57 protein-coding genes and 1 pseudogene (1 of these 58 running past the window's edge) are annotated in these 56,987 nt (G+C 43.9%); 39 read left to right on the top strand and 19 right to left on the bottom strand.

Going from position 1 to position 56,987, the window contains the following annotated elements:
• Positions 1-181, bottom strand: partial view of a Sec-independent protein translocase subunit TatA gene (tatA, locus tag C3Y98_RS09000; protein ID WP_135278269.1) — the 5' portion only. The gene continues 41 nt to the left of window position 1, outside the view; 181 of the gene's 222 nt are visible here — the first part of the coding sequence; its start codon is at positions 179-181; the stop codon falls past the left edge of the window.
• A 119-nt stretch (positions 182-300) separates the two neighbouring features.
• Positions 301-1,317: a helix-turn-helix domain-containing protein gene (locus C3Y98_RS08995; protein ID WP_135278268.1), complete on the bottom strand. Its 1,017-nt coding sequence runs from the start codon at positions 1,315-1,317 to the stop codon at positions 301-303.
• 961 nt (positions 1,318-2,278) lie between these two features.
• Between C3Y98_RS08995 and C3Y98_RS08990 the strand changes: the two genes are divergently transcribed.
• From C3Y98_RS08990 to napH, 9 genes are all read left to right on the top strand, one after another.
• Positions 2,279-3,133 (top strand): methylamine utilization protein MauF, encoded by an 855-nt coding sequence (locus C3Y98_RS08990; RefSeq protein WP_135278267.1) that lies wholly within the window; start codon positions 2,279-2,281, stop codon positions 3,131-3,133.
• 58 nt (positions 3,134-3,191) lie between these two features.
• A complete protein-coding gene (mauB, locus tag C3Y98_RS08985) occupies positions 3,192-4,418 on the top strand; it encodes a methylamine dehydrogenase (amicyanin) large subunit (RefSeq protein ID WP_135278266.1) in 1,227 nt (408 codons plus the stop codon).
• Positions 4,419-4,425: 7 nt separating this feature from the next.
• A complete protein-coding gene (locus tag C3Y98_RS08980) occupies positions 4,426-4,974 on the top strand; it encodes a MauE/DoxX family redox-associated membrane protein (protein WP_135278265.1) in 549 nt (182 codons plus the stop codon).
• A 21-nt stretch (positions 4,975-4,995) separates the two neighbouring features.
• Positions 4,996-5,628: a methylamine dehydrogenase accessory protein MauD gene (gene mauD / locus C3Y98_RS08975; protein WP_135278264.1), complete on the top strand. Its 633-nt coding sequence runs from the start codon at positions 4,996-4,998 to the stop codon at positions 5,626-5,628.
• Between the two features lie 41 nt (positions 5,629-5,669).
• On the top strand, positions 5,670-6,239 hold the full coding sequence (gene mauA / locus C3Y98_RS08970; protein WP_135278263.1) for a methylamine dehydrogenase (amicyanin) small subunit: 570 nt from the start codon (positions 5,670-5,672) through the stop codon (positions 6,237-6,239).
• A gap of 1 nt (position 6,240) precedes the next feature.
• Positions 6,241-7,263 carry a tryptophan tryptophylquinone biosynthesis enzyme MauG gene (gene mauG / locus C3Y98_RS08965; protein WP_245234351.1) on the top strand — a complete coding sequence of 341 codons (1,023 nt, stop codon included), beginning with the start codon at positions 6,241-6,243 and terminating at the stop codon, positions 7,261-7,263.
• Positions 7,264-7,295: 32 nt separating this feature from the next.
• Positions 7,296-7,835: a cupredoxin domain-containing protein gene (locus C3Y98_RS08960; protein WP_245234350.1), complete on the top strand. Its 540-nt coding sequence runs from the start codon at positions 7,296-7,298 to the stop codon at positions 7,833-7,835.
• 64 nt (positions 7,836-7,899) lie between these two features.
• Positions 7,900-8,604, top strand: coding sequence for a ferredoxin-type protein NapG (napG, locus tag C3Y98_RS08955; protein ID WP_135278262.1), 705 nt, complete (start codon positions 7,900-7,902; stop codon positions 8,602-8,604).
• Positions 8,604-9,464, top strand: coding sequence for a quinol dehydrogenase ferredoxin subunit NapH (gene napH, locus C3Y98_RS08950; RefSeq protein ID WP_209308777.1), 861 nt, complete (start codon positions 8,604-8,606; stop codon positions 9,462-9,464). Before napG ends, napH begins: the two co-directional genes overlap by 1 nt.
• A 184-nt stretch (positions 9,465-9,648) precedes the next feature.
• Here the strand turns inward: napH and C3Y98_RS08945 are convergent, their stop codons facing one another.
• The gene (locus tag C3Y98_RS08945; protein WP_135278260.1) at positions 9,649-10,017 is read right to left on the bottom strand and encodes a c-type cytochrome; all 369 of its coding nucleotides are present in this window, start codon (positions 10,015-10,017) and stop codon (positions 9,649-9,651) included.
• 307 nt (positions 10,018-10,324) lie between these two features.
• Between C3Y98_RS08945 and C3Y98_RS08940 the strand changes: the two genes are divergently transcribed.
• Both C3Y98_RS08940 and C3Y98_RS08935 read left to right on the top strand, forming a co-directional pair.
• The gene (locus tag C3Y98_RS08940; protein WP_135278259.1) at positions 10,325-11,137 is read left to right on the top strand and encodes a TorF family putative porin; all 813 of its coding nucleotides are present in this window, start codon (positions 10,325-10,327) and stop codon (positions 11,135-11,137) included.
• Between the two features lie 351 nt (positions 11,138-11,488).
• Positions 11,489-12,250, top strand: coding sequence for a flagellar brake protein (locus C3Y98_RS08935; protein WP_135278258.1), 762 nt, complete (start codon positions 11,489-11,491; stop codon positions 12,248-12,250).
• A gap of 66 nt (positions 12,251-12,316) precedes the next feature.
• Here the strand turns inward: C3Y98_RS08935 and C3Y98_RS08930 are convergent, their stop codons facing one another.
• Positions 12,317-13,531, bottom strand: a complete 1,215-nt coding sequence (locus C3Y98_RS08930; protein WP_135278257.1) for an EAL and HDOD domain-containing protein — start codon at positions 13,529-13,531, stop codon at positions 12,317-12,319.
• A 223-nt stretch (positions 13,532-13,754) separates the two neighbouring features.
• Here C3Y98_RS08930 and C3Y98_RS08925 point away from each other — a divergent pair, with 223 nt between their 5' ends.
• Entirely contained in the window at positions 13,755-15,407 is a 1,653-nt protein-coding gene (locus C3Y98_RS08925) for an alpha-D-glucose phosphate-specific phosphoglucomutase (protein WP_135278256.1), read from the top strand.
• Between the two features lie 61 nt (positions 15,408-15,468).
• On the opposite strand, the gene C3Y98_RS08920 is transcribed toward C3Y98_RS08925, so the two are convergent.
• From C3Y98_RS08920 to iscX, 3 genes are read right to left on the bottom strand one after another with little or no spacing between them, the layout of a single operon-like run.
• Entirely contained in the window at positions 15,469-15,942 is a 474-nt protein-coding gene (locus C3Y98_RS08920) for a retropepsin-like aspartic protease family protein (protein ID WP_135278255.1), read from the bottom strand.
• A 5-nt stretch (positions 15,943-15,947) separates the two neighbouring features.
• Positions 15,948-16,313 (bottom strand): DUF3307 domain-containing protein, encoded by a 366-nt coding sequence (locus C3Y98_RS08915; RefSeq protein WP_135278254.1) that lies wholly within the window; start codon positions 16,311-16,313, stop codon positions 15,948-15,950.
• A 5-nt stretch (positions 16,314-16,318) separates the two neighbouring features.
• Positions 16,319-16,513: a Fe-S cluster assembly protein IscX gene (gene iscX, locus C3Y98_RS08910; RefSeq protein WP_135278253.1), complete on the bottom strand. Its 195-nt coding sequence runs from the start codon at positions 16,511-16,513 to the stop codon at positions 16,319-16,321.
• Between the two features lie 381 nt (positions 16,514-16,894).
• Between iscX and glyA the strand changes: the two genes are divergently transcribed.
• The 6 genes from glyA (at position 16,895) to C3Y98_RS08880 (ending at position 22,784) form a co-directional block, all read left to right on the top strand.
• Positions 16,895-18,154: a serine hydroxymethyltransferase gene (gene glyA / locus C3Y98_RS08905; protein WP_135278252.1), complete on the top strand. Its 1,260-nt coding sequence runs from the start codon at positions 16,895-16,897 to the stop codon at positions 18,152-18,154.
• Positions 18,155-18,156: 2 nt separating this feature from the next.
• Positions 18,157-18,642, top strand: coding sequence for a transcriptional regulator NrdR (gene nrdR / locus C3Y98_RS08900; RefSeq protein WP_135278251.1), 486 nt, complete (start codon positions 18,157-18,159; stop codon positions 18,640-18,642).
• Between the two features lie 47 nt (positions 18,643-18,689).
• Positions 18,690-19,808: a bifunctional diaminohydroxyphosphoribosylaminopyrimidine deaminase/5-amino-6-(5-phosphoribosylamino)uracil reductase RibD gene (gene ribD / locus C3Y98_RS08895; protein ID WP_245234349.1), complete on the top strand. Its 1,119-nt coding sequence runs from the start codon at positions 18,690-18,692 to the stop codon at positions 19,806-19,808.
• 129 nt (positions 19,809-19,937) lie between these two features.
• Positions 19,938-20,750, top strand: a complete 813-nt coding sequence (locus C3Y98_RS08890) for a TatD family hydrolase (RefSeq protein ID WP_135278249.1) — start codon at positions 19,938-19,940, stop codon at positions 20,748-20,750.
• Between the two features lie 254 nt (positions 20,751-21,004).
• A complete protein-coding gene (gene mtnA / locus C3Y98_RS08885) occupies positions 21,005-22,099 on the top strand; it encodes an S-methyl-5-thioribose-1-phosphate isomerase (protein ID WP_135278248.1) in 1,095 nt (364 codons plus the stop codon).
• A gap of 16 nt (positions 22,100-22,115) precedes the next feature.
• Positions 22,116-22,784, top strand: coding sequence for a class II aldolase/adducin family protein (locus C3Y98_RS08880; RefSeq protein ID WP_135278247.1), 669 nt, complete (start codon positions 22,116-22,118; stop codon positions 22,782-22,784).
• Positions 22,785-22,824: 40 nt separating this feature from the next.
• Here C3Y98_RS08880 and C3Y98_RS08875 read toward each other — a convergent pair whose 3' ends face one another.
• A complete protein-coding gene (locus tag C3Y98_RS08875) occupies positions 22,825-22,950 on the bottom strand; it encodes a DUF3149 domain-containing protein (protein WP_015832492.1) in 126 nt (41 codons plus the stop codon).
• Positions 22,951-23,213: 263 nt separating this feature from the next.
• Here C3Y98_RS08875 and C3Y98_RS08870 point away from each other — a divergent pair, with 263 nt between their 5' ends.
• The 4 genes from C3Y98_RS08870 to ftsB all read left to right on the top strand — a co-directional run bounded on the left by C3Y98_RS08870 (position 23,214) and on the right by ftsB (position 27,553).
• The gene (locus C3Y98_RS08870; protein ID WP_135278246.1) at positions 23,214-24,839 is read left to right on the top strand and encodes a CTP synthase; all 1,626 of its coding nucleotides are present in this window, start codon (positions 23,214-23,216) and stop codon (positions 24,837-24,839) included.
• A 116-nt stretch (positions 24,840-24,955) separates the two neighbouring features.
• Positions 24,956-25,795: a 3-deoxy-8-phosphooctulonate synthase gene (gene kdsA / locus C3Y98_RS08865; protein WP_135278245.1), complete on the top strand. Its 840-nt coding sequence runs from the start codon at positions 24,956-24,958 to the stop codon at positions 25,793-25,795.
• 114 nt (positions 25,796-25,909) lie between these two features.
• A complete protein-coding gene (gene eno, locus C3Y98_RS08860; protein ID WP_135278244.1) occupies positions 25,910-27,196 on the top strand; it encodes a phosphopyruvate hydratase in 1,287 nt (428 codons plus the stop codon).
• A 27-nt stretch (positions 27,197-27,223) separates the two neighbouring features.
• The gene (gene ftsB / locus C3Y98_RS08855) at positions 27,224-27,553 is read left to right on the top strand and encodes a cell division protein FtsB (RefSeq protein WP_135278243.1); all 330 of its coding nucleotides are present in this window, start codon (positions 27,224-27,226) and stop codon (positions 27,551-27,553) included.
• A 182-nt stretch (positions 27,554-27,735) separates the two neighbouring features.
• On the opposite strand, the gene ygfZ is transcribed toward ftsB, so the two are convergent.
• Positions 27,736-28,740: a CAF17-like 4Fe-4S cluster assembly/insertion protein YgfZ gene (gene ygfZ, locus C3Y98_RS08850; protein WP_135278242.1), complete on the bottom strand. Its 1,005-nt coding sequence runs from the start codon at positions 28,738-28,740 to the stop codon at positions 27,736-27,738.
• A 64-nt stretch (positions 28,741-28,804) separates the two neighbouring features.
• Between ygfZ and C3Y98_RS08845 the strand changes: the two genes are divergently transcribed.
• Positions 28,805-29,260, top strand: coding sequence for a protein YgfX (locus tag C3Y98_RS08845; protein WP_342447871.1), 456 nt, complete (start codon positions 28,805-28,807; stop codon positions 29,258-29,260).
• Positions 29,261-29,300: 40 nt separating this feature from the next.
• Here C3Y98_RS08845 and C3Y98_RS08840 read toward each other — a convergent pair whose 3' ends face one another.
• The 6 genes from C3Y98_RS08840 to C3Y98_RS08815 form a co-directional block, all read right to left on the bottom strand.
• Positions 29,301-30,290 (bottom strand): VWA domain-containing protein, encoded by a 990-nt coding sequence (locus tag C3Y98_RS08840; protein WP_135278240.1) that lies wholly within the window; start codon positions 30,288-30,290, stop codon positions 29,301-29,303.
• A gap of 38 nt (positions 30,291-30,328) precedes the next feature.
• A complete protein-coding gene (locus C3Y98_RS08835; protein ID WP_135278239.1) occupies positions 30,329-30,922 on the bottom strand; it encodes a hypothetical protein in 594 nt (197 codons plus the stop codon).
• Positions 30,913-31,902, bottom strand: coding sequence for a vWA domain-containing protein (locus tag C3Y98_RS08830; RefSeq protein ID WP_135278238.1), 990 nt, complete (start codon positions 31,900-31,902; stop codon positions 30,913-30,915). Before C3Y98_RS08830 ends, C3Y98_RS08835 begins: the two co-directional genes overlap by 10 nt.
• A 2-nt stretch (positions 31,903-31,904) precedes the next feature.
• Entirely contained in the window at positions 31,905-32,897 is a 993-nt protein-coding gene (locus tag C3Y98_RS08825; protein WP_135278237.1) for a hypothetical protein, read from the bottom strand.
• Positions 32,898-32,915: 18 nt separating this feature from the next.
• Positions 32,916-33,776 (bottom strand): DUF58 domain-containing protein, encoded by an 861-nt coding sequence (locus tag C3Y98_RS08820; RefSeq protein WP_135278236.1) that lies wholly within the window; start codon positions 33,774-33,776, stop codon positions 32,916-32,918.
• Positions 33,777-34,049: 273 nt separating this feature from the next.
• Positions 34,050-35,066: an AAA family ATPase gene (locus tag C3Y98_RS08815; protein ID WP_135278235.1), complete on the bottom strand. Its 1,017-nt coding sequence runs from the start codon at positions 35,064-35,066 to the stop codon at positions 34,050-34,052.
• Positions 35,067-35,351: 285 nt separating this feature from the next.
• Between C3Y98_RS08815 and fabA the strand changes: the two genes are divergently transcribed.
• From fabA to C3Y98_RS08800, 3 genes are all read left to right on the top strand, one after another.
• On the top strand, positions 35,352-35,867 hold the full coding sequence (fabA, locus tag C3Y98_RS08810; RefSeq protein WP_015832479.1) for a 3-hydroxyacyl-[acyl-carrier-protein] dehydratase FabA: 516 nt from the start codon (positions 35,352-35,354) through the stop codon (positions 35,865-35,867).
• Between the two features lie 145 nt (positions 35,868-36,012).
• A complete protein-coding gene (gene fabB, locus C3Y98_RS08805) occupies positions 36,013-37,245 on the top strand; it encodes a beta-ketoacyl-ACP synthase I (RefSeq protein ID WP_135278234.1) in 1,233 nt (410 codons plus the stop codon).
• A 32-nt stretch (positions 37,246-37,277) separates the two neighbouring features.
• Positions 37,278-37,823: a DUF1439 domain-containing protein gene (locus tag C3Y98_RS08800; RefSeq protein WP_135278233.1), complete on the top strand. Its 546-nt coding sequence runs from the start codon at positions 37,278-37,280 to the stop codon at positions 37,821-37,823.
• A 106-nt stretch (positions 37,824-37,929) separates the two neighbouring features.
• Here the strand turns inward: C3Y98_RS08800 and C3Y98_RS08795 are convergent, their stop codons facing one another.
• Positions 37,930-39,036, bottom strand: coding sequence for an NADH:flavin oxidoreductase/NADH oxidase (locus tag C3Y98_RS08795; RefSeq protein ID WP_135278232.1), 1,107 nt, complete (start codon positions 39,034-39,036; stop codon positions 37,930-37,932).
• Positions 39,037-39,129: 93 nt separating this feature from the next.
• Between C3Y98_RS08795 and C3Y98_RS08790 the strand changes: the two genes are divergently transcribed.
• The 3 genes from C3Y98_RS08790 to C3Y98_RS08780 all read left to right on the top strand — a co-directional run bounded on the left by C3Y98_RS08790 (position 39,130) and on the right by C3Y98_RS08780 (position 42,722).
• Positions 39,130-39,441 (top strand): ArsR/SmtB family transcription factor, encoded by a 312-nt coding sequence (locus C3Y98_RS08790; protein WP_135278231.1) that lies wholly within the window; start codon positions 39,130-39,132, stop codon positions 39,439-39,441.
• A gap of 394 nt (positions 39,442-39,835) precedes the next feature.
• Complete coding sequence (locus C3Y98_RS08785) at positions 39,836-41,983, top strand: TonB-dependent receptor (protein WP_209308776.1); 2,148 nt, start codon at positions 39,836-39,838, stop codon at positions 41,981-41,983.
• 43 nt (positions 41,984-42,026) lie between these two features.
• Entirely contained in the window at positions 42,027-42,722 is a 696-nt protein-coding gene (locus C3Y98_RS08780) for a PepSY-associated TM helix domain-containing protein (protein WP_135278230.1), read from the top strand.
• A gap of 122 nt (positions 42,723-42,844) precedes the next feature.
• Here the strand turns inward: C3Y98_RS08780 and C3Y98_RS08775 are convergent, their stop codons facing one another.
• Entirely contained in the window at positions 42,845-43,213 is a 369-nt protein-coding gene (locus C3Y98_RS08775) for an Mth938-like domain-containing protein (protein WP_135278229.1), read from the bottom strand.
• 108 nt (positions 43,214-43,321) lie between these two features.
• On the opposite strand from C3Y98_RS08775, the gene C3Y98_RS08770 reads away from it, so the two are divergent.
• The 8 genes and pseudogenes from C3Y98_RS08770 to C3Y98_RS08735 all read left to right on the top strand — a co-directional run bounded on the left by C3Y98_RS08770 (position 43,322) and on the right by C3Y98_RS08735 (position 53,711).
• Entirely contained in the window at positions 43,322-44,569 is a 1,248-nt protein-coding gene (locus C3Y98_RS08770) for a pyridoxal phosphate-dependent aminotransferase (protein WP_135278228.1), read from the top strand.
• On the top strand, positions 44,566-45,876 hold the full coding sequence (locus C3Y98_RS08765) for a homoserine dehydrogenase (RefSeq protein ID WP_135278227.1): 1,311 nt from the start codon (positions 44,566-44,568) through the stop codon (positions 45,874-45,876). The genes C3Y98_RS08770 and C3Y98_RS08765 overlap by 4 nt, the downstream gene beginning before the upstream one ends.
• Positions 45,877-45,931: 55 nt before the next feature.
• Entirely contained in the window at positions 45,932-47,359 is a 1,428-nt protein-coding gene (thrC, locus tag C3Y98_RS08760) for a threonine synthase (protein ID WP_135278226.1), read from the top strand.
• Between the two features lie 142 nt (positions 47,360-47,501).
• A pseudogene (gene thyA, locus C3Y98_RS08755) lies at positions 47,502-48,107 on the top strand (thymidylate synthase); the annotation flags it as partial.
• Positions 48,108-48,290: 183 nt separating this feature from the next.
• Positions 48,291-49,433, top strand: a complete 1,143-nt coding sequence (locus C3Y98_RS08750; RefSeq protein WP_135278225.1) for a tyrosine-type recombinase/integrase — start codon at positions 48,291-48,293, stop codon at positions 49,431-49,433.
• Complete coding sequence (locus C3Y98_RS08745; protein WP_135278224.1) at positions 49,426-51,291, top strand: site-specific integrase; 1,866 nt, start codon at positions 49,426-49,428, stop codon at positions 51,289-51,291. The genes C3Y98_RS08750 and C3Y98_RS08745 overlap by 8 nt, the downstream gene beginning before the upstream one ends.
• Positions 51,284-53,215, top strand: coding sequence for a tyrosine-type recombinase/integrase (locus C3Y98_RS08740; RefSeq protein ID WP_167759927.1), 1,932 nt, complete (start codon positions 51,284-51,286; stop codon positions 53,213-53,215). Before C3Y98_RS08745 ends, C3Y98_RS08740 begins: the two co-directional genes overlap by 8 nt.
• Positions 53,208-53,711 carry a hypothetical protein gene (locus C3Y98_RS08735; protein WP_135278222.1) on the top strand — a complete coding sequence of 168 codons (504 nt, stop codon included), beginning with the start codon at positions 53,208-53,210 and terminating at the stop codon, positions 53,709-53,711. The genes C3Y98_RS08740 and C3Y98_RS08735 overlap by 8 nt, the downstream gene beginning before the upstream one ends.
• A gap of 344 nt (positions 53,712-54,055) precedes the next feature.
• On the opposite strand, the gene C3Y98_RS08730 is transcribed toward C3Y98_RS08735, so the two are convergent.
• Complete coding sequence (locus tag C3Y98_RS08730; protein WP_135278221.1) at positions 54,056-54,337, bottom strand: helix-turn-helix domain-containing protein; 282 nt, start codon at positions 54,335-54,337, stop codon at positions 54,056-54,058.
• 92 nt (positions 54,338-54,429) lie between these two features.
• Here C3Y98_RS08730 and C3Y98_RS08725 point away from each other — a divergent pair, with 92 nt between their 5' ends.
• Complete coding sequence (locus tag C3Y98_RS08725; protein WP_135278220.1) at positions 54,430-54,852, top strand: hypothetical protein; 423 nt, start codon at positions 54,430-54,432, stop codon at positions 54,850-54,852.
• A gap of 688 nt (positions 54,853-55,540) precedes the next feature.
• Here C3Y98_RS08725 and C3Y98_RS08720 read toward each other — a convergent pair.
• Positions 55,541-56,596, bottom strand: a complete 1,056-nt coding sequence (locus C3Y98_RS08720; protein WP_135278219.1) for an integron integrase — start codon at positions 56,594-56,596, stop codon at positions 55,541-55,543.
• A gap of 130 nt (positions 56,597-56,726) precedes the next feature.
• On the opposite strand from C3Y98_RS08720, the gene C3Y98_RS08715 reads away from it, so the two are divergent.
• Positions 56,727-56,960: a hypothetical protein gene (locus tag C3Y98_RS08715; protein ID WP_135276237.1), complete on the top strand. Its 234-nt coding sequence runs from the start codon at positions 56,727-56,729 to the stop codon at positions 56,958-56,960.
• Positions 56,961-56,987: the final 27 nt, after the last annotated feature.

Genomic DNA, 56,987 nt, shown 5'->3' with positions numbered 1-56,987 from the left:
GCCCGCTATTGGAATTGTTGTTTTCTAGCGTTGGGCTGGCTTTTCCTTCATTCACTGCCTCTTTGAAACTTTTGACTGCACCACCTACGTCTCCGCCGATATTGCGCAGCTTTTTAGTGCCAAAAACTAATGCCACAATCAGTAGTACAATCAACCAGTGCCAGATACTAAATGAACCCATTGTGAGACGACCTCCTAAGTTAAGTGTTTGACCTCGCTCGCTGTGGCCAACACGTGTGTAATTAAATAAACTGACTGCTGAGTGGATTCGCTTTCGCTACCAGATAGCAGGTAGCTAGTTTAGTGTCTTTCCCCTATACGTGAGCGCGATAGTGTCTCGATAGGAGTTTCACCAAACAGTTCGCGGTAATAGCGTGAAAACAGGCTCATATGCCAGAACCCCCATTTGGCGGCCACACTGGCAATGTAGCGCACCTGATGCGGTGCAGATTGCAACTCTGCGCGTATGCGATGTAGCCGTACATTACGCATATAGGCAACCGGTGTAATGCCTAATACCCGGATAAACGCATGATTCAAGGTTCGCCTGCTGATGCGCAGGCTAATACAGAGCTCTTCTATCGTGAGCGGATAGCCTGAGCTTGACAGCGTAAGGTCGCGTACGCGGTTAACGATATAGCGATGAATACGGTGGTCATGGTTATGATTGGGGCTATTACTGGCTTGTAGTAGCCCCTGCAGGCAGGTCGCCATCAGATCGTTTTCGAAAAGACGCCATATCTGTTGTGCATCTGCTGTATCGCGAAACTGGGAGGCATAGTGCATGCCATCAGTGAGTGATGCTTGCAGGCGGGCAGTTATTTCGGGAGAAATAAGCTCCACTGGTTTCACGCTTTCCATGGTTTTGCGCAGGTCTATCCATTCCACCTGTGCTGCATATTCTTCTAAGCGCTGTGATGTAATAACAGCGGCCGTTATTTCAGATAGTTTCGAGGTGCGGAATACTAGTTCAGTGTTCTTATCCAACGTAATCATGGTATTGGCTTTAACTGGTAACAATCCCCATGAAGCATCGCCCTCAATAATAGTAGCAAGACCGATGACATAGGCATCTGACGGCGCATGCGCAATTTGGTCTACCGCTCGGTTCATGGTCTCGCGAAACACTTGCACACCCTGATTTGTGACGCTGGTTAGCGCGCCGGCAAATGTGCCTTTGCTCAGCTGGGTGTAGTCCTGTGACCAAAACGGCAGCGCGTCCGCCTGTTCCAGAACATCGGTGGTTTTACGTTCGACTAAATGTATTTTAGGGCCACCCGTGGCGGATATGCCCAGAAACTCTTCTTGGAAATTCACGATACTTCTCCTCTAGTCTAACTTTTCGTGGATGCTGGCCCCGGCGTTTTTATTGTTATGCCTTAAGCGAAAAGTCTAGTCTTTTTTATTGTTTTTATCGTTGTCATTAATCTTTAAAGCGTTCAATGGTTTATTTCTAATGCTACTTCAATACACGCTAAGTATTAGGTTGGCAAGAGTCACTTTACTCCAAAAAATATAGATTGATAGTAAAAAACGGCAATAGTGACAGCGTGATGGTAACTTGATGAAATATAGATGAATTTTTAGACTTAGGTTGCACCAACCTCCTTATATTACACCCATTTTTTAATATGTAATTAGCCATAAAAAGTAGTGAATGTGTGGCTGGTGGCTACAGTATTTATAGGTATAAATACACCGCATAAATTTTAAATATCTGGATAAAAACTTCGACATTTAGTGTTGGTGTGTGTTCAAAAATTTTATTGGTGAAACGGTATGGAGTTGAGAAACTGGAGCTAGAAGTGTAGGTAATTAGCAAGAATCGGCAACAGTTATCCATGAGGCATGACGCTATGCCGATTCTTACTACGGTAGTGACATCTGCGTCGCTATAGTTCTAGCCATCAGTTTTAAGTTTTACCGGAGTTTTTAAATGCAGTGTTCTTTTTTACAGCAAGAAGACGGAGTATTTATTAGGTTATTAAAATTGATCGAATTGCTAACAGCTTTTCATTTAGGCATCTCCAACGTTTATAACGCCTAGCTTACAGCCGCGCCCTCGGGTGCGGCTTTTTTTATTCGGCACTTGTAATAAAGCATAGCTGAGTGTGATTGGAGTGTGAAAGAAAACTGGTAGCAAAAATCGGCAACAGTGAGATTGGAAGTTTGATGACTTGCCGATTCTTGCTACGGAAGTAACACAATTGTAACTATATTGGCGTTGCGTAGTTTTTATTTCAATCAACAAGTGGCCACATGGCCATAGGAGGAGATCATGAAAATGGGTATAGGGTCTGGAACGTATCAGGCATCCCAAGGCAACGCTGCCGTTGCATGTGTGCCTGATGCGATCAGCTTTGCTGAGCCGCGTTCAGGTACGGTACGTTTTGCAACAATGGCGCTAGCTATTGCCGCAGGTGTCGCTGGTGGCAGCATTCTAGATTCAAGAGTGGCAACTACTGATGCATTAACGGCGATGTTTGTCGTGCTTGCACTGGTGGGTGGCTTTTTATCAACCTGGTCGCCATGCGGCTATTCTAGTTTGAGTCTATTGCGCCCAGCTGGACGTTATTCGTTCGGGTCAGTAGCACGTTGGACGCCCACCTTTTTAACCCATGTACTAGGTTATGCAGTTGGTGCATTGGTATTAGGTGGCGCATTAGGCTTCGCAGGCTGGCTGCTGTTTGAACAACTTCCTTTCACTTATATGGTAGCAGGCATGTCTGTGCTCGCGATTGGTTATGGTGTGCATCAGTTTGGTTTTTTGAAGATGCCATATCCACAACGTCGCGCACAAGTACCACATGACGCACGTTACCGCTTCAGTTCATGGGTGATTGGCTTGTTGTATGGCTTTGCATTAGGCATGAACTACCTGACCTATGTGCAAACACCAATGCTTTACATCGTTACTGGTGTAGCGCTGTTCAGTGGTGACGTGCAAACGGCTATCACGATATTCGCTATCTTCAACATTGGCCGCTGCTTGCCAGTCGCTATCAACTTTTTACCAGTTAGCAATCAGGCTGCTCAGGCTTGGCTTGCTCGTTGGCAAGAACGTGCAGTTGAAGTAGATGGGTTCCTCTTGCTTTCTATTGGGTCTGCAGCACTCACGCTGCTATTCATTTGATAGCCGGTGGTTTTGATTCAGAAGTGCATTTATAAATTATTAATAATGTGGAGAAAACATGATTACTTTAAATAATCAATCAACCAATGCGAAGCGCGGGTTAACAGCTAGCCTTGCAGGCAAGTTGGCAATCGCCGCTTTGTTGGTGGCAGCGCAACCTGCGTTTGCTGAAGATCAAAAAGCTGTGCCAAAACAGCTTGCCGGAGTTGGCAGCCTCAAAATTGACAATTTGTCAGTTGCAAAAGCGCCGCCAGTTGATGCTAAGCGTTTTTACGTGATTGATCCTGGTCACTTCAACATGACTTCTCAAACGTATGTAATGGGCGCCAATGACAACAAACTGCAACTGTATGGCTTGATTGATGGTGGCAAACTGCCGCATGTGATGTCAAGCGCTAAGTTTGTAGGTATGGCTAATACAACTTACGATCGTATTGCTCACGGTAAGCGTGATGACTACGTGAGGTTGCATGATCCGCAAACACTTGAGGCGGTTGCTGATATTGATATTCCTGAAATCCGCTTTTTAACCGGTTTGATGGAACGCACTACGTCTTTGAGTGTTGATGATAAACACATGCTGATTCAGCAGTTCTCACCAACCTCTGGCGTGGGTCTGGTTGATCTGGAAGCTAAAAAATATGTGAAGACAATCCCTGTTCCAGATTGTTATCACATTTTCCCAGCTGCCAAACAGAACTTCTTCATGCACTGTCGTGACGGCTCATTGCTGCAGGTTTCTTATGATAACCAAGGTAACGCTAAGCAGAAAAATACTAAAGTATTCCATGCCGAGAATGAGTATCTACACAATAACCCGTACTACTCAAACTCATCTGGTCGTTTAGTATGGCCAACTTACGAAGGTAAGATCTTTCAGGCTAAGTTGACTGACTCTGGTGCTGAATTCTTGAAACCAATTGAGATTTTCTCAGATAAAGAGAAGAAGGATAAATGGGGCCCAGGTGGTTGGCAACCAATTGCTTACCATAAAGAGCGTAACGAAATCTATCTGCTTGCAGACCAACGTGCCAAATGGACGCATAAATTACCTAGCCGTTTTGTAGTGGTGGCTGATGGCACAACCGGTAAACGTTTGCGCCGTATTGACCTGAAACATGCGATTGATTCTATTGCTGTGACTCAGGACAAAAATCCTACGCTGATCGCGGCTTCAATTGAGCACAAAATCATCTATACATTTGACGCGTTGGGTGGTAAGCAGTTGGCATCAATGGACGAGATGGGCAAAGCTCCTCAAATTATCGTTACGATGGATAAGTGAGTAAATCATGAACTGGCTGATTAATGACCCGATTGTTCCGGTGTTTGCTTCACTTTTCCTGGCACTTGTTTTGGCTGCGGCTGCAATTCCAAAAATCCGCAACACAGATGAGTTTCAGGGTGTGGTTGCCAATTATCGGCTGCTTCCTTCCTTCATGGTCGCCCCCTTCGCGAAGCTTCTACCTTGGTTGGAGCTTGGCAGCGCCATAGCATTGCTGGTGCCGCCAGCGCGCGAGGTGGCTGCGTGGGTAGCGGCAGGCCTGTTTATGATGTTTGCAATGGCGCTAGCGATTAATGTCGGACGTGGCCGCACCCACATTGACTGTGGTTGCGTACGTCGCCCGACCAGTGTGAGTCGCATCGGCATGTTTCACGTAATGCGTGCCCTTGCACTAGCAGCAGTGAGTCTTTTCACCGCTAACGTATCGGTTAGTTTGTCAGCAATGACATTTGAATCAGTAGCGATCGGTGTAGCGGCTGCTGCGATGTTTACGATGCTTTATCTTGCTGCAGATCTAATCGTAGGCTTACACGACACACGTGCCAAAAAAAGTTAGTTTATATATAGGAGAATAGAAATGAATACTGGATTTATTATTGCATCGAATGTGTTGTTGTGGTGCGCATTCTTAAGCCTAGCAGCATTGATGCTTGGCGTTATACGACAAATTGGTCTGTTACACGAGCGTTCTGCTCCGCTGGGCGCTATGTTGCTCGACAACGGCCCTGAAGTCGGCGAACGCTCACCAGTGTTTAGTCAGACGACGTTTGACGGTGAGCCGATTACAGTTGGTCGTGCGGTTACACCGGGGCGTCCAAGCCTGTTGATGTTTACTGGCCCAAGCTGCCCTATCTGCGCTAAGTTACTGCCGATTATTCGTTCAGTAGCTGCTGCAGAAGGTGCTGATGTAGTGCTAATCAGTGATGGTACACGTGCTGAACACCTTGAGTTCCTGCGTAACCATCCGCTGCAAAATGAGCGCTATGTTGTTTCAGCTGAAATTGGTATCCGTTATCAGATTTCTAAAGTTCCTTACGGTGTGTTGCTTGATGCAGATGGTGTGATTCTTGGCAAAGGCCTGTGCAATACACGTGAGCATGTTGAAAGCTTGTTTGAAACAGTTCGTGAAGGGCATTCAACTTTACAGGACTTCATGAAGCACAGTACGACTCCGTTACTGCGCGCAGACGAAAACAAAGGTGTTCATTAATTTAGTCTAAAAGTTCAAATATTTAGGATAAGGAAAACAAAATGAAAGAAAACAAACGATTTGATTCTACCATTGAGAAATTGGCGCGTACCACTGCCAATTACACTGGCCGCCGTAGCTTTATCGGCAAAGTAGGTATGTTATTAGCAGGTTCAGCACTGTTACCTTTGCTACCAGTTGACCGTCGCGCTCGCCTTGGTCTTGGTGAAGCACAAGCAGCCAGTGTTAACAGCATGACCCGTGAACGTGGCTGGGTCCCTCAGGATAAAGATCCACAATCGTGTGACTACTGGCGTCATTGTTCTATCGACGGTCAAATTTGTGACTGTAATGGCGGTAGTTTGACCTCTTGCCCACCAGGATCAAGTTTGTCACCAAGCTCATGGGTTGCCAGCTGCTTTAACCCAGGTGACGGTCAGACATACTTGATTGCGTACCGTGACTGCTGTGGTAAACAAACTGCCACTCGTTGCGGCTGCTTCAATACACACGGTGAATTGCCAGTGTATCGTCCAGAGTTCAACAACGACATCGTCTGGTGTTTCGGTGCTGAAAATGATGATATGACCTATCACTGCACCATCTCACCAGTTGTTGGTAAGGCGAGCTAAAATGGAAATGGGAACTAGGCCCGGTCATTGCTTAATGGGCCTGCTTCTTGTCATGAATATGGCGGTGACGGGTATTTCACACGCTGGCGAAACCGTTTCAAAAAACGATTTTCTCCGGCCTGAGGGCATCCCTTCACCGTCATCCAACCCGTTGACAGAAGATAAAGCAAATCTAGGCAAGGCGTTGTTTTTTGATACGCGTCTTTCTCGAGATAACAATATGTCTTGTGCCACCTGTCATGCGCCTGATAAGCGCTGGAGTGATGGCCGTTTACGCCCGCTGGGCTCAGAACATGTAACAAACGCACGCCGCACGCCAACCGTGCTCAATAGTGCGTGGCTTTCAGCCTTCATGTGGGATGGCCGTGCTGGCTCTTTAGAAGCACAGGCAGTGCTGCCGATTACTACCCCACATGAAATGAATTTTGATCTTCCGAGCGTGATAGCGCGTCTGGAAAGCATACAAGGGTACCGTCCTTTGTTTACAAAGGCATTTGGTGATGCCGCCGTTAACAAAAAACGTATCACTGAGGCGTTAGCTAGCTTCGAGAGAACACTGGTTTCAAATACCGCGCCTTTTGACCGTTGGGTGGCTGGGGATGAAAGTGCGATTAGTGAGCGCTCCAAACATGGCTTTAAATTATTCACAGGCAAGGCGCAATGTGTCTCTTGTCATAAATCATGGCGTTTTACTGATGACAGCTTTCACGATATCGGCTTGCTTACCGATGACTTTGGCCGTGGTGCAAAGGTGCCACCACAGGTAACGCTCATGCAGTATGCGTTCAAGACGCCATCATTGCGTGACCTACCTATCAACGGTCCATATATGCACGATGGCTCCATGTCTAGTCTGGAGGAAACGATCAAGCACTATGAAAAAGGTGGTCTTGACCGCAAGAGCCGTTCGTTGGAAATGAAACCATTTGAACTAACCGATGCGGAAAGGTTGTCCTTGATCGAGTTTGTTAAGACTCTGGATGGTGGCCCATTGCGGGTGGATTATCCAAAGATGCCGGAGTGAGTATGCATAAAGCAGGAATAAAATATAATGCGATGAAACCGATGTTTGGAAGGTTATGGCGTGTAGCTATCAACGCACATAAAACGGACGCTTTGCACACCACTAACTTATTGCAGTTGCAATTTTGGATGGTGACTTTGATGGCAGCCATGCTACTGATCGTATGCTCTACTGCTCATAGTGCGGATAGCCATGATTCTGTTGCGCATGATGTTAATAATCATGATTCAAAACTTGAGGCTTCAGAAAAGGTTTACCCGTCCAGAGCAGTACAAGGCTTAGTTGAACCGTTGGCCGCTGGCGCAACCTTGCACAAAATGGCGCTATCCCATCATGAGCTTGAAGCGTGGTCATTCGTGCCAAAACGAAAAGATCGCATCGAGATTGAAAACCGTTCGAATATTACACATGCACTTTATGTCACTTATCCTGATGGCACTGTGGTCAATCTTGAAATTCAGATTCCTGGTGATGTGGTCAGCTGGACAGTGCCGGATGATGCCGAAGGCGAGTATGTGTTCCGCTGCTGGATACATCCGGTGATACGCGCAAATATGACAATAAGTGAGTAATGAGCCAGCCTGATTGGTGACTCCCGTATGGTGACTTTCGGCATAGAGAAGATTGGAGCAAGATATGACAAAGCATATACCTGAAAAAGTGTCAGTGGCTGTCAAATCTGTGATAGAAAATCCTGAACGCAGGAAAGCCATGAAACGTATATTTCGTCATGCCGGTGTAGCTGTGTTCGGCGCAGTTGTTGCACAGGCAGTGATTTTCTCACGACCTGCCCGTGCTGCCAAAATTCTCAGGCCGCCTGGCGCGTTGCCAGAAAAAGAGTTTGATTCTACCTGTATCCGTTGCGGCTTATGTGTCAAAGATTGCCCATACGATATCCTTAAGCTAGCTACTTGGGCTGATCCGGCGCCATTGGGCACCCCGTTTTTTGTAGCACGCCAAGACCCTTGCCGCATGTGCACGGATATTCCTTGTGTGAAAGCCTGTCCAACCGGCGCGCTTGATCCGCTGCTGACAGATATCCGCAAGGCGGATATGGGGGTGGCGGTGCTGGTGGACCATGAAAACTGCCTGAATTATAAAGGCCTGACCTGTAGTATTTGTGTACGCGTCTGTCCGATACGTGGTGAAGCAATCTCACTGAAACCAATTCAAAACGAGCGTGGTCTGCTGCAGATTCCGACGGTTGATCCCGATAAGTGCACTGGCTGCGGCACCTGCGAGAAACACTGTGTATTGTCTGAAGCGACGATACGCGTATTGCCGCGCGAACTTGGGCTGGGTGTTTCTGGCACGAATGCAATGGGACGCACGGTGTGGTAATGGCTAATTTATTCCGGCGCATTGTTTCTTACCTGAAGAGCCATCCCTGGCTGCTGATGCGCCGCACACTGCAAATTCTGATTGTACTTGCCTTTGTCATTGATATTCCGGAAGTAGGGCGTATCGCCCATGGCAACCTGTCTTCCAGTCTCTGGTTCTGGAATGTGCCACTAACCGACCCATTCGTGCTACTGCAATCATGGCTTGCAGGCGCTCCACTGGCGAAGGTAGCACTAATCGGGGCGGCAATTGTGGCTGGTTTTTACGCATTTTTCGGCGGTCGCATCTATTGTAGCTGGGTGTGTCCGATCAATATGCTGACCGACGCTGCGTATTGGCTACGGCAGAAATTCAAAATCAAGGGCAACCTGACCATGTCGCAAGATCTGCGCTCGGTGCTGCTGGTAATGGCGCTAGTGCTATCTGTAATCACTGGCACACTTGCTTGGGAGATTATTAACCCGATTACGCTGCTGCAGCGTGAAATTATGTGGACCTCTGCTGTTGGATTAACATTCCTCTCCGCATTGTTCCTGTTTGATTTTCTGGTGACACGTCGTGGCTGGTGTGGGCACCTTTGCCCAGTGGGCGCTTTTTATAGATGGATTGGGCATTATGGCAGACTGCGTGTTATGGCAGTCAAGACTAATGCATGTTCCAGCTGTACTGACTGCATCAAGGTGTGTCCTGAACCTCATGTGCTAGCGCCTGTGGTTGCGCAGAAAGCGATGGCGGTGACTGATAGTGACTGTACGCGCTGCGGTGCGTGCCTGGATAAGTGTGGCAATGGGGCGCTGTCTATGAAGTTGGATCTGAGCCGTGGAAACTCATTTCGCGGCATCCCGATTGTGAAAGATTGAGTTTTTTATGCAGTCTGTGCTGCAACTATGATTAACCCAATTTAATCATTATAAATGGCAGGCTATTCTGGCATTTATCTTGTAAATATGTATTTAGTTTTGGTATGTAGCGCTTGCTAATTAGAGCTATATGAAAAAAGCGGGGCAAGCCCCGCTGATACAAAGTAAAAAACTTCTGACTGAATTACATGGATCTGATCCAGCGTACAACCTCTCTGAATTCATCATCCGTTAATTTGCCTTCGTTAGGAGGCATTGGCAGAATACCCCAACTACCACGACCACCTTTTTTGATTTTTTCAACCAATTTATCTTCAACATCTTGACCTTTGTACACTGCAGCAATGTCTTTGAGTGCTGGGCCTACGTTACGTTTTTGTACGGTATGACACATCAGACAGCCACCTTTTTGAGCTAAAGCTTCGCCCGCAGATGCGGCATCTTCGGCTAGCACAATTTGTGCGGACAAACCTAAAACTGCTGCCAGCACAATGCTAGATACAAAGGATTTTTTGCTGGTGTTCGCAGCAGATAACGGTAATTGACTACGCATAATTAAACTCCATCTAGGTTATTTTGAAGCTTGATTGTAGGCGTGACTGTTACAGCATGATGACAAAAATCGGCATAACCGTAGCTGAAACCGGTGGATAAAAGTCTGTGTTGCCGTTTTTGTATAACGTACGTTTTTTTTGCCGACCATAATACTTACACCATATAAATCAATATGGTAGCGAGGATATGGCAAGCCGTCTTCATATGGTTAATTCGTAAGTTGGATCCATTTCCCCGCTAGTAAAGCTGTATCTATAAACACATTTTACTTAAGTATTTTTCTATTGAAGTTACCAAGGGGAACTATGAAACACTTACTGAAATCGACAATACAAATAGCAATATTAGCCCCGTCTTTCTGTGCGATGCCGCTGGCTTATGCTGTTGAGGAGGCAAGCGAAAAGGACTCAGCACATACATTAACGGCAAATATTGGATTCTTCAGCGACTACACATTCCGTGGCATTTCTTACACTAGAGAGCACGGTTCAATACAGGGAGGATTTGACTACACTCACAGTAACGGCTTTTACGCAGGTGTCTGGGCAACTAATATAGATAACGGAGCAATGTATGGAAATACGCTCGAAAAAGACCTGTACGGTGGCTATCTGCAGTCATTAACTGACGACTTAAGACTGAGTGTGGGTTTTATGCAGTACTTCTATCCTCACGGTAAGCGCGCTGGACACGGAACTATCAATAGAGGGGATTCTGCTAACACAACTGAGTTGAATGCTGCGCTTTATTATAAGAATTTCACCTTGAAGCATTCTTATGCGGTGACTAATTTCTTTGGCATTAACAATAACTACGGTGGTAACGGTAACTCACGTGGCTCTGGTTATACTGAGTTAAATTTTAACGGCAAACTACCGGTTGCTTACCTGAATCTATTGCTGCATGTTGGCCGCCAGACTGTGCATAATTATTCGCAGGCAAACTATACAGATTGGTTAGTGGGGGTGAATAAAGACTTTAGTATGACAGGCAGTTCAGGCTGGAATGCCGGTGTGAACTACACTACAACCAATGCAAATGATAGCTGGTATGTAGATGCGAAAGGCTGGGAAACTGGGCACGATAGATTGATTGGCTACATTAAGCGTACTTTTTAGAGATTTTAGCGAGACAGTGTTGATGTGTTTAGTATGCAAAATAATTGGGATGAGCATGCGTGATTACTGTTTAGCGTTGTTTATCTGCCTATAATTAAGGCATATGCTGGTTTGCAATATACGTTTTTAAATAGAAATAAGTTTTACAAAAAAGCCAGCCGAAAGCTGGCTTTTTTGTGTCTGTTACCCGTGCTTACTAAAGATGGGATTATCATAGCGATAACTCGGTATTTAGCACGCATAGTATGTGCTATTATTTGAGGCTGTTTGCTGAGTTTTTGTGTTTGATATCTGCTCGCTACAGTTTAATAAGTACTAACGTTTATAGCACGACAGCTTAATAGGATTGAAATGGAACACGCCGCATTTGTACATAATGAAGAGCAGTATATTGTGCACAACCCCAAAGAGGTTACACAGATTCTAAACGACTTGATTAAACATAAGTCGATGATTAAAGTTTCATTTAATCGTGGTGCTGATGTTTATCTGACTAGTATTATTAGTATCGATGCTAAAGCTGGTGTGGTTTACTTAGATGTCGGTGTTGATGAGGAGTTTAACCGCCGATTGCTAGCAAGTAACCAGGTGGTTTTTATCAAAGAAGATGGCGTTAAAATTAAATGGACCAGCACACATGTGGCAGCGGTTGATTTAAAAGATGGCAAAGCCATTAAGATTACGCTTCCTAAAGATCTGATTCGACTGCAAAGACGTGATTTTTATCGATTTAGTACCCCGGTGGCTAACCCTGTTATATGCCGTATTCCTGTGCCGGATGTACTTAACCCTGAAGAAGAAACGATATTAGAGCTGACTTTGGTTGATGTAAGCTTGGGTGGTATTGGTACAATGGTTGCAGCGCCACTCCATCCTGCGTTAGTGGTTGGTCAGGCATTGAGTGGATGTAAGATTGGTTTTCCTGATGTCGGTGAAACTAATCTTGTTTTAATGGTGAAAAACATCACGGAAATACATGTTCAGGATGCGGTGACTAAGTACCGTGTGGGCTTTGAGTATGTAGAGCCTTCAAGAGGGAATGAGGGGCTGATTAACCGTTATGTTTACATTCTCGAGCGCCAAGCCATTGCTTTAGCACACGGTGCAGCTTAATACGCCATTAATTACACTGCCAACTACGCGGCGCTAGCGCACCGTGTAGTTGAAATTTCCGGTCGATTAAATACCTAGAGACTCCGCCCATGCCAGTGCCGCCATGTGGCACTCATTCACCTTGTTTGCATCATATTGTAAAAGCTCTGCCAGCTCTAAAATTCGCTTACTGTCAGCACCCTCACATGCTTCTGTTAACTGCAGGAACGGTCCATACACGCCCTCGCGGTTAAGTAATGCTTCACATACTGGCTCTGGGAGCTGAATTTTTTCTAGCACTTGATCCATCGGCATTTTTAAAATTGCATCTAATAAAGAAAATACGCCAACGATAAACAGATTATCTCGATCATGTTTCTCAAAATAGCTTTCGCCTAGTAGTTCGGTTAAACGTCCGCGCGTGATGGATGTTTTCATTAAAGCAGGTGGTGTGGAGTTTTCTCCTGCGGTCACCATGAGTAGCGTTAGCCAGCGGTAAAGCTGTTTTCTGCCCAAGATGGTGAGCGCATGCTGAATAGATTGAATCTCACATGAAAGCCCAAAGCCTACAGAGTTAATGTAGCGCAGTAGCTTAAATGAGAGTGCAGCATCACGTTTAAAGCCATTTTCAATGTCTTTGTTGTCTGAATCTTGCGTGACTAAATTGAGCAGGTTTAATACGCTGTCAAACGAAGGGTTAATCACTTTAGCAGTGAAGGTTTCTGGTCTTGCAAAGTAAAAGCCTTGGAAACGTCTAAAGCCAATTTCTTTGTATGCTTCAAACTGCTCTAGCGTTTCAATCTTTTCTGCAACCATTTGTATGTTAGGCGCTGCATACCGCTGAAATAGCTTACGCGCTTCTTGTATAGTAACGCTTAGTGAGTCAATTTTAATGAAGTTGGCAAACTGGGTGAGGGGCTCTAGTTGAGCGCTGAGTTGCGGGTTATCAAGTGCGATTTTGTAGCCAAGTTTGTGTAATTCTCTACAACGTTCAACAACTGCGTCTCCGGCCACAACCGTACGCAGAATTTCCAATGTAGTACGCTGGGGTGGCATGAGCTCTATAAATTCACTCATTAGCATGGCTTCATTCACATTGATAAATGCTAACTTGTCGCCTAATAGCCATTGCACATCAATGTCGCCCATGGTGTTGACCAAAACATTCGAGCAGGCTTTGAGTTCATCTTCAAATACGGCAGTATCTGCATCAGCGTTATGTCTGAACAGCAGTTCATAGCCGATGATGTGTTGTTTCACATCCATGATTGGCTGGCGCCCAATAAATACCTGATTTTCCATTTTTTAGCCTTAAAGAGTTCTAATAGCCTGATGCTAATTTTTATGAGTTAACGCAAGCATGACCATGATGCTCAGCATTTAATTATTGTAATAAAATTTTACCTGACTAAAGCTTACTGCGTGTTGTATTTGTGAAATATTTGGTAAGGTATGCAGAATTGTTGTTGAGATGAATAACATACCTTATATTGTGTGATGTGGATCTAAGAAGAGAGTAAAACTCATGAAAATAATCGTAACACCAACCCAGCCATACAGTGACCAAAAACCGGGAACATCCGGTCTGCGCAAAAAAGTGAAAATATTTCAACTAGCGCATTATTTAGAAAATTTTGTACAAAGTTTATTTGATACCTTAATTGTGCCGAGTGATGCGGTGTTGGTGGTAGGTGGCGATGGTCGTTACCATAACAGACAAGCCATCCAGACCATTATTAGCATGGCGGCGGCGAATGGTTTTGCACGGGTTTTAATTGGGCAGGGCGGCATTTTATCCACACCTGCCGCGTCGCATGTGATTCGTAAATACAAAACATTTGGCGGTATGGTGTTATCTGCAAGCCACAATCAAGGCGGCATTCATGGTGATTTTGGCATTAAGTACAACATTGGCAATGGCGGGCCGGCACCAGAAAAGATTACGGATGAGGTCTTTGCTAAAAGTAAGGTGATTGCCGAGTATAAAATTTCTGATTTGCCGCAGGTCGATATCGATACTATTGGTGAGACCCAGTTTGCAGGGCTTGCTGCTGGCCAGACTTTTACTGTGCAGGTAATTGATGCGGTGCAGGATTATGCCGATTTAATGCAAAGCTTGTTTGATTTTAAAGCAATCAAACAACTGCTGGCGACAGGCTTTGAAATGAAGTTTGACGCGATGCATGCGGTGACCGGACCTTACGCAAAAGAGATTTTTGTGAATCGGCTAGGTGCTGCCAGTGAAAGCTTAATGAACTGCGAGCCATCAGAGGATTTTGGGGGTGGGCATCCTGACCCTAATTTAACTTATGCAGAAGATTTAGTAAAAATCATGTTTGCCGGTGAAAATGCGCTAGATTTTGGCGCGGCATCCGATGGTGATGGTGACCGCAATATGATTTTAGGACAAAACTTTTTTGTGACGCCATCTGACAGTTTGGCAGTATTGGCTGCCAATGCAACCTTGGTGCCAGCATATGCAGGTGGCATTGCTGGTGTGGCGCGCTCCATGCCGACCAGTGGTGCCGTAGATCGCGTGGCTGCTAAGCTGAATGTGCCAAGTTTTGAGACGCCTACTGGTTGGAAGTTCTTCGGTAATTTAATGGATGCCGGTAAAGTCACTTTGTGTGGCGAGGAAAGTTTCGGTACTAGCTCTAGCCATGTGCGTGAGAAAGATGGCCTCTGGGCGGTGCTGTTCTGGCTGAATGTGATAGCAGTTAAGCAAATGAGTGTGGAAGCCATTTTAAAGGCACATTGGCTGGAGTATGGACGTAATGTTTACTCGCGACACGATTATGAGTCTATCCCCACTGAGGCGGCAAATAGCGTGATTGCGCATATTAAGGCTCAGTTCGCCAGCTTGCCTGATCAGGTGTTTGGTAACTATACGGTTAAATTATGCGATGATTTTAGTTACCATGACCCGATTGACGGTTCGGTCAGTAACAATCAAGGGATTCGTGTTTTATTTACCGATGGGTCACGTATCGTATTTAGGTTGTCTGGCACAGGTACGGAAGGCGCCACTTTGCGTATTTATCTAGAAGCGTACGAGCCTGACAGCAGTAAACATCACTTGGATGCACAGGTGGCGTTAGCTGAAATGATACAAATCGCGTTGCAGATATCTCAGTTGGTAGAGAAAACTGGCCGAGTTGCACCTACAGTCATTACTTAGAAATTTATTAGATATGCGATTGAGATGTTATGTCTAGCTCGCATGGTATGTTGAAGTAGGCTTATTCTACTTGCGTGATGGTCATTTCGCCTTTATACAGGCGAATGTCCATGCGCCCTAAAAATGACATGCCTAGTAACACGTCTCCATCCAGCCCAGGTGCAATCATGGCCGCAACGTTGTGGGCTTGCACGCCACCTATTTTTACTGAATCTAACCTGACCATGTAGCCCACGCTGTCACCATTGGCGGTGTTAGTGCGCACTGCGTTAATACTTTTAAGACTCAACTGATCTGCTGTAGCTTGTGATATGGCAACACCGGTTGCGCCAGTATCTACCAATACGTTAACTTTTTTACCATTGATAACCGCCTCGCTGCGGTAATGACCATCTAAGCCGCGTTTAAGTACGACAGAACTAGCGTTGCCTAAGGTGTAGGTTTTGTTAGGGTTTTGAATGCTGTCTGCGAGGTAATAAATGATGCCGGCCAATACTAACCAGACAGTGATAGAAAGCAGAGTGTTTCTGGACATATTGATTATGCTAGTTTAAATGCGATTGCAACAATTGCAAAATAAGTCAGGTGATGGAGTAGCTGGTCAAAGCCGAGTAAGATCCAAAACCATTCACTATTATTGGCTTGCAGGCCAAACTTGTTGCTAGCGTTCATTTTAGCCCAGTCGATATGGTAGTGGATAACCATGTCAGCCAGTGCGAAAATCCACGCGGAAGCGCCTAACCAGAATGCTAAAACGATCAAGGTACCTATACCGTGTATCGCCGCATGCGCGATGCCCCCTACATGGCCATAAATGCTTTTGTTCCTGTACATCCAAGGCGATGCCTGTAGTGGAAAGTCGCAGATGAAGTGCTTGATAAACAAGCATAGTAAAGCTTCTATCATCAGCTTTAGTCTGCTTCGTCAATCCAGGCAAGTTGTATTGCTTCAAGGATTCTTTCACCGCACTTATCAGCACTGTCATTAAATCCGTCAAGGTTTAGTACCCATTCCATTAAGTCCGTGAAGCGGATTGTCTTGGGGTCAATATCTGGGTGTTTGTCGTAAAGCGCCTCTGCGATTGCTTGGCTGTCCGTCCATTTCATACGTTTTTCTCCTTATGGTGGATTGATTATAGCTTTGTCCCCTGCAAAAATCATGTGCGGCTTTTATATAGGCAAAAAAAACCCGTAGCACTTGATAAGGTGTACGGGTTAAGGGGCGTTTTGGAGATATGCGCTTGTATTGATAAAAGCAAGTAAGATGCCAATTAAAATACCTTTATTATTCAATATGTTGTTTATTTTGTTATGGTTGAATTGTGCACTAAAATAAACCAACTTGGTTAATATCAACCACTTGTGCTGCATGGTGTGCTTTTACGGCTAAATTCTATAACTTTAATACTTCATCTTAACGATGATGGCTTGGCATGTTAAAATGCGAACAACTCCCTTTTATTCAAATATTTGGAAAACTAAAATACCATGTCGCAAGCACCATTTAACTACGCCAATACTTTAAATCAAGCTGACCCTGCATTGTGGGGCATGATTGAGCAGGAAGTTGTGCGCCAACATGAACACATCGAGCTTATTGCTTCTGAAAACTACACTAGCCCAGCGGTAATGCAGGCTCAAGGTTCACAGTTGACCAATAAGTATGCAGAAGGCTACCCAGGTAAACGTTTTTATGGTGGCTGTGAGTTTGTTGACCAAGTGGAACAACTTGCGATTGATCGTTTAAAAGCGTTGTATGGCGCCGAGTATGCCAACGTGCAACCGCATTCAGGCTCACAAGCAAATCAGGCTGTGTATTTCTCTATCTTGAAACCAGGTGACACTGTAATGGGCATGAACTTAGGTCATGGTGGTCACTTGACGCACGGTTCACCAGCGAACCTTTCAGGTAAGTTGTTTAATATCGTGCCATATGGTTTAAACGATAAAGAAGAAATTGATTACGACGAGATGGAGCGCATTGCAGTTGAATGCAAACCAAAACTATTGATTGGCGGTGCATCAGCTTATGCCTTGCGTTTTGACTGGGCACGTATGGCTGAGATTGCGAAAAAAGTGGGTGCATATTTCATGGTAGACATGGCGCACTACTCAGGCTTGATTGCTGCTGGCGTATATCCAAACCCAGTGCCGCACGCTGACTTTGTAACGTCAACCACGCATAAAACTTTGCGCGGCCCACGTGGCGGTATCATTATGGCTAAAGCAGAGTTCGAGAAATCATTGAACTCAAGCGTTTTCCCAAGCTTGCAAGGCGGCCCATTGATGCACGTGATTGCAGCAAAAGCGACAGCATTCTTGGAAGCAGCGCAACCAGAGTTTAAAACTTACCAAGCACAAGTGATTAAAAATGCACAGGCCATGGCTGAAACATTAGCTGCACGTGGTTTGCGTATTATTTCTGGCCGTACTGAGTCACATATGTTTATGGTGGATTTACGCCCTAAAGGCTTAACTGGTAAGGCTGCTGATGCTGCACTTGGTTTAGCGCATATTACTGTGAACAAAAATGCGATTCCTAACGACCCTGAGAGCCCATTCGTGACGTCTGGTATTCGTATCGGCGCGCCAGCGATTACTACGCGTGGTTTTAAAGAAGAGGAAGCACGCTTGGTCGCAAATCTGATTGCTGACGTGTTGGATAACCCAACTGATGAAGCGGTGATTGCTGCAACCAAAGTGAAAGTACATGCTTTAACTGCACAATTCCCAGTGTATCAAGGCTAATTGTGAAGTGTCCTTTTTGTGGAACCGATGATACCCAAGTCATTGACTCTAGAGTTAATGATGAGGGCGATTCAATTCGCCGCCGCCGTAAGTGCGGTGCATGTGATAAGCGCTTTACTACCTACGAAACGGCAGAGCTGCACTTACCACAGGTTGTGAAGCAAAATGGGACACGTGAAGAGTTTAAACGTGAGAAGTTAAGAGTTTCATTCACGCGTGCATTACATAAGCGCCCGGTACCAACCGAATACGTGGATAAAGCGCTAGACCACGTGACGCAGAAAATATTGGCGCGCGGCGAGCGTGAGGTGCATGCCAGAGACTTAGGCGAAATGGTGATGCACGAGCTTAAGATGATGGATAAAGTAGCCTATATCCGTTTTGCTTCTGTATACCGGAGCTTTTCCGATGTGGACGACTTTAATGATGTAATCCGCGATTTGGATAAGCAAGCCGTATCGGCTAAGCGCCGCTCTACCGATACATAAAGTGCCTGCTCAATCTATCGTTAACCCGTCGATACTCTTCAACGTTTTTGTCTACATTATCCACATCTGATTACACCTATATGAACCTTGCACTGCGTTTAGCGGCGCAAGGTTTGTACACTACGCAACCTAACCCTAGAGTAGGTTGTGTCATCGTTCGCGATCATCAAATTGTAGGGCAAGGTGCCCATCTTAAAGCAGGTGAGCCACATGCGGAAGTGTTTGCACTGCGGCAGGCAGGTGCGCTAACAGAAGGCGCCGATGTTTATGTGACATTGGAGCCTTGTAGCCATTTTGGTAAAACACCACCCTGCGTGCAAGCGGTAATTGCAGCAAAACCCAAACGTGTGATTATTGCGATGCAGGATCCTAACCCACTCGTGGCCGGCCGTGGAGTGGCTGCTCTGCGTGCGCAGGGCATAGAGGTTGTGGTCGGTTTGTTGGAGCAAGAGGCCGCCGCACTTAATGCGGGCTTTATATCACGCATGACGCGTGGGTTACCCTATGTGCGCAGCAAAATTGCCGCGAGTTTAGATGGCCGTACTGCACTGAGTAATGGTAAAAGTCAGTGGATTACCGGTGCGGCTGCGCGGCAGGATGTGCAACATTGGCGTGCTCAGTCCTGTGTGATTTTGACTGGGATTGGCACTGTACTGGCAGATGACCCGAGCATGACAGTGCGCTTAACCGCAGACATGCGCCAACCTGTGCGCGTAATTGTTGATAGCCAGTTGCGATTACCTGTGGGCAGTAAAATATTAGAACCATCTATGTTGGCAAATAGTCCTGTAGTGGTGGCGTATGCCACAGATACGCAGCAGCGTGCCGCAGCCTTGGAGGCTAAAGGTGCTGAACTTGTCCACATTGCAAATCAAACGCAGCAGGTAGATTTGCCGCAGTTATTGCAGGTTTTAGCGCAGCGCGGTGTGAATGAGGTGCTGGTTGAGGCAGGGCAGGGGCTGAACGGTGCATTGTTGCATGCAGGACTAATCGATGAGTTTATATTTTATTATGCGCCTAAACTGATGGGGAGCGCCGCGCATGGCATGTTTGCCATGCCGGAATTCACTACTATGCAACAAGTGCCAGATTTGCAGGTGTTAGATGTGCGTCAGGTTGGCACTGATATCCGGGTGCGAGCCAAGCCTATTGCGCGCGCTATATAGTGCTGTCGTGTTGTATCATCAGTTCTCATTGCCGTGAACTAACCCCTATTGATGTATGGTCATAATGATTGCGCACTTAATATTGTGTACTTGGCATTATGTTAGCGCTTAAATAGAAATGGAATCATCATGCTGATTGATACCCACTGCCATCTTGATGCAACCGAGTTTGACGCTGACCGCGATCATGTCGTGCGTTCTGCATTTGCAAATGGGGTATCTGGCATTGTGGTGCCCGCTGTGGCGCGTTTTAACTTTGATGCTGTCATCAACCTTTGTCAGCATTACCAAAACTGCGTGTATGCGCTCGGTGTGCATCCCATGTATGTAGCGCGTTCTTCATTGGATGACCTGGAGTTACTGCGTACCTATGTACAAAATCACCAGCCTGTTGCTATCGGCGAAATTGGCTTGGATTACTTCTTAACTAATCCAAGCACTCACCCTGAAAACATCAAACTGCAAACCCATTTTTTTATTGAGCAGCTTAAAATTGCACAAGCGCATGATTTGCCGGTGATTTTGCATGTGCGCCATGCGATAGATGACATCTTGAAGCAGTTGCGCAAGCATAAAGTTAAAGGTGGAATAGCACATGCGTTTAACGGCAGCATGCAGCAGGCCGAGCAGCTGATTGCTTTAGGGTTTAAGTTGGGTTTTGGTGGAGCAATGACTTATCCACGTGCGTTGCGGATTCGCGCATTGGCGACGCAACTGCCCTTGGAGGCGATAGTGCTGGAAACTGATGCCCCAGATATTCCACCAGAATGGTTAGGAACAGCTGGCAGAAACAGTCCGGCGGAGGTGTTAAAAATTGCACAGGTTTTAGCAGATTTAAGGCAGGTTGATGTGGCTCAAGTGCTTGATATTACTGGTGCCAACGCCATAAAAATCATGCCAAAATTAGCTGACTTATGCACACCAGTTAATGCACTACATTAAGAAAGCCAAAAAAACGTTAACAATCAATGGGTGTTTTGTAAGTTGTTGATTTTTATAAGTTAAATAATAGATTAAAAAATAAGCGATTTAAAAAAAACCTTATAAATTGGTATGTTACGTTTTTAAGTCACAACAATTCACAAAGTTATCCACAGATATTGTGGAGAGTATTTGAAGTTCTTGGGAACTTTTTAGAAGTCAATATTTATATTTAATTATTTTTATAAAAAAGCGTGTAAACCGCTGGAATATTTATGCTAGTCAATCACGAGCAATACCGTACTATTTGGCCTAATTTTGAGCATGCACAACCGTGCGTGGAAATTATTGACCAGACCAAGCTGCCTCACGTTTTTGAAGTGGCTAGCCTAACAACCTTGGCACAAATGATTGTCGCCATTAAAACTATGCAGGTGCGTGGTGCGCCTTTAATTGGCGCTGCGGCGGCCTATGGTATTGCACTTTCAACTTTAGACAGCTGTGCTGATCGACACTTGCAGCAGTCTGCAGAGCAATTGATTGCGAGTCGCCCAACGGCGGTGAATTTAAGGTGGGCGGTGCAGCGCATGTTGAGTGCTTTGTTAAGGTTGCCAGACGCGCAGCGCCAATCTGCAGCATGGGCAGAGGCTGCGCTGATTTGCGATGAAGATGTACAGCTTAATCAGGCAATTGGTAAGCATGGCCTGACTTTAATTCATGCACAACATCAGCAAAAAGCACGCACCATTAATATACTCACCCATTGCAACGCTGGTTGGCTGGCAACGGTTGATTTTGGTACGGCGTTAGCGCCAATTTATGCAGCGCATAATGCTGGCATTCATGTGCATGTGTGGGTGGGGGAGACGCGACCTCGTAACCAGGGTGCTAGTTTAACAGCGTGGGAGCTGGGTCAGCATGGTGTGCCGCACACAGTGATTAGTGATAATGCTGGCGGACATTTGATGCAGCAAGGGCAGGTGGATATGGTCATTGTGGGTGCCGACCGTGTCACAGCGGCTGGCGATGTGTGCAATAAAATCGGCACCTATTTAAAAGCATTAGCGGCGTTTGATAGTGTGGCGCTGGGGCATCATGTGCCTTTTTACGCGGCAGTGCCGTCGCCTACCATTGATTGGAACATAGAGGACGGCGTGAAGTCGATTGAGATTGAAGAGCGCGACGCTGAGGAGTTGTCTTGGATGAGCGGTAAGTTGAGCGACGGTACGATAGCGTCAGTCAATATCTTGCCGCATGGTACTCAGGTGGCAAACCCCGCCTTTGATGTAACGCCAGCAAGATTGGTGACTGGTATCATTACCGAGCGCGGGGTATTCACACCGCAGCAATTACGCACGATGCAAAGATAATGCTAAGGATATTGTGATGACGGATCAATTACAGTGCGCGCGTGAACAGCTGTTGGTGTTAAGCCAGCAGCTTTGTGCGTTGGGTTTGAACCGCGGTACTTCAGGTAACGCAAGTATCCGTGTACCTAATGCGCAAGGGCAGGTTGGCTTGTTAATCACCCCTTCGGGTATGGCGGTGGAGCATATGCGTCCTGCCGATATGGTGTGGATGGATTTTTTAGGTCATGCACAAGGTGAGCTGGCGCCCTCCAGTGAGTGGCGCTTTCATGTGGATATCTTGCGTGCAAAACCAGCAGTGAATGTGGTGATTCATACGCATAGCATGTTTGCGACCACGCTCAGTACCTTAAGGCGCGACATTCCGGCCTTTCACTACATGATTGCGGTGGCGGGTGGCGATAGCATCAGGTGTGCAGATTACGCTTTGTTTGGAAGCCAGCAATTATCAGATAACGCTTTGCTTGCATTGACGCATAGAACCGCCTGTTTGCTGTCGAATCACGGCATGATTGCGGTGGGTGCAACGGCAGAAAAAGCTTTGAGCGTTACGTTGGAGGTGGAAACCTTATGTGAGCAGTATTTAAGGGCGCTGCAAGTGGGGGAGCCGTACATTCTGACTGAGCAGGAAATGTCAGAAGTACATGAGAAGTTTAAGGGTTATGGCGCATGGGCCAATAACCCTTAATGAGCATCATGCTCAGGTGCTGAGCTTATGCTTGTCAGGCTTATTGTTCATTTTGTGGTTTGCCTGAGAAGAACAGGCGCAGGAAAAATGCCGCCATTAATAATACAAACACAATCACCCCTAAACTTAGTAAGCCTGTAAATGTGCCAAATAAATTTGCGTACATAGTCTCAATCTCCTCAATAAATATAATCACCTTGATTATTCCGTTGCTCATTCTATGCATGTGAGAATTTACTTGATTGATTTATATCAAGATTGCTTGAGTTTCTTGGCTTGTTATTGGCGTAACTCAAGATTGGATCTGAAATGCGGGGCAAAACTAAACCCAGTAAAATAAACGCAGAATTAAGAGTTTTTATTTGTAGGTGTTAGGGCTTTAAAGTAAAATAGGCTCCCGTCTGTAATAATAATTTAAGTGCCTTCTCCATGACCAAATATGTATTCGTAACCGGCGGTGTTGTTTCCTCTCTTGGTAAAGGCATCGCTGCCGCCAGCTTAGGCGCAATTTTAGAGTCACGTGGTATCAAAGTGACCATGCTCAAGCTAGACCCCTATATTAACGTTGACCCAGGTACCATGAGTCCATTCCAGCATGGTGAAGTGTTTGTCACTGATGACGGGGCTGAAACTGACTTGGACTTAGGTCACTATGAGCGCTTTATTAGTCAGCGCATGGGTAAACGCAATAACTTCACTACTGGCCAAATTTACGAGACCGTGATTAAAAAAGAGCGTCGCGGTGAGTATCTAGGCAAAACAGTGCAGGTGATCCCACACATTACCGACGAAATCAAAGCGCATGTAAAACGCGGTGCCGAAGGTGCTGACGTGGCGATTGTTGAAGTCGGCGGTACGGTAGGTGATATTGAGTCACTACCATTCTTGGAAGCAATCCGTCAGATGGGTTTCGAAGAAGGTAGAAACAATACTTGCTATATTCATTTAACCCTATTGCCTTGGATTCCAACCGCGGGTGAGTTAAAAACCAAACCTACACAGCACTCTGTAAAAGAGTTGCGTGAAATCGGTATTCAGCCTGATGTTTTACTCTGCCGTGCAGATCGTAATATTCCTGAAGATGAGCGCAGAAAAATCGCATTATTTACTAATGTGGCTTCAGAGGCTGTAATCAGCGCGATTGATGCAGATTCTATTTACAAAATTCCAGGCTTGCTACATGAGCAAAACCTAGACGGCATTATTTGCGATAAGTTAGATATTCAGGCTAAACCTGCTGACCTTGCAGAGTGGGAGCGTATTGCCACGGCATTGGCAAACCCTAAGCATCTAGTGAATGTCGCTTTTGTTGGTAAGTATGTCGATTTAACTGAGTCTTATAAATCACTGACAGAAGCATTAATCCACGCTGGTATTCACACTGAATCTAAAGTGAAAATTCACTATATGGATTCTGAAGACATCGAGCAAAAAGGCACGGCTGCGTTACAAGGCATGGATGCGATTTTAGTACCGGGCGGTTTTGGTGTGCGTGGTACAGAGGGCAAAATTGCAGCAATTCAATATGCACGTGAAAACAAAGTACCTTATTTAGGTATTTGTTTGGGTATGCAGTTGGCCGTGATTGAGTTTGCGCGCCATGTAGCAGGCTTAACTGATGCCAATAGTACTGAGTTTAATCCGCAGGCGCAACATAAATTGATTGGCCTGATTGATGAGTGGCAAGATGCATCAGGTAATATTGAAAAGCGTGATGAGAATTCAGATTTAGGCGGCACTATGCGTTTAGGTGCGCAAAGCTGTCCAATCGTGCCGAATACTTTGGCTGCGAGCATTTACGGGTCAGCCGTGAATGAGCGTCATCGTCATCGCTACGAGGTAAATAATCACTATGTGGATCAGCTAAAAGCGGCCGGTTTGGTGGTTTCTGCAAGAACGCCAACTGAAGACTTATGCGAAATGGTTGAATTGCCACAGAGCGTGCATCCTTGGTTTGTTGCCTGCCAGTTCCACCCAGAATTTACTTCTAACCCGCGTGCTGGCCATCCGTTGTTTACGGCTTACGTACAAGCGGCGCTGGACAATAAAAAGTAATCTGGAAGAAATAACCCAGCAATCAATACCGGTATAGATAAACGCAAAATGCATGGAGTTTACAGCTAGCGTTTATCTATAGCTGTTTTATCGCTAAATATTAAGGTGTTAATCGTATGAAATTATGTAACTTTGATGTGGGTCTTGAGCATCCACTATTTTTAATTGCTGGCCCATGCGTGATTGAATCACAGCAAATGGCGATTGATACTGCCGGTCAGCTAAAAGAAATCGCGACAGCGCTCAATATTCCATTTATTTATAAGTCTTCTTACGACAAAGCGAACCGTAGCTCTAATAAAACATTTCGTGGCTTTGGCATGGATGAAGGTTTAAAGATTTTAGACCACGTACGTAGCCAAATTGGTGTGCCAATCTTGACTGATGTGCATACAGAAGAGCAAGTGCCGCATGTAGCTGCTGTGGTCGACGTGTTGCAGACGCCGGCATTTTTATGCCGTCAAACTGACTTTATCACCGCCTGTGCACGTTCAGGTAAACCAGTGAATATCAAAAAAGGTCAATTCATGGCACCTGGCGATATGCGCAATGTGGTGCAAAAAGCCAAAGAAGCTAACGGCGGTGCAGATAATATTATGGTGTGCGAACGCGGCGCTTCATTTGGTTACAACACGCTGGTTTCAGATATGCGCGGATTGGCCATTATGCGTGAAACAGATTGCCCAGTGGTGTTTGATGCCACGCATTCTGTACAGCAGCCTGGTGGCCAAGGTGACAAGAGCGGTGGTCAGCGTGAGCATGTGCCAGTGTTGGCACGCGCCGCAGTTGCCAGTGGCATTGCTGGTGTTTTCATGGAAACCCATCCTGATCCTGCAAAGGCGCTATCTGATGGCCCTAATGCATGGCCACTGCACAAAATGAGAGATTTGTTAGAAGTGTTGGTAGATTTAGACCGATTAGTTAAAAAAGCAGGTTTTATTGAAAGTACGTTGTAAAAAATAATTAGGCTACTGCACACGTACCAAAAGGTGAATGATGCGTTTAATACGCTAATTAGGTGTGCGTCTGATTGATTGGTAGCCAAACGATTTAGAACTTAGGAGAAAGTAATGAGCGCAATTGTAGATATTATCGCCCGCGAAATTTTAGATTCACGCGGTAACCCAACTGTTGAAGCCGATGTATTACTTGAAAGTGGCGTGATTGGCCGTGCGGCTGTGCCTTCAGGTGCATCTACTGGTGCTAAAGAAGCGGTTGAGCTACGTGATGGCGATAAAAGCCGTTACTTAGGTAAAGGTGTGTTGCAAGCGGTTGAAAATGTAAACACTGAAATCACAGAAGCGATTATCGGTTTAGACGCTGAAGAGCAAAGTTTTATTGATAAAACTTTGATTGAATTAGATGGTACTGAAAACAAAGACCGCTTAGGTGCAAATGCAATTTTGGCAGTATCAATGGCTTGTGCACGTGCTGCTGCTGAAGAGTCAGGTCTACCACTTTACCGTTACCTTGGCGGTTCAGGCGCAATGCAATTACCAACGCCAATGATGAACATCATCAACGGTGGTGCACACGCTGACAATAGTGTGGATATGCAAGAGTTCATGATTATTCCAGCAGGTGTGCCATCATTCCGCGAAGCAATTCGTTGTGGTGCTGAAATATTCCATGCTTTGAAAAAGACTTTACATAAAAAAGGCCTTGCCACTACAGTAGGCGATGAAGGTGGTTTTGCACCGAATTTACCGTCTAACGAATCTGCGATCCAGTACATTCTGGAAGCGATTTCAGATGCAGGTTACGAGCCAGGCCGTGATGTTTACTTAGGTTTAGATTGTGCAAGTACTGAGTTCTATAAAGATGGTCGTTACCATTTGGAATCAGAAGGTTTGGCACTGACTTCAGGCCAGTTCACTGACTACTTAGCAACATGGTGTGATAAATACCCAATCATCAGCATTGAAGATGGTATGGCTGAGTTTGACTGGGAAGGTTGGGATATCCTAACTAAACGTTTAGGTAAAACAACGCAGTTGGTGGGTGACGATTTATTTGTGACCAACACCAAAATTCTGCGTGAAGGTATTCAACGTGGTGTTGCTAACTCTGTATTGATTAAAGTAAACCAAATCGGTACTTTGACTGAAACATTCCAAACCATTGAAATGGCTAAACGCGCTGGCTACACAGCAGTTGTTTCACATCGTTCAGGCGAAACAGAAGACAGCACGATTGCTGATATTGCGGTTGCTACCAATGCATTGCAAATCAAAACTGGCTCACTGTGCCGTTCAGAGCGTATTGCTAAGTACAACCAATTGTTACGTATTGAAGAAGAGTTGGGTGATGCAACTAGCTACGCTGGTAAGTCAGCTTTTTACCAATTATTTAAATAACGTTAAAGTGTGTTTGAATAGTTAAAATTGAAAGCCCTCACACTAATTTTTGTGATCTTGATTGCCTTGCTACAGTATCCACTGTGGCTAGGCAAAGGTAGCTGGTTACGTGTGTGGGACTTAAATCGTCAGGTTGCACTGCAACAGGAAAAAAATACCACTTTAAAAGCACGTAATGGCACGCTAGAGGCTGAAGTGCGAGATCTTAAGAGTGGGCAGGCGGCAATTGAAGAGCGTGCGCGTAGTGAGCTTGGTATGATTAAGCAGGATGAAGTATTTTATCAAGTGATAGACCAGGCGTTACCGCAAGCGTTGCCAACACCTCCAGTTAACCCATCTGCGACTACTGCTCCCTAAGCCTATCTTTTTAGGGGTAATTTATTACTGTCGCTCTAATTTAGGTTTGACCTAAGTCTAGGTTTACATTAAGCGCCAAGCGTTCAGATTCAAACGCTTAGCTTTCAGCTTTCAACCCAGAGTTCATATATAGAACACACCACTGAATCATCGAGGCATCTGTCTAGTGTTATAGGCAGTGGCTAAAGTGCGTAAGGTAGCGTTTGCAATGCCAACGCATACCCATTGGCCGATAGCTGGTTATTTTCTGGATTTTCCACGTTGATTTCGGCACATCTAATTTCAGCCAGCAAGTCATAGCCACCCTGTGGTGACGGTGCGCTACGCACGACTTTACCAACTGCTTCATTTGCTGCATTTAGAATATTCTCACCTGGCTGTGCCGCGTGATTTGAGTGCGTCAGGTAAGTGCGGCGCTTGATGCTACCAAGGTAGTGCGTGCGTGCAACAATCTCTTGACCAGTGTAGCAGCCTTTTTTGAAGTTGATACCGCCTAGCAAATCTAGGTTTAACATTTGGGGGATAAACTCTTCTTGAGTCTCAGCTTTTACATCTGGGATGCCGGCCTGAATTTCCAACCATTCCCAATGTGAAGCATCTGAGATTGTGGTCTGTGATGATAAGGCGCTCCAAATTGCTTGTGCTTGATCTATATTTGCCAAAATTTCAAAACGTGCATGAGTGCTGCTAGGTAATTTTAGTAGTGAGCCATTTTCTAGCGATACTAACTCGTAGTCATGTTGAGGGACTGTCGCAAATTGCGAGCTGAGTAGCGCCTGTGCATTCGGGCCACTTAAGCCAATTTTAATGATGTCATGGCTCAGATCCTGTACCTCTACCTTGCTACGCATTACATACATTTTTAGTCGCTTTGCTGTGGCTGCGATTAACTCTAGCGGCATTTGCAATTGGATGCGGTCTTGCTGTGAAAAGGCCAGAAATAGCGCAAGCATACGACCTTTAGGTGTGCAGTAGCCTGTGTAGTGTGCAGATTCCTTTAACAGCCTTACGTCGTTAGTGACTTGGCCTTGTAAAAAATTAAACGCATCTGCCCCGCTCAGTTGCAGCAGGCCTAAATGCGACAGGTCGCACATCACGGTTGCGCTATCTAACAATGGTTGAGTGCTACCCGCGTTTTTTGTGGGTGTTGAGGTTTGAATAAATTCCTGCCATTGTTGATTGCTCATGTTAACCTTTTGTATTATTGCTTAGTATCAATTAAATCTTTTAAAACAGATCGCTGATTATAACGTGAAGCCGATAACCCTGAATTTCAAGCCCTCATTTATTTTATGTGCACTATTATTGTGGATGACTGTGATGAGCAGTTGGCTAGTTTGCCTAGCGCCACTCTCATTCGTTATTCAGTGCTTGTCATTATTGCTGATTTGGTTAGTGGCTATTTATGTGATGGCGGGTGCTGGGTTGCATTTGTTGCCATGGTCGCCGGTCGCGTTGCATGTGAATGCAAAAAACCAGCTCAATATCACTAGAAAAGACGGCCAGAGCTTAAGTGATTTGTCATTAAACGGTGACAGTATCGTTACTCCCTGGCTAACCATCTTGCAGTTTAGGCCTAAAGACGCTATCTATTGGCAGCGCCTGCTAAACCACTCGGTATTAATTTTGCCAGACAGTACAGATGCTCAGAGCTTTAGGCAGCTTAGAGTGTGGATGCTTTGGGGGCAGCGCGACAAAGTGCGTTAATGGGTTTCACGTAGCATTGCCGACAGAGTCATCGTGCATCTTATTTAACTGGGCGTCGACGGCTTACTAAAGTTCGCCACTGTGTTTTTAGTTCATGTAGCGGGTGTTTAGGCAGGTAGGCAAATATAAATAATACCCCAGCCAAGCTCGCTAAAATCCAACGGATTTCAAAATTAGCGTTGTCGCGGCGCGCTGGTTTTTGCTTTTTCATTGCGCTCAGAATAGCGCTCACACTGTCCGCACGCACGTACATGCCATTAATTTCTTTTGCCAAGTCTTTTAAGTAGGCCTCATCAAGTTTGGATAAATAGCGGTCGCCTTCGCCACTCGCTACGCTATCATTTCGGGTGCCTAAATTTGATTCTGAAATTTGGGCAATACCAGGTTGCATGGCAAAGCTTTCATTTGCCCAGTAACCGATGAGTTGGTTAAATTCATCAAATTTGGGGATAGGGGTGCCCTTGTCAGAACCTACCCCGACAAATAGCCAATCATCGCCACCTTGAAAAGAGGTCAGGTCCTGTCTATTAAAAATATGCAGCTTAGGCGCTTCTTCACCATCTGTAAAAAACACAACTTGGGCAGGTGCAGGGAACGAGCGTATGGTTTTAGCCAATACAGGCATGCTGGATCTAATTCTGCTATTACCTGACCAGCCATTACGCCAATCAAAATGGTCGATGGTGTCGTTGATCGCGTCAAAGTTCTCGCAAACTTCGATTGGTGTATAAAGCGCGGCTACACTGACGCCTGCAAATAAACCAATGCTGATATTGGTGCCGCATGGCAGTTCACTGACGAGTTTGTGCAATGTATCTTGCGTATAGACTAAGCGTGAAACTGGTTTTCCATTAATGGTTTTATCCACCACATTCATGCTTTGTGAGATATCCACGGCAAATAAGTAGCTGTAGATATTGCGCTTGATTGGAATCTTCGGATTAAACAATGCGATGACCAATAGTAAAAAAGCAGCGAGCAATAGAGCTACATCTTTGCGGTGACGTAAATAATTATAAATTGGATGCATAATGAATCAATCAGTCTCTCAGTTATTCAGCCTTAGCTTTAAGGTAAGCCTACCGGGATGTTGCCCATGATTAAGCCTGGTGAATCGCCTTCACCAGCCCCTGGTGTCGGGTTCTCTGGTAGCATAGTCAACAGACGGTCTAAATTATGCCTTGCTCTCCAGTTGCTATTGTCTTGCCTTAAAGAAAGCTGGTAAGCCTTTTTAGCTTGGTTGAGCAGGTATTCGGCTTCATCATGTACTGTCATGTTGGTGCCCGCGATTGCCAGCCCACGCCTGAAAAAGATATTGCCTAGGTTATATTGAATCGCTGCTTTTTGCTCTATGGTTGCGCCATTCAGCGCTTTATTAAAGAGCAGGGTAGACTCTTTGTAGCGTTCATTTTTTGCCAGCCAATAAGCAGTTGAGAATTTAGCTTCAAAGCTTTGCAAATCAGTTTTAGGCTGTTTGCCTGTGCTGATTGCAGTGTTAAATGCATCAATCTGCTGAATGCGATTAAAGTAGTAGATGCAAGCAGTGCTGGCTAGCAGTGCAATGATGATGAAGAGCCATGATAGGACTTTTACATTAAAAAAGTGTGTTAATTTTTTTAATGAAATAAAGTTGGCTATGGTTGTTTTAATAGCTAATGCCATGTCGTTACCTCTATTCTTTTAACGGCCAGTAATAGTGCAATCATGATTGTGGCAATCATAAAGCAAATGTTTGTGTACTCTCGCCCCGGAACTTTCTCAACGTATTTAATGGGCTTCTTCTCACGATTGTTAATATCATTCATGGCTAATTGCAGTGATTTAGGGTCTTCTGCCTCATAAGCTTTAAATGGTGTTTTAAATGTCTGGAAATACTCGTGCAGCTCAATTTGTGCAGGTAAGGGCTGGTCTTCCACCGGAACAAAGTTCGGGTCAAAAATACTGAGTCCGCCAGGCTGGCGTAACACTATCCAATATAAGCTAATGTTTAGGCGTTGAAACCAGTCCCGGATTTTTTGCTGTGTATCAGCATCTATCCGTCCGGCACCGTCTGAGAGCAGGATAACCGCACGTGAACCTGAGTCAGTGACTTTATCAAACAGTCCTGCGCTACTGGTTAAACCACTGCCAATATTGGTTTGAAATAGTGCGTTACCTGCGGTTGCCTGCACTGCTGCAATCACGGCTTTTTTATTTTCACTCAGTGGCAACACATACATGGCAGAGTTACTAAAGGTAATCATGCCAAACATATCCTGCTGACGTGACTTCACAAATTCAGTAATCAGTCTAGCTGCCGCGACGGACTTAGTTTCGCCGACCGTGGTGTTGCCATTATGGTCTGTAGTGCCAGAAAATGGATCATCCATACTGGCACTGCGATCTAATACCAGCGCGATTTGTGCGCCAACACCAATACGCTCCACTTTTTGCTCGGTGGTATGCGGTGCGGCTAAGCCTAATATAATAAAAATGAGTGTTAAGACTGCTAATATTTTTAAAATTAGACCAATCAGATTCGAGAGTGGATCTGCAGGGAGCATATCTACCCAAGAATAGTGCTTGGCATGCGCACGCTGTAATAGCAAAGGTAAAAGTGCTAAAGGGAGCAGCCATAATACCCATGGATGAGAAAAAGCCATGGTTAAACTCCAGCCCTGTTGGTGGTTGGAATTAAGCCGCGTTCGCAGTCACGGCATTGCTTGGTGAATTTCAATAGCCACAGTGTCGGGTTGCTACCTACGCTGTGCACTGCGCTGGGCTCAAAATACACTTGGCGAGATAATCCAAAGAACTGTGATATTTCATTTTTGATATGTAGGAAGTTCGGGTTGCTTGCGAGGAACTCATCTACATTGCCGTTAAAAACACTGACTTTCGCGGTCTGGTTAAAGGCATGATGTACTGCAGCCACTGCTTGTTTTAGGCCTTCATCGTTGTGTGGTAGTTTTTTAATTGCACGGTAAGTTTTAGCAAAGTTCCCCCCCATGCGCGGCAGCCATGCGTGCTTACCAAAAATGTAGAGTAATGCAAGCAGGCTCAATACCAGCGCACCAGCTGCAAGTTTCAGTCTGGTTTTTTCTTGATCATTCTTTAACAGTAAAGGCTCAAGAAACGTGCTCATATTGTTTTCTACTTTAACTTGGCCAAAAATTGCGATCGGTGAAACCGCAATATCCAGGCTAGGCACACGATATTTGACCAACTGTTTGCTATTTTTGGTGTTCACTAATTGCAAATACTCAGGGCCAAGTGCGGCATTTTTGGCAACAACGCTGTTGGTAAACACTTGGTAAGCAAGTTTAAGTTGGTGCGTGGCGTAATCTTTATGCTCTACTTTGCTATGCTGAATCTCTTTTAGCTCAATCCCAATCACTTTACCTTTGTAGCGCTTCTCGTAGCCAACAATCGGTAGCGAGGTCTCTACCAGTTTGTACGGTGCTTTGATGGTTAGTGTGACTTCTCTTTCAATCACATCCCCAACGGTATATCCAACCCGCTTAAAGGGGTCTACGGTACTAATGCTAACTATGCCTTCATCCACATCAGGCAGGTTTTGACTATCAAGTGCCAGTGCCTGAAGCGAGGTAATGCTTAGAATGGCGGCGAGTAATAGGTCTCTAAAATATTTTGTCATGATGATTTTTTAAGTGATTTAAGCGGCTACAAATTGATGAAAGTATTCTGTCAGCGAGTCTGCGTCAAACTCACCTTCTACATAAAAAGGCGGCATGTCGAAGCGCATAAAAAGCTCGTATATTTCATTGCGTCTACTTTCAAAGGACTGCACGATTTTTTCGCGTAACTCTTTGCGCAAAAATAAGGTGCGTTTTTCGCCAGTTTCCGCATCATCTACATTGACTAAGCCAAATTCTGGCAAGTTTCTATATTCTGCAGAGTCCCATAACACCATCGGTACAATATGATGGCGCAACAGGTTAGATAATGCACTCTCCAGCAAGCTGTTCGGCATGTGGAAGTCTGAAATCAAAAACACCAGTGAACGTTCGCGTGGCAGATAGCGGTAAACTTCTGTAATGCCATTGCAGTTTACCTGTGCTGGGTGGAAGTCTTTTAATGACTCTGCCATTGTAATTGCATGGTGAGACTTGAAAGAGGTTGTGCTAATCCAATCCTCACGTACTTTTTCATCAAAGCCGATAAAGCCAAACGGGTCATGATGCTCACTTGCGGATTGTGCAATTGACTCTGCTATTTCTGCGGCTAATTTGATTTTTCTTTTTTTTGCACCAAAGTTCATACTGCCCGATAAGTCACAGATAACATAAACTGGGGTGGCACTTTTCTGGTTAAACAAGCGAACATACACTTGCTCCAGCGGGTCGCGTATGGTTTGGCGAATATCGATACGACGCGGGTCTGGGTAAGACAGCAGGGTGGTGTGCCCACGAAACTCCATCCCCATGCCACGTTGCGTGCTGGCATGGCGACCAGGATGGCGACCGCGCGATCTCCAGCTAATGTGATAGTCAAAAGATTTAATATTTTCAATCATAAAAATCCAACATAAAAATCCAATAGGTGGGTTACTTTTAACACCATTCTTTACGGAAATATGAGCTGAGTATCTGCGCTGGAAAATGCAACGGTTGCGTTACTCATAACCTAGTTGTGCAACTTGTACTATTTAGGCTGCTGTATCCCGTGCATCTCGTGCTGCATCATGCTCATCGACTTATTTCGTCTTTCCCTTACTGACTTGATAACCCAGTCTTAAGATCTAGCAGGTTTGTTGTAACGGCAGTGTCACCTGCTAGATTGGCCGTAGTTATGGCGCAGCGACTGCGTTCACAATACCTGAGAGCATTTCACGCGCAATCTCAGTGCGGCGCATTTCATACACTGGGCTAAATACCAAGCGATGTGCAATAGTGGAGTGAAACACTGCATGAATGTCATCCGGCAGAACTGCATTTCGGTTGTTTAGCCACGCATTTACACGCGCTGCTCGCAGCATCATACTCATGCCGCGCGGGCTGGCGCCTGAAAGCACCAGACGGTTCATGTCTACGCCAGAAACCTTTACACCGTAATCCAGCGGGGCTTTAGTTGCTTTCCATAGGTTCAGGGCATATCTTTTCAGCGTGTCGCTGGCTTCAATGCTGTTTTGAATCACACTTGAAAATGCATTGAGCTCATCAAATTGCAGTACATCAGGTTTTACGGTATCGACCAGTGCATCTACATTATGGAATTTAGTGTCAAACACCAAAGCTTCCATGATGGCATCATCGTTTGGCACCACAATTGGAATTTCCATCATAAAGCGATCACGTGCTGCGGACGGAATCTCAAAAGTTTCTTCTTTTTCCACTTGGTTACGGTCAGCAAACACAATCATGTGTGGAAAGTAATGTTCGGTATTGAAGGCGGACAGGCTACGCTCAGCCATCACGCGCAGTAATAATGAGTGAACCTGCGGACGCGCACGGTTGATTTCATTAAAGAAGAATACAGATAGATTCTCGCCAGACATCAGCAATGGGCCTGGGCTCACATGCGGTTTGCCATCTTCACCCAGGTAAGTATGGTAAACCAAGTCGTTAGGCATTAAGTCAATGGTGCCTTCAATCCGCTGGTAGCCACCGCCAATGCCGCGTGTAAAAGCACGTAGCAGTGTGGTTTTACCTACACCCACGTCACCTTCAAGCAATACGTGACCACGGGCAAAAATTGAAGTGGTAATTAGTCTAATTGGCGTTTGTTGGCCAACCACAACTTTATTGACTTCAGACTCTAAGGTAAGCGCATGGTTGCGCCAATCAGCTAGTTGAACATCACTCATTGAGAATTCCTGTATTTTTTGAAATGGTTGTAATAGAACTTAAACACATGGTAAACGTTTTTATCGAAGGGGTAAACAGATCTGTATACCCCTTTATTAAAATATATCCTAAATATGAAATGAAAACGTTAAAAAGTGAATAAAAGTAGCAATAAAAAGTGAATATCGCTTTCGTAAAAATGGTTTTCCAGCGAAAATAGCGAAAGTTAGATCAAGTGCCTTGATTATTCATCGCTTGATTGGGTTCAAATAGACGTTTAAAAACTCATTTACAAAGTCAAAATTATGCAAAGACAAAATAGTTTCACAAAAGAAGAATTACTCAAATGTGGTCGCGGTGAAATGTTTGGTGAGGGCAATGCGCAATTGCCTTTGCCGCCAATGTTGATGTTTGATCGTATCGTTTCTATTACTGAAGAGGGTGGTAAATATGGCAATGGTCAAATCATTGCTGAGCTGGATATCACGCCTAATTTATGGTTTTTTGATTGCCATTTTACTGGTGACCCAGTGATGCCAGGCTGTTTAGGTTTGGATGCGATGTGGCAACTTGTGGGCTTTTATCTAGGATGGATGGGTGGTCCTGGCCGTGGTCGTGCATTAGGTGCAGGTGAGGTTAAGTTCACAGGTCAAGTACTGCCAACTGCTAAAAAAGCAACTTATACCATTGATTTAAAACGCGTTATTATGCGTAAACTGGTCATGGGGATTGCTGATGCTACTATGCAGATTGATGGCCGCGAGATTTATGTTGCAACAGACTTACGCGTTGGTTTGTTTACGCGTACAGATAACTTTTAACCTTTTAGTTACAATCAGTTAAAATATATTCAATTAAAATTTATGAAATACGGAGTAATCGTGCAAGCGCAGCAATTCGATTGCGTAGCCGCCGCATACTCCTGCTTCCTTTGGTAACTTTTTATTTTTATAGGAGTACACGATAATGCGTCGTGTCGTCATTACTGGAATGGGGATTGTTTCCAGTCTAGGGAACAATAAAGCTGAAGTTTTGGATAGCCTGCGTCATGGCAGATCTGGCATCACTCATCAACCTGAATACGCTGAGCGTGGGTTACGTTCGCATGTAGCAGGCTCAATTAAAAATCTTGATATCGAGTCGTTGATTGACCGCAAGCTATTGCGCTTTATGGGCAAAGGCCATGCTTATGCATGGTTAGCACTGCAAGAAGCGATTGCTGATGCTAGCTTAGGCGAAGACCTTGTTTCTAATGTACGTACTGGCATTATTGTCGGTGGTGGTGGTCCATCAACTGACAGTATCGAACAAAGCAATGCCGTTTTAGCTGAAAAAGGCATCCGCCGCGTAGGCCCTTATATGGTGACTAAAGCCATGTGTAGCGGCATTGTGGCAACCTTAGCAACTGGTGCAAAAATTAAAGGCGTGAATTATGGTATTAGTTCCGCCTGTTCTACTAGTGCGCATTGTATTGGTGCTGGTGCTGAGCAAATTCAGTTAGGCAAACAAGACATCGTTTTTGCAGGCGGTGGTGAAGAAGAGCATTGGACTTTGTCTTATTTGTTTGATGCTATGGGTGCAATGTCTAGTAAATACAACGATACCCCAGAAAAAGCTTCAAGAACTTATGATGCAAACCGTGATGGTTTCGTGATTTCTGGTGGCGGTGGCATCTTAGTGCTAGAAGAGTATGAGCATGCTAAAGCACGCGGTGCAAAAATCTACGCAGAAGTCGTTGGTTATGGTGCAACTTCAGATGGTTACGATATGGTGGCGCCTTCAGGCGAGGGCGCAGTGCGCTGTATGCGTTTGGCGTTAGAAGGCGTAGAAGGCCCAGTTGACTATATCAATACCCACGGTACAAGCACCCCGGTTGGCGATACAAAAGAGCTGGAAGCGATTCGTGAAGTGTTCGGTGAAAGTGGTTTAAACCAAAGCCCTGCTATTGCTTCAACTAAATCATTGTCTGGCCATGCCTTAGGTGCTGCTGGTGTAAATGAGGCGATTTATACGTTGCTAATGATGGAAAATAACTTTATTGCAGCTTCAGCCAATATCGAAACCTTAGATCCGGCAGCTGAGGGTTTGAACATCGTTCGTACGCCGATTGAAAACGTAAAAATTGAAACAGCACTATCTAACAGTTTTGGTTTTGGTGGCACTAATGCGACACTGACGTTGTCTACGAAAAATCTGTAATGGATTTTTAGTTGTTATTTGGATGAGGAAGTATGGGTTTCAAAGCTAAATTCTTAGGTCTCATATTTCCTTTTCTCCTATTTGGTTGTGCAGGTTTCTCCAATCACACCGTTTATATCTCCGAGCAGCAAATCCAATCCAAGCTGAATGAAAAGCTAGTGATTCCTATCTCATTGCTTAAAGTGTTTGATCTTAGTTTAAGCAATGCCAATGTGAAGTTTGACCATGCGACAGGCAGGATGCATACAAAATTTGACACGCAATTATTGAATCAACTCAACGGCAAAAAGATGGCAGGCAAGCTTGCTATATCAGGCAATCTACAATTGGATTCCACCACAAATTCAGTGACTCTGAACGAGGTTGCGGTGGATGATTTTGTGATTGATGGTGTAGAGTCAAAGTATAGCGATGCCATGGGTGGTGTAGCAAAGATGCTTGGCAGTCAGCTTTTGAATGGCCTTAATCTTTACACGGTTAAGTCAGATTCGCTCAAAGTGGGTACTACGCAATATTATCCAAAAGAGATGAAAGTAACAGATCGCGGCCTAGAGATTACCTTAAGCCCGACTCCGTAAGTGGTGTGCTGATAGTGGATATTCACCTCAGCACAACTTTCAGTATATAGGGTAGTCAACACTTGATTGGGCGCAACCTCTGATTGCACCCAATCCAGTTTCTTGCTTACTCTGCAGTTGGGCTTCTGTATCTAGATAGCCAATGTGCATATGGAGGAGGCAGAACCCAAGCAGGTTGTTCCATACCTAGTTCTTTTGCCGCTTGATATGACCAGTTTGGGTTTTCCAAGTGAGCGCGTCCTATCATCACTAAATCCAGCTGCTCATTGCGCACTGCTTGATCAGCAATTTTAGGTGCACCAAACCCCCATGCGGATGAAACCGGCAATTGCGTTTCATTGCGGACACGCTCAGCAACTGGTGCCAGAAATGCAGGACCCCACGGGATGTTGGTTTCTGGAATGGTAAACCCTACACTGACACTCAGCATATCCAGCCCAATCTGCTTCCACTCGTTCACTAATCGGATAGATTCGTTCAGCGTCTCTTCATCTTTATTATCATATTCCAAAACACCAAATCTAGCGGTGAGTGGCAAATGCTCTGGCCAAACCTCTCTTACCGCTGAGATCATCTCATTGCTGAATCTGGCTCGGTTCTCATAACTGCCTCCATACTCATCTGTTCTCTGATTTGAGTGTGGCGAGAAAAAGCTTTGCCCCATATAGCCGTGTGCAAGATGCAATTCTAGCCATTCAAACCCTGCATCGCGCGCGCGTTCTGCTGCTAGAACAAAGTCATTTTGTACGCGTTTGATATCGGCGACTGTCATTTCAGACGGGACGCGTGCAAGATCGCCGCCGAATGCTAGAGCGGATGGGGCGATGGTTGGCCATGCATCTGGATTGTCAGCGGGGATATGGTCGTCACCTTCCCATGGAATATTGGCGCTGGCTTTACGCCCTGCGTGCGCAATCTGAATGCCTGGAATAGCGCCGGCCGCCTTGATTGCTGAGGCGATTTCGCGCAGTTGCTCAGCTTGCTCATCATTCCAAATGCCTAGGCAATGCGGGGTGATACGCCCCTCGGGTGCTACAGCGGTTGCTTCTACTATCACCAGAGCACTACCGCCACGCGCCAAGCTAGCATAGTGCACTTTGTGCCAATCGTTAGCTAATCCATTATCTGCCATGTATTGACACATAGGCGGTATGGCGATTCTGTTCTTTAACGTCACACCTTTTAGTTGGTAAGGTGAAAATAAATTATTCATGATTATCCTTAAGTTGAAATTCAATAATTAATACTATTGTTCGAATATAATAGAACTATAGAATATTGTAAAGAGATGTGTTAAATTAATCCCATGCGACAAATCAAACACCCTACGATAGAGCAGGTCGAATTAACGGACATTATGTATGCTCTGGCTGATCCCACACGCCTGGAAATTGTTATCCTGCTTGCGCAGGCAGGTAAAAAACTAACGTGCGGGGAAATTAATCTGAATCGCCCTAAATCCAGCATGTCGCATCACTTCAAAATTCTTCGTAGCGCAGGTCTGGTTGAGACCTTGATTGAGGGGACTGAGCACATGAACTCCTTACGGCTTGAAGAAGTGGAAAGCAAGTTCCCAGGGGTATTGAGCGCAGTTTTGAAAGCGGCCACAAAAGACTAATTGTTTCGCTAAGATACCTTGTTTGCATAGCTTACTAGCTCGCAGCTCATCAAGTTACCGTTCATATTAAGAGACGCAGTTAGCTGCCCAGCTATCGAATAGTACGGTGCATAAGCGTTGTAACAAGAAAGTGGTACCCCCAGTTACTTTACCTCCAATATTTCATTTTCGTGGGCATTTTCTGCTTATGAGGCTGATTGTATTTTTGGCTTATTCCTGATTCAAGTGTCATGTCTAAGGTCGCCGCTTAACTCAAGCGTTGGTCACCTGTCCTACTTAAATATTATGGCGACCTAGTTAAAGGTAAACCAATTTAAATTTAGTATTGCTTTGTAATAATAATGATTCTCATTTACAATATGAGAATAAATCTTATTATCAAAGGTCTGCTAAATTGAATAAAAAAAATATTTTGCATTTATCCGTTATCTCTACCTTATTGTCTTATTACCCTTTACAGTCAATTGCCGCTGAGTTGGAAATGAAAAATGAATACACAGAGACTTTATCTGAGATCAAGGTAAATGCTAAGGTGGATCCTAATTCACTGCCACCAGCTTATGCTGGCGGTCAGATTGCTAATGGTGGCCGCCTTGGATTGTTGGGAAATACTACATTATTAAATGCGCCGTTCAGCATATCTAGCTACACAAGCGAAATGATAGAAAACCAGCAAGCGATGACTGCAGCAGAGGTGCTTTCCAAAGATGCAGGAGTTAGATCTTCTGGACAAACGGGAGGGTTATTCGATTCCTTTTTTATTCGCGGCTTTCCGATTGGAGAAGGTAATGCAGGTGAAATTGCTTTTGATGGTGTATATGGTGTCGCTCCTAATTATCGAATTTTTACTGACTATGCAGAACGTATTGAGGTGATAAAGGGGCCTGCAGCATTGCTATATGGCATGTCACCGAATAGTGCTGTGGGTGGTGTGATTAACATAGTTCCTAAACGTGCAGCGAATAAAGATTTAACTCGGTTAACTACGTCTTATGCTACAAAATCTCAACTGGGAGGTCATGTAGATATAAGTCGACGTTTAGGTGAAGACCGTCAATTTGGAGTGCGTTTTAATGGGAGTATTTATGAGGGCGATACTCCGCTCGATAATCAATCTAGGGAGGCTTTCGTTGGTGCTTTAGCGTTAGATTACTCTGGAGATCGTTTCAGAGCATCTCTAGATTTGTTAAATCAAAAAGAAGATATCAATGCACCGTCTCGCCCATTTCTAGTGGCAAATGGCGTGGGTTTACCTTCCGCACCCGATGGGCAGCGCAATGTTACACAAAAATGGGAGTATGCCAATGTGCATGACCGATCAGCATTATTAAAGACTGAGTTTGATTTAACCAGCACTACTACCGTGTTTGCAAGTGCTGGCGGAGCGCATACTGATGTTGAGAGAACTTTTGGTACACCAACCATTCTTAATAGAAAAGGCGATACAAGCTCTACACCAGGAAACTTCATATTTAATATACACAGAGCATCTTACGACGCTGGTATCAGAACACAATTCGATTCTGCTGCAATTACCCATGCAGTTACATTACAAACAAGTCTATATGAAGACCGCATAGATCGTGGCTCAAGAAATGGTGCCGCAGTTTTATCGAATCTATATTCGCCAATTAATCAGCCCGATCAAAATATTGCATCACCATCAACGCCTAAATTATCCGAATCTAAACTTCAAGGAGTAGCGCTTGCTGATGCAATGTCGCTGTTAAATGAACGTTTGTTGATCACTTTGGGGGTTAGAAAGCAACAAGTGGAGTCTAAGAATTTCAGTACAAATGGTGCTGTTACCAGCGCATATAAAGACGATGCATTAACACCTTTGGCTGGAATAGTCATTAAGCCTTGGCAACACGTGGCTTTTTATGGAAATTATATCGAAGGGCTTAGTCGCGGTGATATCGCGCCATTAACTGCTACAAACGCTGGTCAGAGTTTCGCACCATATAAAACTAAGCAGCGTGAAGTAGGTGTCAAGATTGATCATGGACGATTTATCAGCACTTTAAGTCTGTTCCAAATCGAGAAACCTAGTGGTCAGTTAACTAACGGTGTGTTTGCTGTTGATGCGGAGCAACGTAACCGAGGTTTGGAGTTCAATATTATCGGTGAGGTTACTCCTGGAGTGAGGCTGTTGAGCGGTGCAACCTTTTTTGATGCTGAACTTACAAAAACCAACAATGTAGCAACACGGGGGAAAACACCTATTGGTGTTCCCTCGTCTCAGGCCAATCTAGGTTTGGAATGGGATACATCTTGGGTGCCAGGATTAACAGTAAATGGGGCGATTACTTTTACTGACAAACAGTATGTTAATCAGGCCAATACTCAGGAGCTAGCATCTTGGACTCGATTTGATTTGGGCGCGCGCTATACAACGGCTATCACAGGGCATGCGACGACTTTACGTGCAAATGTATTAAATGTGTTCGACCGAGATTACTGGTCAGGGGTTGCTTCTTATAGCGGAGTTTCAATAGGGGCTCCCCGCACCCTTATGTTATCTGCAACTGTAGATTTCTAATGTACAAATTAAGACCTATTACCTCGACAGATCTGAGTAACTGATGCAAGCTGATATTAAATTAAAAACTATAAATACAACCACTCACTCAACAAGTTCGCACCGTCCTCTACGTGGGCGCAGTAAGCGTGCTAATTTCTTGATATGGTTGAGGAAAACTCACATCTATCTAGGTTTGTGGGGGGCGCTACTAGGGGTGCTATTTGGCGTCACTGGCATTATCATGAATCATCGCGTAGTGATGAAGTTGCCAGTACAAAAATCTGTACAAAAAGTAATTGAAATGCAATTACCTAATGAAAATTTTGAAACTCCAGAGTTATTGGCAGCATGGATTGCGCAAAAGATGAACTTTAAAGTTTCTCAAGCAGCGTTCATTAAAGTCGAACCTAGCAAAGAGGTGATTTGGAATGATGTTAAAGTCAAACAACCAGAACGTTGGGCTATTAGCCTACACCGGCCAGATAGAGCAATTAATGCAGAATATTTTGCAGGGAGTAAAGTAATTAATTTAGAGAATGCTGACTCCACTATAGTAGGCACGCTTACACGGCTTCATATGGCTGTCGGTGTAAATATAATCTGGGTATTGATTGCAGACTCGATAGCGGCTAGTTTTATCCTGCTCTCCATCACAGGGTTGCTGTTATGGTCTCAAATGCATACTGTAAAGTTAATAACTGTATTATTCAGTGTTACGTCATTGATTACTGCAATATGTGTGTCTTTCTCTATTTAGCTTTTGTGTTGCTGGTAGAGCTGGTTTTTCACTCTAGAGGCTCGTATGCATCATTAATGAGAGGTAAACTTTGCTATCGGCAATATCCACAATGAATCACAGTATACGGATCTGGATATTGTTTAAAGTATAAGTGCAGCGGCAACAAGCCTGCCTTCACTCATTAAGATGTTATAGGTGCGACAGGCCGCTGCTGTAGTCATGCATTCAAGTGCAATTCCATGCTCGGTAAGTATTTGATGGTTCTTTGGGTGCAAAAACAGATGCGTTTTGCCCGTGCCGAGCAGCACCACTTCTGGCTTTAATTTGATTATTTCTTGGAAGTGATTGTTTTCTAACGAGCTCACATTTTCCGCATGCCAATCAAGCACAATCGTCTGTGGCATCACAATTAAGTTTTGCCCATAACGTTGTTTGTTGATCTCTATATAGCTATCGCTATACGCTGTAATCAGGTTGTTATTTTCAGCGGTGGTTAAATGTAACTTCATTGTTGATTTTTGCCTTTATTCTCTGAGGCTTAATTGAATCAAAGCCTCATTCTAATGTAAACTAATGCCTTTCACTAATAAGCTTTTTTAAGCACCAATTCACGCATTATGCAGCCTTTACATAAATCTAATAAACTTAACAATGTCTGTTATGACATTCGCGGCCCTGTACTTCAGCGTGCGCGCGAAATGGAAGAAGACGGCCATCATATCATCAAGCTTAATATTGGCAATCCGGCCTCCTTTGGGTTTGAAGTACCTGAGGAGATTCAGCAGGATGTGATCCGTAACATGGCCAAAGCAGGCGGTTATACCGATAGTAAAGGTCTGTTTGAGCCGCGCAAGTCTATTATGCATTACACACAAAGTAAGCATATCAAAGGCGTAACCGTTGACGATATTTTTATTGGTAATGGCGTGTCTGAGTTGATCGTGATGTCGATGCAGGGCTTGTTGAATAATGGCGACCAGATTTTAGTACCAATGCCAGACTATCCTTTATGGACCGCTGCGGTTACATTGGCAGGTGGTACAGCCCGTCACTATCTGTGTGATGAAGAAACCGGCTGGATGCCGAACCTTAAAGACATCGAGTCAAAAATCACTGCGAATACACGCGGCATTGTAGTAATTAACCCTAACAACCCTACAGGGGCACTCTACCCACGTGAGATTTTAGAAGGTATTGTAGAAATTGCGCGCCATCATGGTTTAGTTATTTTTGCAGATGAAATTTACGATAAAGTCTTATACGATGGTAATGAGCATACTTCGATTGCATCGCTAGCGGATGATGTATTGTTTGTCACGTTCAATGGCTTATCCAAGAATTACCGTACTTGCGGCTACCGTGCAGGTTGGATGATTTTAAGCGGCGAGAAGAAGCATGCTAAGGATTACATTGAAGGCCTGAACATGCTGGCTTCTATGCGCTTGTGTGCCAATGTTCCGGGTCAGTTAGCAATTCAAACCGCATTGGGCGGGTATCAAAGCATTGAAGATTTAGTCGCACCAGAAGGCCGTTTGTGTAAGCAGCGTGATATTGCGTATGAAATGCTTACCGCAATTCCTGGTGTAACCTGTACTAAGCCACAGGCGGCGATGTATCTATTTCCTAGGTTAGACCCCAAAGTCTATCCAATTGAAGATGACCAGAAATTCATTCTCGATTTATTGTTAGAAGAAAAAGTGCTTTTAGTCCAAGGCACTGGATTTAATTGGAAAACACCAGATCATTTCCGCGTAGTGTTCTTACCGAATGTGGATGATTTGACTGAGGCGATTAAACGTATTGCTAGGTTCTTAGAAAATTACAGAAAAAAGCATGAATCAAAATTAGATGGAGCAAAAGCTTGAAACAGTTAAATGTTGGGATATTGGGCTTAGGCACAGTAGGCGGTGGTACATATACAGTATTAAAACGCAATGCATCTGAAATTACGCGCCGTACTGGTGTGGCAATTAATGTGGTACAGGTGGCAGATAGAAATTTAGCCAATGCAAAAGCGTTGGCGACAGATGCAGATGTGACTGATGATGCATTTGCCGTGGTCAATAACCCAGCGGTGGATGTTGTTGTTGAACTGATTGGCGGCTATACCTTAAGCCGTGAGTTGGTGTTAAAAGCGATTGCTAATAAAAAACATGTTGTGACAGCCAATAAGGCACTGATTGCTTTGCACGGCAACGAGATTTTTGCAGCGGCAAAAGCAAATAATGTGATCGTGGCTTTTGAAGCGGCGGTTGCTGGTGGTATCCCAATTATTAAGGCTTTGCGCGAAGGTCTAGGCGCTAATCGTGTTGAGTGGGTGGCTGGTATTATCAATGGTACGACTAACTTTATCCTGACAGAGATGCGTGAAAAAGGTCTGAACTTTGCCGATGTGCTAGGCGAGGCACAGCGCTTAGGCTATGCCGAAGCTGATCCGACTTTTGACGTGGAAGGTATCGATGCCGCGCACAAGCTGACCATTATGTCTGCCATTGCTTTTGGCATGCCGATGAAGTTTGAGCAAGCTTACACTGAAGGCATTACGAAATTAGAGCAGGTGGATATCAAGTACGCAGAAGAACTAGGTTACCGTGTGAAGTTGCTTGGGATTACTAAGCGTACTGACAATGGCGTTGAGTTACGTGTACACCCGACTTTAATTCCAGAGAAACGCTTGGTGGCAAATGTGAATGGCGCCATGAACGCAGTGGTAGTGAAGGGTGATGCAGTTGGCCCAACGCTTTATTACGGTGCCGGCGCGGGCGCAGAGCCTACCGCTAGTGCAGTGGTCGCTGATTTGATGGATGTTGCACGCCTGATTGATGCAACGAGCGCACAGCGTGTACCTTACTTAGCGTTCCAGCCGGAGCAAGTGCAAGATTTAGCGATTTTACCAATTGATGAAGTGCAAAGTGCTTACTATCTACGCTTGCGCGCGAGTGACAAACCGGGTGTACTTGCAGATGTGACTAAAATCTTAGGTGACCGCAGTATCTCTATTGATGCCATGCTGCAAAAAGAGCCAGATGAAAACGAAACAGAAGCAGATATCGTGATTTTGACGCATATCACTGTTGAGAAAAATATGAATGCAGCAATTGCCGCGATCGAAGCGCTTGAGGCGATTACGACTAAAGTCGTGCGTATTCGTATGGAAGAACTTGCAAAATAATGATTAATCGCCATCTTACTATGCACTGTGGGATGACGGACGTATGAGAGATTAAATGAAATACATATCAACACGCGGGCAATCGCCTGCTTTAAGTTTTAGCCAAATTTTATTGGGCGGTTTAGCGCCAGATGGTGGTTTATATCTGCCAGAAACCTATCCGCAATTCACTGACGCTGATTTAACCGCAATGCGTGGTTTGTCTTATGCTGACTTGGCGTTTGCAATCTTGTCGCGCTTTGTTGATGACATTCCTGCGGCTGATTTAAAAGCGATTATTGATAAAACTTACCGTGCTGATGTGTACGCATTTACCCGTGCTGGCCAGAACGCTGCGGATATTACGCCAACGCTGAAGCTTGAAGATAACCTATATTTGCTTAGCCTTTCTAATGGCCCTACATTAGCGTTTAAAGACATGGCAATGCAGTTGTTGGGTAACTTGTTTGAGTATGTGTTAACCAAGGAAGGCAAAACCACCAATATCTTAGGTGCAACTTCTGGTGATACCGGCTCAGCAGCTGAATACGCGATGCGCGGTAAAAAAGGCATACGTGTATTTATGCTGTCACCGCATAAGAAAATGAGCCGCTTCCAAACTGCACAGATGTTCAGCTTGCAAGATGACAATATCTACAATATCGCAGTGAACGGTGTGTTTGATGACTGCCAAGATATGGTGAAAGCGGTATCGAATGACGCAGAGTTTAAAGCACAATACAAAATCGGCGCAGTGAACTCCATCAACTGGGGCCGTATCGTGGCGCAAGTGGTTTACTACTTCAAAGGCTACTTTGCGGTTACGCAAAATAACAGTCAAAAAGTTAGCTTCTCTGTGCCGTCAGGCAATTTTGGTAACGTATGTGCCGGTCACATTGCACGTATGATGGGTTTGCCAATTGATAAGCTGGTAGTCGCTACTAATGAGAACGATGTATTAGACGAGTTCTTCAAAACTGGCGTGTATAGCCCACGTGGTTCAGCGAATACTTACCACACCTCAAGTCCTTCTATGGATATCAGCAAAGCCTCTAATTTTGAGCGCTTTGTGTTTGATTTAGTCGGGCGCGATAGCGATAAAACGCGTGCGCTTTGGACGCAAGTCGACAGCGGTAACAGCTTTGATTTGAATGCCGACGGATATTTTGCAAAAATTGCAGACTATGGCTTTGTGTCAGGCAGTAGTAACCATGCGCATCGTATGCAAACCATCCGTGAAACTAAAGCCAAATATGAGGTGGTAATTGATACGCACACTGCAGATGGCCTTAAAGTTGCACTAGCGCATTTAGATGCACAGACACCGATGGTGGTGTTAGAGACTGCATTGCCAGCCAAATTTGAAGACGCTATCGTGGAAGCACTAGGACAAGCATCAGAGCGCCCAGCCGCTTTGAATGGCATTGAATCTTTACCGCAAAAATTTACTGTGATGGATGCTAGTGCAGCAGATATCAAAACCTTTATCGCTAACAACACTTAAATAAACAGCCACATTCATCATGTATGAATGTGGCTGTTTATAAATGAGCTAATGCCTGCTATCGCCGTGCAGCTTTAGGCAATAAAAGTAATAAGTTTTTAATTGGGACAAACATGACGACAGCTTGGGTGGTAAGTTAAGAATGAAACAATATATCGACTTAGTGCAGCATGTGCTCAACCATGGTAATAAAAAAGAAGACCGCACCGGTACAGGTACCGTTTCTGTATTTGGCTACCAAATGCGTTTTAATTTGGCAGAAGGCTTTCCCTTACTGACCACCAAAAAAGTACATTTAAAATCCATTATTCATGAACTGCTGTGGTTCCTGCAAGGCAGTACCAATATTGCGTATTTAAAAGAAAATGGCGTACGCATCTGGGATGAGTGGGCAGATGAAAATGGCAACCTAGGCCCAGTGTATGGCTACCAATGGCGTAATTGGCCTAAACCAGATGGCACGCACATTGACCAGATTACGCAGGTGGTGAATGCAATTAGGAACAATCCAGACTCACGCCGCTTAATCGTTTCAGCATGGAACGTAGCGGATGTGGATCAGATGAAACTGCCGCCGTGCCATGCCTTCTTCCAGTTCTATGTGGCTCCGGCTGCGCCAGATGATGCTGACCAACGCTCTAAGCTCAGTTGCCAACTTTATCAACGCAGTGCAGACATATTCCTTTTTATCTACCGTAGTAATTTTGTACAATACATTAATAAATTTCTGACAGACGTTTCAGGATTACTGAATCGTTTCACAACCAATCCTATCCCCCATCTCTCTTAGCTTAGCCCTTCAGAGTTTTTAGTAGTTCTCTCTAAAGATAAGTTAAGTTAATATTCTTCTTCAGTTCTATCCCTTAAACTTAAGGGATGAGTGCGTTGCAATTGTGTAATTCATCAACAACTTTCCTTACAGAGGTGCTAGATGATTCTCCACTATTCATTTGAGGATACAAATTGTCCTTATCTGTTCTTAGACAATTCTGAGCAGATTGCAGAGCTTCCTACTGACTTCATCAACTTCTTAGCCTTATCTCCCAAAAATAGAGCTCAGGGCACTATCAAACTCTACGCCGGTAGACTTAAAGATTTCTGCGTTTTTTTAGAGTTGCACCCTGTTTACGGTCAAGTGAAAATAGATCAAGCTATTCGTTCATTGAAAATGATAGTGATCGATGAGTTTTATCGATATCTAATCACTAGTGGGCTTGGTGCATCTACGGTACGAGGATGTGAAGTTGTAGTTAAATTATTGGCGGAATGGTTGACTACAGAGTTTGCGGGTCGAGTTCATGAAAAGTCTTTATACCATAACGTGTCTTATCGGACTCCAACACCGTACAATCGGATGCCAAGATATTTGGTGCCAGATGAAATAATACAACTGTCCTGCGGATTGCATTGGGAGATTCAGCGTTTAATAATTCATTTCATTTACGATACAGGAGTTAGAGTTGAGGAAGTAACTAGAATACTCAAGAGTGACATTCCAAGTACCGACAATTGTTTGGAAGGACAGGAGTATTTTGCAATCTTGATACGGGGTGTCAAGGGCCGAGGTGGAGTTGAAAAAGATCGATATACAATCATTTCAAGACCAGTCATTGCTCGACTTAATAGATATTTCAAAACTCGAACCTACATGTATGCAGACAAATGGGCAGAAGACGCAAAGCCCGCACTCCTCAATGTCTATGGTGAAAAACTAACAAAAATAGCAATTCAGAAATTTATTTCCGATGCGGCTAAAAGATGTGGAATTAAAAAGAAAGTATCGGCACATAGATTGCGACACGGTACTGCTTATTCTGTTTTAAAAAACAGATCAGACGGCAATTTTTTAGACAGCTTGTTACTTGTACAAAAAATGCTTGGCCATGCAGATATTAAAACTACCGAAATTTACACACATATCCCAGCCCCCGTTTTGCAGCAGCAAATACAAGTATATGGCAAGGCCGGGGTATTAATGACTAGGGTTGAAGAGTCAGAGCGCATTTTTGAGAGTACCTACTTGAAGGAGCGGGAATTGCCACCTCTAAAAAAGATTGGCCTGAAAAATGAGTGATATCTTCAATATACATTTGTTTGATATCAATAGTTATGGTTTGCCCCCTGAGCCAACACAAGAAGAACCATTCGCCCAGATTCTATGGCTATTTAATTGTCGCCGAGACAGGGCCTCATCTAAAGACAGAAAATCAGCATACATCGCAGCTAGAAATCGAATAGTTATTTATTTACAGAGTATTCACGGTAATAAACCGTTTCTGCTAAAAGAGCATATTGATGAGTTTTTTTTGGTTAGATTGAAACAAACGTTAGCAATACATGGCAACGTAGCAAAAGATTTACCCAAACTAAAATCCCATACATTAGTAGGATTTTTAAGTTCAGTTCGTCAGGTGATGTTAGATGCTATTTCGTATCAATTGCTTTCTTGTGAATTTATGCAAAATTCTAGTTTGGGTGCATCTCAACGGGAAACGGAGGTACATACAGACTATTCAGATAATGAACTCGACCAGATATTAAACGCATTGAGTAATGAAATGCGATTAGTTCACAAAATTATCTCTGGATATCAACCCCTTAAACCGGGTGTCGGCAGAGATCCAAGAATTAGATCTGCAGCAGATCCTAATGCGCAATATTTTGATCCAGGATATGGGTGGAAGGTAATTGAGAATCTCCAATGGTATTTCGAGAATGTAATGGAATCAAAGCCAAGCTTTGGAAGCTGTTGTAATTTAGATAAATCGCATAATAAATTTTATCACCATGCAAGTTGTACTCACGGCGGTATCAAGAACGTTTATAAGAGTTGGGGCGTAGTATCAATTGTTAGTAGCGAGTTAATTATGCCAATTGTAATCAATTTAGTTTATTTAACAGGGTTAAATCCAACTTCATTGCTTGCTTTGAGCACAGATGCTTACCAGGATGAGCATGAACTAACAGGCATGCCCTATCTAGTCTTCGAAAAGAAAAGATCTGGAGGAGATCTGGAACTTCATTTGTCGTTACTAGACAGCAATAGTGAAATCCCCTTGAAGCGGAAACAAGCAATCAATGTGAAACGTGCATTTGATTTGCTTATAACACTTACAAAAAATATGCGAGATGGTCTTGATGAGGGTGATCCACTTAAACGCAAGCTACTTATTTATGAATCAGGGAGTCGTGTAAGCTGGAGTAAGCCAATTCAACTTACTCCGGCAACCACTTCACTGTGGTGCAGAGCAATTGCAGAAAAATATGACATGCGAAATGATGCAGGAGGAAGGCTTGATTTTAATCTTGTGCGCTTTCGGTCAACTAAACTTACCAGTATGGCACTTGAAGGTCGGGATCTTTTCGAAATTCAGCAAGTTGCCCGCCATAAAAATATTTCGACAACGCTTTCATATGTAAATCGAAACAAAGTTGATATTCACATAAGGGGTGAAGTTCTAGAGGCACTACAAAAAATTAGAGAAAACAGAATCACATTTACATCGGATTGTAATTCTACCAAAGAGGATTTAAATAGTGAGAAGCCAGTTAAATTCTATAAAGGGTTGATTTCCGACTGCAAAAATACATTCGACCCACCTGAATGGGTTAAAAAATCGCAAGATTATGTCGAAGGAGCACCCTGCGTCAGATTTAATATGTGTCTGTTTTGTAAAAATGTTATTGTTCTCAGGCAGCATTTACCTGTATTGGCAGCATATCGTGCTCAGCTATTGAGTATTCAACAAAATAATATTCAAAATCTCCCTAATGCGGAGCACTACGATAAAACATTAGAACTACTGAATCAATTGTTTGATTCTGACAAAAGCGAGTTCAGTGCTAGTGATATTGAGTGGGCAATTGAGCTTTCCGAAACCATCGATGTAATTGTTGATCCTCTTATTTATCATGGAGTGGAACATGATTGAAATTTCTCCAATCATTGACGTTCAGGCTGTTATGAGTGGTAAGTTTGTGTTCGATGAAAACTTCCAGATTACCAAAAAATCAACGTTTGGTAGTAGATTTTGGGATTTCTATGATGAAGCTCTGATTCGACAAACCTCTACGCCTAAAACACGACTTCAAATTGACTGGGATAATTATATTGGGGGGAATTCCGAGCAAGAGCTTTATATCTTACCGGATCAAATGATCTACGAATTGAAGGTGTTTACAGCGATTTATTATTTAGTCCCGGGGGTGTTCAGTACCACATCTAAGGGGGTGAAGCCTCAGACTGTAGTAGTTGCATTTAGAGCATTAGCCCGCCTTTTCTCTGCTATCTATAGGGAAAGTATCTTACTTAAACTCTCTAGTACGTCCTCATTGACGCATATTCAATCTATAACTGATATTACTTTAATTGATATTAAAAGGGCCTTGACTGACTCTGTATTCAGAGATGGGTCTTCGTTAAAAAGAGGCCTGATGTACTTAGCTACAGGAGTAATTTCTAGATGTTTTGGAAAATCAGTTAAATGGAAATGGGCTGAAGTAATGGCGCTGGATTTCAAGTATGCCAAGAAACGACCTGAATACAATCCGGTCATGCCGAATGAATTATTCAGATTTCTTTCTAATCGTGCATGTTCCGATGTTCGAGGTTTTTTAAAATGGCGAGGTATCGAATCCGAGGATAGTTTAGAAATAGATATCCAAAATTACAAAGTATTTGAGATACCGAATGGCGCAGAAATGTTCGAGGATTATGTGAGGATTCGTACTCTAGATCGAAACATCGCACATGAGTTGAAAGTTAAACCGCACTACGGCACGCTCGAGCTAAGAAGACAATTCAAAGAAAAATATGGGTTATATTTGAGTGATGTGCTCGATTACTTATATAACGTTCAGACAGCGGCTTATACCGTTATTGGTCTGTATACAGGAGCCAGGTATAGCGATTTAACGACTTTTCAATTAGGCTGTATTACGAAACATCATGGTGTATATGTGCTTAAGGGTACACACGTAAAGGGCGAGGATGACAGCAAGATAGAAGGCAAAGACTTGTGGCCTGCCATACCTATTATGCGCGATGCATTAAAGTGTCTGGAGGAGATATCTAAGGTAACATTCAATCATTTCTTAATTTCAGGGAGGGAAACTGTCCCTATTGGTGTTAACCCTAAACCAATGACTCTTACTGGATTAGCTGGAGCAATAAACAATTATTTGAGGAATATCGATACATCAAAAAGATGGAGTGAATGGGTAATTAATTTACATCAGCTCAGGCATACATTAGCAAACCAATTAGCAAGGGCCGATGTTGGTTTAATGTTTATTGCACATCAAATGAAGCACCTTTACACAGCCTTAAATGCATTGCCTCCATCAGTAACCTTAATGTATGGGAACATTGCAGATATTTCGACTCAACGAGCCATGAGAACATCTAATGCATATTTGGAGGCTGCGCAATCCTTGTATGACCCAAATATGCCGGTGTCTGGAGGTGGCGCACAAGAGTTTAGAGAGCGCCGTAAGATATATTTTGAAGGTATGGCCGCACAAGGATGGAGCACTGAAGAGGTCATAAAGCATCTGGCGAAACAGGGTTTGCCATTTGCCAGTGTAGGTACAGGTTATTGTGGTGGTCGGAGAGATAGGCTGTTGAAGGATGGTACACGAGAGTTAAGTCCTTGTATTGGATCTCTGCAATGTAATCCAGGAAGATGTCATCAGGCGGTGATTACCAAAACTCACTTGCCGCAATGGAAAAAAATCCTAGAGCATAATTTAACAATGGTTGCTGATGAAGCAATGGCGTATGCTAAAGATGTTCATTTGGCTGCAGCGGAAGAAGCCACACAGGTGATTAAAGGTTTAGGTGAAGAGATTGAGTAAACCTAAGAAAATGTCTAATTTACCTCAAGCACTTGAGGAAAAAAATCAACAAGATTTTCATGAAGTTACAAACAGGATTCGGGATGCAATAGAAAAGATAAGATTAAACCCTAAATGCAAACCTACACAGTCAGTTTTAGCTAAGCTGGCTTTAGTAAATCGAGGAACAATTAATAACAGAAAGTGGCCCTTAGATGAGCTTAAGAAAATAAAGGTTAATAGGAAGGAGGCTAATCTTGATGATGTTAGTGTCAAGCATATCAAGCCCAATGGGCAAAAGGATTTGAGTTTTGAAGAGCGTCTCTATTTAAATAGAGAAGAGTTAAGAGTTTGGAAGGTGAAGGCAGATAAGGAGGGGCAAAAAGTAGCCCAACTTGAAGCTATAATCAAAACGCAGCAAGCGCAAATTGAGCTTCTAAAGTCTGAAGCTAGAAGATTGGCTGACATCATAATGGAAAACAAAGTTATAGCTATCAAGTTTCCATATCAAAAATAAGAGAGCAGATAAATCTAAGTGTATGTTTGAACTGTCATTGGTTTACTAGGCACCTTTAAGCCGTATTTACCCCGTACAACTTATTTTTGCAGGAGTAGTTTAAGAAACTTTTGCTAAAGCAAGGGAACTTCACACCTCTCTCTGCATTTCTTCTAGACCTCCATAGCTATGAAATTGAATTCTTTTCATATTCGGCTTGCTATCTTTTAAATATTCACAGATTTACGTAGCCAGAAGCCTAGATCTATTCCGGGCATAGTTGTGGATTTGTATAGGTCGTGTTTTTACGTTAGTAATAATTGAAATCCGTAATCTGATTGAATAGTAAATTTCGAATACATTTTTCACACATGCATTTGAGCCAACTCTTCAGACACCACTTTAAATAGTTCTGTGGTGTCTAGGTCGTTTCTTCCGATCATATATGCCAGAGTAATTAGCGATAGAGGATGTAATCCTATTACGCTGGCCAAATCTTCAATTTTATCCAACGTTGGGTTTTTCAGCCCCCGTTCAAGTGAGCTTACATAAGTGCGGCTAGAAATATTAGAAAAGTCTTCTTGTGTTAGTTTATTGGCTGTTCTAGCTTGTTTTAATGCTATCGCAAATGCATCTTTAATATCCATATAAAGGCCCAGTTATTTAGACCTCCATCTAGCCAAATCGAACACTAAAGGACTACAATCTATAGTGTTCATTTTATTGTTTCTGGATATTTATGTTCCAAACTATTGATAGCGCTAAATTACCTTTACAGTGGAAAGGTACTGGCGAAAGTTTATGGAGTTATGCTGAATTAATGGTTAATGCCCTTTGGTTTTATGCTGACTGTAAATTCATGGATGGACTTGATACGATATCGTCTACTTTCTTATTATCCAGATCATCCCAAATTAGTGATTTATTAAATCAACCAAAAATAACTATTAGGTCAATATATTTAGTATCCCCTCCATACATTAATAGAACTGCGTCGTGGAGTATGAATCCTTTAGTGAAGCTAAGCGTTGGGCGACTTAAAAATGAAGAGAGTGAAAGTAATATTGAAATCTATGAGTTAGCCGACGGCAGCAAATATTATTCAAGCTATGGAGTACAAAGCGATGAGGGAATCACTAATATAAAAGTTTTATATAGTTAATAAATTTAAAGTTCAGAAATACTCAAATACTGAATCGCCACTAGTTTACTAGACGCCTTTGAGACGTAATAATGGCAACTAATTAAACACGATTAACTGAAAAAATGAATAACCCACTTTTTTTAGTATTCATGGGATTTGGACTGGTTATCCTGTTCATAGCCAGTGCGTACTTGATATACCTGAAATGCTCAAAGAAGAAATCATGAAACAAAGCGGCTGATGATTCTAAGTAGGAAAATAGGCGAGGAACCAGTGGTACGCAGCTGCCGTTAGGCGACCTCGCTGAGCTGCGCTTCTCACGAAAGCTAAGTACCTTCTTTCGCTGTCCTGCTAATTCTAAGCCTCAAGGAGTTAGGGGAGCCGACACTTGAGTCATTGTACCAAATTAAACATGAATTTTTGGTATTATAAGAAAGCTCCGATAACATATTCTGTAGCGCAAGTGTCTAGAAGATCTGATTTGAGGATGAAATAAGAGAGCTTTTTCCATGTAAAAGTCTGTAGTGAGTATTCCAGTCAAAAGAGCCCCTTATAATTATCTGAACTATGCAAATTAAAGTGATTTATAAAGTACTTTTAACGTCGCCGAAGCGGGACAAAGTTGCCGCTAAGTTTAAGTTTCTCCGTTGAATTCAAGACCCAAAGCGGACATTAAACTTAATATCCGCTTGGACTAGTTTTAGCATTAAAGTTTATCAAAAGGACTGGTGACTAATTTTGTTGCCTCAATTACATGGGTGTAAATCATCGTGGTTTGTAAGCTACGATGCCCCAATAGCAATTGAATCGTCCTAATATCGGTACCAGAACTTAAAAGATGCGTAGCAAACGAATGACGCAGTGTATGCACTGAAGCGTGCTTATGGATGTTAGCCTGCTTTAAAGCCACCTTAAATGCTTTTTGAATCGTACTATCTGACATATGCCAGCGTACCTTCATCTTCCCATCGCTCCATAAACGTAAAACACTAGATGGGAACACATATTGCCAAGCCAGCGAACGTGAAGCTGTAGGATACTTTTTATACAAAGCACCTGGCATTGCAGCAAACCCAGCCCCACGATTCAAATCAGACTGATGCAACTGAGCTACTTTAAGTAAATGTTTTTTTAGCGGAGCAATTAATTGTCTGGGCAGTAGAGTAGTGCGATCCTTACCTCCTTTACCATCTCTTACACTCAGTGATCCTGTCACAAAATCCAAATCCTTTACTCTCAGCCCCATGCATTCATTTACTCTTAGACCTGCACCATAAATCAATTGTGCAATCAACTGACAAGTCCCACTCATCACTTCTAAGCATGCTTTAACTTCGGACACATTCAGCACCACAGGTACACGATGACGCTGCTGTACACGACTCAAGCCCTTCATTTGTCCTAAAGGCTTATCTAATACTTCCTGATATAAGAAAACCAAGGCATTTAATGCCTGTGTTTGGGTGGAGGCCGAGCATGATCGATGAAACGCAAGATGATTCAGAAACGATTCGACTTCTGGAATTCCCATTGAATCAGGATGGCGTTTTTGATGGAAAAAGATAAAGCGTTTAATCCAGTGGATATAAGCTTCTTCAGTTCTAAAACTAAAATGTCGTCGACGGCAGATGGTTGAAACACGCTCTAATAAACGAGGTGGTTGGCTAACTGAAAGTGGTTGACCCCATAAGCTTAACTCCGATAGTGGTGATGAAAAAGGTAATAGTTTACAATCAGAAAAACAAGACTGATGCGTCTCTATATTAATATTTCAATATAGAGACCGAGAAACAATAAAACCAAGAAAAGACAGGGGATTGCAGCCATGTTCCACGAACATTCAATTATTAATATACGGACCCATGGGTCTCTATATTAACTGTTAGGCATTAATGTTTAAGTATCAAGATGGCTCAGAAATTTTGATTGGTGATTCCGTCATGTTTGAGAATGGGAAAACCATTGGTATTGTTGAGCTAATTGCAGTTTCTGAAGCAGATATTAAAAGCATCAATGTAAATGAGGCTGGCATCATGTTGAAATCTGAGCCTTTTGGTTTAGTGTATTTAAGTGAGCATTGGTTAAAAAATGACCCTTTACTATTCTTATCGCATGCACCAGCCTAACCCATCAGTCAAGCGGGACTGGCGAAA

It is taken from the genome of Methylotenera oryzisoli (genome assembly GCF_004661485.1).
GTDB classification, from domain to species: domain Bacteria; phylum Pseudomonadota; class Gammaproteobacteria; order Burkholderiales; family Methylophilaceae; genus Methylotenera; species Methylotenera oryzisoli.
Note: the sequence above shows the minus strand (reverse complement) of the source record. Positions and strands in the feature narration are given on the sequence as shown.

What these genes read in the sequence shown, in the direction of transcription:
- C3Y98_RS08790 (WP_135278231.1), top strand. Translation starts at nt 39,130, where the DNA reads ATGCGACAAATCAAACACCCTACGATAGAGCAGGTCGAATTAACGGAC.
- mauA (WP_135278263.1), top strand. Translation starts at nt 5,670, where the DNA reads ATGAAAGAAAACAAACGATTTGATTCTACCATTGAGAAATTGGCGCGT.
- C3Y98_RS08840 (WP_135278240.1), bottom strand. Translation starts at nt 30,290, where the DNA reads ATGCATCCAATTTATAATTATTTACGTCACCGCAAAGATGTAGCTCTA.
- napG (WP_135278262.1), top strand. Translation starts at nt 7,900, where the DNA reads ATGACAAAGCATATACCTGAAAAAGTGTCAGTGGCTGTCAAATCTGTG.
- C3Y98_RS08990 (WP_135278267.1), top strand. Translation starts at nt 2,279, where the DNA reads ATGAAAATGGGTATAGGGTCTGGAACGTATCAGGCATCCCAAGGCAAC.
- fabB (WP_135278234.1), top strand. Translation starts at nt 36,013, where the DNA reads ATGCGTCGTGTCGTCATTACTGGAATGGGGATTGTTTCCAGTCTAGGG.
- C3Y98_RS08920 (WP_135278255.1), bottom strand. Translation starts at nt 15,942, where the DNA reads ATGTCCAGAAACACTCTGCTTTCTATCACTGTCTGGTTAGTATTGGCC.
- C3Y98_RS08870 (WP_135278246.1), top strand. Translation starts at nt 23,214, where the DNA reads ATGACCAAATATGTATTCGTAACCGGCGGTGTTGTTTCCTCTCTTGGT.
- C3Y98_RS08775 (WP_135278229.1), bottom strand. Translation starts at nt 43,213, where the DNA reads ATGAAGTTACATTTAACCACCGCTGAAAATAACAACCTGATTACAGCG.
- mauD (WP_135278264.1), top strand. Translation starts at nt 4,996, where the DNA reads ATGAATACTGGATTTATTATTGCATCGAATGTGTTGTTGTGGTGCGCA.
- C3Y98_RS08830 (WP_135278238.1), bottom strand. Translation starts at nt 31,902, where the DNA reads ATGGCTTTTTCTCATCCATGGGTATTATGGCTGCTCCCTTTAGCACTT.
- C3Y98_RS08835 (WP_135278239.1), bottom strand. Translation starts at nt 30,922, where the DNA reads ATGGCATTAGCTATTAAAACAACCATAGCCAACTTTATTTCATTAAAA.
- C3Y98_RS08745 (WP_135278224.1), top strand. Translation starts at nt 49,426, where the DNA reads ATGAGTGATATCTTCAATATACATTTGTTTGATATCAATAGTTATGGT.
- C3Y98_RS08820 (WP_135278236.1), bottom strand. Translation starts at nt 33,776, where the DNA reads ATGATTGAAAATATTAAATCTTTTGACTATCACATTAGCTGGAGATCG.
- glyA (WP_135278252.1), top strand. Translation starts at nt 16,895, where the DNA reads ATGTCGCAAGCACCATTTAACTACGCCAATACTTTAAATCAAGCTGAC.
- C3Y98_RS08825 (WP_135278237.1), bottom strand. Translation starts at nt 32,897, where the DNA reads ATGACAAAATATTTTAGAGACCTATTACTCGCCGCCATTCTAAGCATT.
- C3Y98_RS08915 (WP_135278254.1), bottom strand. Translation starts at nt 16,313, where the DNA reads ATGATAGAAGCTTTACTATGCTTGTTTATCAAGCACTTCATCTGCGAC.
- ygfZ (WP_135278242.1), bottom strand. Translation starts at nt 28,740, where the DNA reads ATGAGCAATCAACAATGGCAGGAATTTATTCAAACCTCAACACCCACA.
- iscX (WP_135278253.1), bottom strand. Translation starts at nt 16,513, where the DNA reads ATGAAATGGACGGACAGCCAAGCAATCGCAGAGGCGCTTTACGACAAA.
- C3Y98_RS08770 (WP_135278228.1), top strand. Translation starts at nt 43,322, where the DNA reads ATGCAGCCTTTACATAAATCTAATAAACTTAACAATGTCTGTTATGAC.
- C3Y98_RS08795 (WP_135278232.1), bottom strand. Translation starts at nt 39,036, where the DNA reads ATGAATAATTTATTTTCACCTTACCAACTAAAAGGTGTGACGTTAAAG.
- C3Y98_RS08940 (WP_135278259.1), top strand. Translation starts at nt 10,325, where the DNA reads ATGAAACACTTACTGAAATCGACAATACAAATAGCAATATTAGCCCCG.
- mauG (WP_245234351.1), top strand. Translation starts at nt 6,241, where the DNA reads ATGGAAATGGGAACTAGGCCCGGTCATTGCTTAATGGGCCTGCTTCTT.
- C3Y98_RS08800 (WP_135278233.1), top strand. Translation starts at nt 37,278, where the DNA reads ATGGGTTTCAAAGCTAAATTCTTAGGTCTCATATTTCCTTTTCTCCTA.
- C3Y98_RS08875 (WP_015832492.1), bottom strand. Translation starts at nt 22,950, where the DNA reads ATGTACGCAAATTTATTTGGCACATTTACAGGCTTACTAAGTTTAGGG.
- mauB (WP_135278266.1), top strand. Translation starts at nt 3,192, where the DNA reads ATGATTACTTTAAATAATCAATCAACCAATGCGAAGCGCGGGTTAACA.
- C3Y98_RS08930 (WP_135278257.1), bottom strand. Translation starts at nt 13,531, where the DNA reads ATGGAAAATCAGGTATTTATTGGGCGCCAGCCAATCATGGATGTGAAA.
- C3Y98_RS08715 (WP_135276237.1), top strand. Translation starts at nt 56,727, where the DNA reads ATGTTTAAGTATCAAGATGGCTCAGAAATTTTGATTGGTGATTCCGTC.
- C3Y98_RS08945 (WP_135278260.1), bottom strand. Translation starts at nt 10,017, where the DNA reads ATGCGTAGTCAATTACCGTTATCTGCTGCGAACACCAGCAAAAAATCC.
- kdsA (WP_135278245.1), top strand. Translation starts at nt 24,956, where the DNA reads ATGAAATTATGTAACTTTGATGTGGGTCTTGAGCATCCACTATTTTTA.
- C3Y98_RS08730 (WP_135278221.1), bottom strand. Translation starts at nt 54,337, where the DNA reads ATGGATATTAAAGATGCATTTGCGATAGCATTAAAACAAGCTAGAACA.
- C3Y98_RS08980 (WP_135278265.1), top strand. Translation starts at nt 4,426, where the DNA reads ATGAACTGGCTGATTAATGACCCGATTGTTCCGGTGTTTGCTTCACTT.
- C3Y98_RS08815 (WP_135278235.1), bottom strand. Translation starts at nt 35,066, where the DNA reads ATGAGTGATGTTCAACTAGCTGATTGGCGCAACCATGCGCTTACCTTA.
- C3Y98_RS08935 (WP_135278258.1), top strand. Translation starts at nt 11,489, where the DNA reads ATGGAACACGCCGCATTTGTACATAATGAAGAGCAGTATATTGTGCAC.
- fabA (WP_015832479.1), top strand. Translation starts at nt 35,352, where the DNA reads ATGCAAAGACAAAATAGTTTCACAAAAGAAGAATTACTCAAATGTGGT.
- C3Y98_RS08890 (WP_135278249.1), top strand. Translation starts at nt 19,938, where the DNA reads ATGCTGATTGATACCCACTGCCATCTTGATGCAACCGAGTTTGACGCT.
- mtnA (WP_135278248.1), top strand. Translation starts at nt 21,005, where the DNA reads ATGCTAGTCAATCACGAGCAATACCGTACTATTTGGCCTAATTTTGAG.
- C3Y98_RS08960 (WP_245234350.1), top strand. Translation starts at nt 7,296, where the DNA reads ATGAAACCGATGTTTGGAAGGTTATGGCGTGTAGCTATCAACGCACAT.
- C3Y98_RS08925 (WP_135278256.1), top strand. Translation starts at nt 13,755, where the DNA reads ATGAAAATAATCGTAACACCAACCCAGCCATACAGTGACCAAAAACCG.
- thrC (WP_135278226.1), top strand. Translation starts at nt 45,932, where the DNA reads ATGAAATACATATCAACACGCGGGCAATCGCCTGCTTTAAGTTTTAGC.
- napH (WP_209308777.1), top strand. Translation starts at nt 8,604, where the DNA reads ATGGCTAATTTATTCCGGCGCATTGTTTCTTACCTGAAGAGCCATCCC.
- C3Y98_RS08780 (WP_135278230.1), top strand. Translation starts at nt 42,027, where the DNA reads ATGCAAGCTGATATTAAATTAAAAACTATAAATACAACCACTCACTCA.
- C3Y98_RS08740 (WP_167759927.1), top strand. Translation starts at nt 51,284, where the DNA reads ATGATTGAAATTTCTCCAATCATTGACGTTCAGGCTGTTATGAGTGGT.
- C3Y98_RS08725 (WP_135278220.1), top strand. Translation starts at nt 54,430, where the DNA reads ATGTTCCAAACTATTGATAGCGCTAAATTACCTTTACAGTGGAAAGGT.
- eno (WP_135278244.1), top strand. Translation starts at nt 25,910, where the DNA reads ATGAGCGCAATTGTAGATATTATCGCCCGCGAAATTTTAGATTCACGC.
- C3Y98_RS08750 (WP_135278225.1), top strand. Translation starts at nt 48,291, where the DNA reads ATGATTCTCCACTATTCATTTGAGGATACAAATTGTCCTTATCTGTTC.
- C3Y98_RS08880 (WP_135278247.1), top strand. Translation starts at nt 22,116, where the DNA reads ATGACGGATCAATTACAGTGCGCGCGTGAACAGCTGTTGGTGTTAAGC.